Origin of the sequence: Marivita sp. (assembly GCF_051859345.1) — a bacterium.
Classification (GTDB): domain Bacteria; phylum Pseudomonadota; class Alphaproteobacteria; order Rhodobacterales; family Rhodobacteraceae; genus Marivita.
Map to the genome: position 1 here is coordinate 57225 of NZ_JBHYFV010000008.1, position 57341 is coordinate 114565.

The window sequence follows — 57341 nt, forward strand, 5'->3', positions numbered from 1 at the left end:
GATTTTTTGTTTACGTTACCGGACGACAAGAGCCCGGAACGAGGCTGGAGGCGGCAGATTATGGGATTTCCCGGAACGTGGATGACCGAGAGCGAAAGCATGGTCTATCGCGTGGTGCCCAAATGCGCATGCTCGACCATTGGTCAGATCATGTTCTATTCCGATCATGGAACGTTCTTTGACGGCGACATCCATGATGCGCAATCCGGGCTTCACAAATGGGCGTTGGATCACAGCAAGACTCCAATAACCGAACGTATTCAATCACATGACACGTTTTCCTTTACATGTGTGCGCAACCCCTACACCCGCATCCTGAGTTCGTTCTTCGACAAGATCTGCGGCATTCAGCGCAACGGCAAGCGCTACCGCGGCAATCTTGTTCCGCTGCTGATCCAGAAATACGGAATTGAAGTGGGCGGTGAGGACGGCAAGCAGGAGTTCGATCAGATCAAAAGCTTCCGACGCTTTCTGTTGTTTGCGCGCGACACCATACGCTGGCGTCGGCCCATGGATCCGGACATTCACTGGTCCGCCATGTCAGGCCATGTCAGCACCTTCATCGTCAATGGCGGGCGCTACAACAACATCTTCTGGACCGAAAGCTTCAATGACGGGATGGCGGACGTGCTGTCAAAGGTCGAGACGAAGAAAAGCATCGACCTGAAGAAAATCCCGCGCTTCAACGAAAGCGAAGGGCACGGTCCCAAACGCGCGCATCCGGTCGAGGATTACTTTGACGACCTGTCCATGCATCTCATCTACGAGATCTACAAAAAGGATTTTGACCTGTTCAAATACGATTTCGAGAATCCGGGCAACAAGATGCCGATCGGCGAGATCGATCTGGACGAGGTGCATGCGAAACTGGGGGACTGACGTTCGGGCCCACGGCGAAACCTGTTCGAAAGGCGGCTGAATATCCGCTTCGAAGCGGGTTTACCCCGGATCAACCGGGCAGTTCGTCAGACGGAATGATCGGGAAAAACTGACCGCTTGACCATACGCCAAACCAATCCGTCCCATCGACATCGTGGGTCGCCCCACACTCCACCAGCCGATAGAAACTCTTGCGGTCGATCAGCGCCTCCAGATTGGTCCGAACAAGAACGTATGGCGACGGTTCTCCCGTCTCCACGTCCCGCTCCACCCGGATCGGGTGATCTGGTCCGGCGACCGCCGCATCACCGACATGGGTGGTGAAGGTCAGAACCTGTTCCGGCCCCTCCCCCGCAATGTCGAAATCGGTGGCGACAAAGGGCGCATCGTCGACGGTGATTCCCACCTTCTCGACTGGCGTCACCAGAAAATACTTGTCGCCGTCCTTGCGCAGAATCGACGAAAAAAGCTTGACCAGCGGAGCCCGGCCAATCGGCGTGCCCAGGTAGAACCACGTCCCGTCACGCGCGATCCGCATGTCAAGATCGCCGCAGAACGGCGGATCCCACAGGTGGACAGGCGGCAGGCCCTTGTTCTTTGTGGCGCGGACAGAGGCAGCGATGCCTTCTGCGGACGGAATAACACGATCTTGTGCGCTCATTGCTTTTGCCATTTCCCCTTTGCGCGTTACACTTTCCTGAAACAACCTAATGCGCAAGGGAGACACGTCATGGTCGCAGCCGAGGATTTGGTGGCAGAGATCGAAGCGCTGGAAGGCAAACTGGCCGAAGCCAGGACCGCCATCACCCGCCGGTTTATCGGTCAGGAGCGCGTTGTCGAACTCACCCTGACATCACTTTTGTGCGGCGGTCACGGACTGCTTATCGGCCTGCCCGGTCTTGGCAAGACGCGCCTTGTGGAGACAGTGTCGACGGTGATGGGCCTCAATGGCAATCGAGTGCAGTTCACGCCCGACCTGATGCCCGCCGATATCCTCGGCTCCGAGGTTCTTGAAACCGGTGCCGATGGCAGCCGGGCGTTCAAATTCATTCAGGGCCCGATCTTCTGTCAGCTTCTGATGGCCGACGAAATCAACCGTGCGTCGCCCCGCACGCAATCGGCACTGTTGCAGGCGATGCAGGAAAAGGTCGTCACGGTCGCGGGCGAAACGCGCCCCCTCGAAGCGCCGTTCCACGTTCTGGCCACGCAAAACCCGATCGAACAGGAAGGCACCTATCCGCTCCCCGAAGCACAGCTGGACCGCTTCCTTGTCCAGATCGACGTTCAATATCCGGATCGCAAGACAGAGAAAGAGATCCTGCTGGCGACAACAGGCGCTGAAGACGCGGAAGCCTACGGTGTGTTCACGGCCGCCGAGCTGATCGCGGCGCAGAAACTGCTGCGTCGGATGCCTGTCGGGGATTCCGTCGTCGAGATGATTCTCGACCTCGTCCGCGCCTTCCGTCCACATGATTCGCTGGCAAGTGACCGTGTCAAAGACACCGTTTCATGGGGTCCAGGCCCGCGTGCGGCGCAGGCTCTGATGCTGACCGTCCGTGCCCGCGCATTGCTGCAAGGACGTTTGGCCCCTGCACCAGAAGACGTGCTCAACATGGCGCGACCGGTGCTGACACACCGGATGGCCCTGTCCTTCTCGGCGCGCGCACGGGGTGAGGATCTTGGCAACCTGATCGACGAAGTGGCGCACCGCATGGTCGCAACCGAGGCTGCCGCGTGACAAGTGTCACTGCCCTTCGTCAACGCTCGGAAGAAGAAGCCGCCAAACTCCCCGCGCTCCTGGCTCGGGCCGAACACCTGGCCGGGACTGTCCTGTTGGGCGATCACGGACGGCGACGCTCTGGTCTGGGGGATGATTTCTGGCAATATCGCCCGATGCAACACGGCGATGCGCACCGCGACATCGACTGGCGTCGCTCTGCGCGCAGCGACACGCAGTTCGTGCGGGAACGGGAATGGCAGATTGCCCAAAGCGTGATTCTCTGGGTCGATCAGGCAGCGTCTATGCGCTTTGCCTCTGACGCCAACCTGACAACCAAGGCGAATCGCGCGCGAACACTTGCCCTTGCCAGTGCGATCCTGTTGATCCGGGGCGGGGAACGTGTTGGTCTGACGGGGTTTGAACTGCCGCCCCGGCGCGGTCAGGCCCAGATCACGCGGCTGGCCGAAATGCTGTCGGTCGACCAAGCGGACGATTATTCCGAACCCGAAGCGCGCGGCATGATTCCACAATCGCGGGCGATCTTCTTTTCGGACTTCCTTGGCGATCCCGCCCCCGTCGAAGCGGCACTGACCAAAGCTGCGGATCGCGGTGTCCGCGGCGCATTGGTACAGGTCTTGGACCCGAGTGAAGAAAACTTCCCCTTTGACGGGCGCACGATTTTCCAAAGCGTCGGAGGAGGTGTCAGGCATGAAACGCTCAAGGCGGGCGACCTTCGGACGCGCTATCTTGACCGGCTGGCCGAACGCAAAGACCGCCTTGAACAACTGTCGCGACTAACAGGCTGGCAATACCTCTGCCACCACACAAACGACAGCGCGCAATCCGCGCTGCTCTGGATATACCGGGCTATGGATGGGGCCCACAGATGACGCTATTCGGAATTGGTTTCGCAACGCCCTGGCTTCTGCTGACGCTTCTCGCGCTGCCGATCCTGTGGCTGATCCTGCGGGCAGTCCCTCCTGCACCGATCCGGCGCATGTTTCCCGGTGTGGTCCTTCTGCTTGGTCTCAAGGACGACGATCAGGTCAGCGACCGCACCCCGTGGTGGTTGCTGCTGCTGCGGATGCTGGCGGTTGCTGCGCTGATCATCGGGCTGGCCGGTCCGATCCTGAACCCCGAAACCGATGACATCGCTGCGAATGACGGGCCTTTGCTTGTCGTGATGGATGGCTCATGGGCGAGCGCGGCAAGCTGGCGCGCGCGGACACAGGCGCTTGATGGATTGCTGGCGCAAGCCGCCCGCGATGACCGCCGCGTGGCCCTGGTGAAACTGACCGCGCCGGAACCCGCCAGCTTTCAGACCGCCGATGATTTGCGCGCGCGGCTGGTCGGCCTGCAACCCGATCCCTGGGAACCCGGCACCGATCAGGTAGAACGCACGCTCGAGCTTTTGCCAGAAGGCGGTTTCGACACCTATTGGATGTCCGACGGGCTTGAACACGAGGCGCGCGCGACATTGCTGACCGCCGTTGAGGATCGTGGCACCGTGACGGTGTTTCAGGCCGGGCAAACCATCCTTGGCCTTGCCCCCGCCCGTTTCGAAGACGGCAATATCCTTCTGACAGCCCTGCGCGCCCAAACCGGTAGCGAACGCGAAGTAACGATATTGGCCCAAGGTCGCGATCCTGCGGGCAATCCTGCGGTTCTGGCCCGCGCCACGGCGACGTTCGAAGCGGACTCCACCAGCACCGAAACCGCGTTGGCCCTGCCATCTGAACTGCGCGCCCGCATCACCCGGTTCGAGATCGAAGGCAACCGCAGCGCCGGGGCAACCACCCTGCCCGACGACAGCCTGCGCCGCCGCGAGGTTGCGCTCTTGGCGGGGCGCGAAGACCGCGAAGGTCTGCAACTGCTCTCACCGCTCCACTATCTTCAAAAGGCTCTGGAACCCAGTGCCGACCTGCTGAACGGCGCGCTGATGGATATGATCCCGGCCAATCCCGACGTGATTGCCATGGCCGATGTCGCCACGCTTGGCGCAGCCGAGGAAGAGGCGATTCTCGACTGGCTCGACGGCGGTGGCATCCTCTTGCGCTTTGCCGGTCAGCGTCTGGCCGCAAGCGACATCAGCCGCGAAAGCGAAGACCCGCTGATGCCCGTGCGCCTGCGCGCAGGTGGCCGAAGCGTCGGCGGTGCAATGAGCTGGGGAGAACCGAAATCACTGGCCGAATTCAGCGAGGACAGCCCGTTCTTCGGCCTGCAGATCCCGGCTGACGTAACTGTCTCGGCGCAGGTCATGGCCCAACCTGACCCGGCATTGGCCGAACGCGTGATTGCCCAACTGACCGACGGCACCCCGTTGGTCACGCGCAAGGCGGTCGGACAGGGACAGATCATCCTGTTCCACGTTACCGCCAATGCCGAATGGTCGTCGCTGCCGCTGTCCGGGCTGTTCGTCCAGATGCTGGAACGACTGGCGATTGCGGCCGGAAACGCGTCACAACCCAGTGCCGAGGATTTGGCCGGAACAATCTGGCAGCCGAACATGGTGCTGGACGCGTTCGGCGCTTTGAGCAACGGCAACACGCTTCCGGGTGTGACCGGCGAAGACCTTGCCGAAGCGTCGCTTGGTCCGAATCTGCGTCCCGGTCTTTATCAAAGCCAGGATCGCGCACTGGCACGCAATGTGTTGTCCGCAGATTCCGTCCTGACCCCGGCGGCTTGGCCCTCGGACGTCACGGTCGAAGGCTTGACCACCTCCGAGGAAACACCGCTGGCCGGTTGGCTTCTGGCCTTGGCGATTGCGCTGCTGCTAGCGGATATCGTGGCGTCTCTGTTCCTGTCGGGTCGTCTGTCGGGTCCGCGCGCCACCACGGCGGCGGGGCTGGCCCTTGCCCTCCTGTTGACACCCGGACCCCCGGCGCAGGCGCAATCGGTGGATGATCAGTTTGCCTTGGCAGCGACCGCCGAGGTGACGTTTGCCCATGTCATCACCGGCGATGAAACGCTGGATCAGGTGGCGCATGCCGGCCTTCGGGGTCTGTCGGAAACGCTGTTCTTCCGCACGTCCGTCGAACCGGCAGACCCGGTTGCGGTCAACCTCGAAACTGATGAACTGGCGTTCTTCCCGTTCCTCTACTGGCCGATCACCCCAGATCAACCAACCCCCTCTGCCGAAGCCTATGCCAAGCTGAACACCTATCTGCGCTCTGGGGGGATGATCATGTTCGACACCCGCGACGCTGACATCGCCCGTTTCGGCACCGGAAGCCCGAATGGTCGCAAGCTACAACAACTCGCAGCACCGTTGGACATTCCTCCGCTTGAACCGCTTCCCGAAGACCACGTTCTGACGCGCACCTTCTACCTGCTTCAGGATTTCCCCGGCCGTCACAACAGCCGTGATGTCTGGGTCGAAGCCGCGCCTCCGGATGCGGAACTGGTCGAAGGCATGCCGTTTCGCAATCTCAACGACAACGTCACCCCGGTGATCATCGGCGGCAACGATTGGGCATCGGCCTGGGCAATGGATACACGCGGCAATCCGCTTTATCCCATCGGTCGCGGCTATTCCGGCGAACGTCAGCGCGAGATCGCGTATCGCTTTGGGGTCAATCTGGTCATGCATGTGCTGACCGGGAACTACAAGTCCGACCAGGTTCATGTACCTGCGCTTCTGGACAGATTGGGCAATTGATGACTGGCAGCATCGTTTTCGATCCACTTCTACCGTGGGCAATCATCGTCATCCTGGCGGCACTGGCAGCTGTTGGCGTGGCCTTGGCACTGTGGCGCGGGTTACAGGGTTGGGCCTTGCGCGCGCTGGCTGCCTTGGTTGTTCTGGCCGCGTTGGCGCAGCCGTCCTATCAAATCGAAGACCGCGCACCGCTGTCGAACATCGTTCTGATTTTCGAAGACAAAAGCGCCAGCCAATCGCTTGGCGAACGGCTTGACGACACAACGACTGCCGCCAACACGCTGGCCACTCAGTTGACCACACGCGAAAACACTGAAATTCGCCGGATCGAGGTCGGAGATGGCGACGGCGACACCGGAACGCTGCTCATGTCCGCCGTATCCGACGCGCTGGCCGAAGAACCGCGTGGCCGGATCGCGGGCATCTTCCTTCTCAGCGACGGGCGCGTGCATGACTTGGAACGCACACCCGATCTGCCCGCGCCGATGCACCTGCTCTTGACCGGCAAGGAAACCGATTGGGACCGCCGCCTGATCGTCAAGAACGCACCCGCCTTTGCCATCCTTGGCGAACCGGTCACTCTGACCCTGCGTGTTGAAGACGATGGCGCTGCACCCGAGGCCACATCGACCGTGATCGACATCTCGGTCGACGGTGCAGAGCCGCAGCAATTCGACATGCCCATCGGCGAGGATATCGAGCTGCCCATCACCCTGCCCCATGGCGGGCTGAACGTGATCCAGTTCACCGTCCCGACGGAAGAAGACGAACTGACCGAACGCAACAACACCGCGCTGGTGCAGATCAACGGCGTACGCGACCGGCTGCGCGTGCTCTTGGTCAGCGGCGAACCGCATGCTGGCGGTCGCACATGGCGCAACCTGCTGAAGTCCGACAGTTCTGTGGACCTCGTGCATTTCACCATCCTGCGCCCACCCGAGAAACAGGACGGCGTTCCGGTGACGGAACTGTCCCTGATCGCCTTCCCGACGCGCGAACTGTTCCTTGAAAAGATCGAGGATTTCGACCTCATCATCTTTGACCGCTACAAACGGCGCGGCATCCTGCCCGCGATCTATCTCGACAACGTGCGCAGCTATGTCGAAGAAGGCGGTGCCGTTCTTGTCGCTGCTGGCCCCGATTTCGCCAGCGCCGACAGCATCTATCGGTCACCGCTTGCCGACATCATTCCCGCCGAGCCCACGGCCCGGGTGTTCGAACGCGGCTATCGCCCCGGCATCACCGAACTTGATGATCGCCACCCTGTGACATCCGGGTTGGCCGGTGCCGACACCTGGGGCCGCTGGATGCGCCAGATCGAGGTTGACCCGATTGCCGGCGATGTCGTGATGAGCGGGATCGACGACAAACCGCTCCTGGTGCTGGATCGCGTCGGCGAGGGCCGCGTCGCGCTGATCGCCTCGGATCACGCATGGCTCTGGTCGCGTGGATTCGAAGGTGGCGGGCCGCAACTCGACCTGCTGCGCCGCTTGGCCCACTGGATGATGAAAGAACCCGAGCTTGAGGAAGAGGCGCTCTGGGCCGAACCCACAGGCCAGACAATGCGCATCATCCGCCGGACCCTGGATGAAAGCATCGGATCCGTGACGGTCACGCGCCCTGATGGCGAGGAAGAAGAAATCACTCTGGAAGAAGTGTCGCCCGGTCGCTTCGAGGCGCTTTATACCGGACCCGACATCGGTCTTTACCGTCTGGCCGAAGGCGATCAGGATGCGGTTGTCGGCCTTGGCCCTGCCGCGCCACGCGAATTCGAACAGACCATCGCCAGCGGTGAGGCTCTGGAGCCTGCCGTTGATGGCACAAGAGGCGGTGTGCGTCGGCTGGAAGACGGTGTGCCCGGCATCCGCACCGTGGGTGAAGGCCGCCCCGCCGCCGGACGCGGCTGGCTGGGCATCACCCCGCGCGAGGCGTTCGAGACACTGGATGTGACCCAGACGCCGATGCTGCCGGGATGGCTCGTCCTACTACTCGCGTCGGGCCTGATCCTTGGTGCTTGGCTGCGCGAGGGACGTCGGACGTAAATCTTTGTTGGCAAAAGGTTAAAAGGTCCGATCCGGTCTCATTGTTTCGCGCGCGAAACATTCGGACCGAACCGGACCCTTATTCGATAATCGCCGCAAGACAATAAAAAGGCCGGTTCACTGAACCGGCCTTTCTGCAAGATTATGTTGTGGCAGGATTAACTGCCCAGCTTCTCGTCCAGGATTTCCTGAAACTCGCTGTAGCTCATGTTCGAAAAAGTCTCGCCGTCGATCACGAAAGACGGGGTTGAATTGATCCCATGCTCTTCGGCATTGGCCTGATACCATTCGATCAGACCACGCGCCTTGTCACCATTGCTCAGGCACGCCTCCAACTGGTCGTTCTCAAGCCCCGCGATGCGGCCGATCTTGCGCAACTCGTCTGCAATGGCCGCTTCCGAACCTGCACGGCTCCATTCACCTTGCGTCTGATAGATCATGTCGGCAATGCCGAAGAACCGGTCTTCGCCACCACAACGGGCAACCAGAGATCCCCAAAGACCGTAGCGGTCGAAATAGACTTCACGATAGGTGAACTTCACCTTGCCGGTGTCGATGTAATCCTGCTTGAGGTTCTTGAACACGCCCTGATGGAAGGTCGCGCAATGCGGGCAGGTGAAGGACGCGTATTCGATCATCTCGACCGGCGCATCCTCGGCACCCAGCACCATTTCCTGAATGGTGACATCTGCCGCTTCGCTTTCCTGTGCATTCGCCGCACCCGGCAGCGCGATGGCCTGCCCGTTCACCGTCGGCGCGCTGGGCGTTCCGGCAACCCACCATCCCGCGCCAGCCACGAGGGCCGTTGCCAGTGCAATCGTCATCATCCGTTGTTTCATTGCGAAACCCTTTGCTCTGTTTGCCTTGGACCTAGGTCCGATTTTGCGTTTTGGAATAGACGTTCGTGGCCAGACGTTCCAGCGCGGATCGCAATCCGTCATCCTGAACACCATCAGCCAGCTGTTGCGCCTGCGGCAGAATGGCCGCGACCGTGTCGTCTGATCTGGTGGATTGTCGATGCTCGAAGCTCACCTGACCTTCGGAAAACCCGGTGGCCGCCGTCTGCGTGATGCGGATCCTGGAAATCGCATTGTAGCCATAAACCGCATTCACCTTTTCGCGCAGTTTCTCTTTCTGCATCTCGAGAATCGGCGCGTTGGACCCGGTTGTGAGAAGGGTCAGTGTTGCCCCAAACCCGCCCCGCCCATAACGCACATCCACCGGTCGGCTGATCCCTGCGATGTCCTCGCCCGCGATCTCGGTCCAGTGGGTCAACAGGCGCGATTGCGCAAAGCCACGCGTTTCGGACGTCTTGCGGATCTGTGTCTGCAAGAGACTGGACGTGCGTTTGAAACCATAAGTCTGACCGGTGCGCGGCGGCATGTTTGACTCCCTCTCTGGAACCCTATTCTAGTGATCCGACGCCGATGCAACCAGACCACAAATGAGACGCGAGATCAAAGGAATGTCAGACCTGCGTGAGCATCCCGATCCGCATGCGCTCTTGGAGTGGTATGACCGACATGCCCGTGCGATGCCATGGCGTGTCGGACCTGCCGCACGTGCCCAAGGAATCCGCCCGGACCCCTATCGCGTCTGGATGTCGGAAATCATGTTGCAACAAACCACGGTTGCCGCAGTCAAAACCTATTTCGAGTCGTTCACGACCCGCTGGCCCACCGTCAGCGATCTGGCTTTGGCCGACGACGCCGATGTGATGGCCGCATGGGCCGGTCTTGGATACTATGCCCGCGCCCGCAACCTGCTGAAATGCGCCCGCGTGGTACAGTCCGACCACGGTGGCGTTTTCCCCGACACCTATGACGGGTTGATCGCCTTGCCGGGAATCGGGCCCTACACCGCTGCCGCGATTTCCTCGATCGCGTTTGACCTTCCGGAAACCGTACTGGACGGCAATGTCGAACGGGTGATGGCGCGGATCCATGATGACCACACACCTTTGCCTGCGGCCAAGCCGGTGTTGATGGCCTATGCCTCTGCCCTGACACCCGAGGATCGACCGGGATGTTATGCGCAGGCGGTGATGGATCTTGGGGCCACGATCTGCACCCCCCGCAACCCGGCCTGCGGACTGTGTCCATGGCGCAGATCCTGCGCCGCATGGGAGGCCGGAACGGCCGCGGTGCTTCCACAGAAAACACCCAAGAAACGCAAGCCGACACGGTTCGGCATCGCCTACCTGGCGCGCCGCGTGGACGGGGCGTGGTTGCTGGAGCAACGCCCGGATCGCGGTTTGCTCGGCGGCATGCTGGGTTGGCCGGGCAGCGATTGGGGGGATGATCCGGTCGAAGACCCGCCCATCCGCGCCGAATGGCGCACCCTGCCTGCCGAGGCGCGTCACACATTCACGCATTTCCACCTGCGCCTGACGATCAGGACGGCACTTGTCCCGATGGACCGCGCCCCGTCGCGCGGGATGTTCGTCGAGGCCGAGGCATTTGACCCCACCGACCTGCCCACAGTGATGCGCAAAGCCTACGCTCTCACCCAAGGCAGATGACGCAGCGCGACGTCAGTCTTGGTGAAACCCTTCACACCCTGCTAGAATTGGGCATTGCACCTCATCACGAGCCCGCACGATGACCGAGCGCACGTTGCACACCCCGACGTCCCGCCTGCCCTTCCGGGCGGCGCTGCCGTTTTGGCTGTCACTTCTGATGATCCCCCTGCTGCTGTCCTCTGCGTTGATGGGCGGCCTGTGGACACTTGCCCCGATCATCGCGACCTGGAGTGTGTTCGCGGTGCTTGATGCAGCCCTGGGCCTGGACACGGACAACCTTGATCCGCACACCAGAGACAGCGCGCTTCATTGGCATCGGTTGATCACGCTGATCTGGCCGCCGCTGCAAGTTCTGATGGTCTTCTGGCTGGTCTGGTACATCCCGCGCGCCACCCATCTGGGTGCGTTGGAGATTTATCTGGTCAGCGTTGGCATGGGGGTTTTGTCCGGCTCGATCGGCATCGTTTATGCGCATGAACTGATGCATCAGCGAAACAAACTGGAACGCTGGCTCGGGGATCTGCTGATGTGCATGGCGTTGTATGGACATTTCCGGTCGGAACACCTTCTGGTGCATCACCGCCATGTGGGCACCCCGCGCGATCCGGTGACCGCGCGCTATAATGAAAGCTTCTGGCGCTTTTACCCTCGGGTTCTCAAGGGATGTCTCACATCCTCTTTCAACGCCGAACGCGCCATGCTGGCGCGCAAGTCTCTGCCATGGTGGCACCAGAGCAATCCGTTCTGGCGCTACGCCGCGCTGCAGCTCGCTTTTCTGATCCTCGCCTATGGGCTTGGCGGCGGGTTGGGCGTTCTGATCTTCCTGGTGCAGGCGTTGACCGCCGTTTTTCAGCTCGAGGTGGTGAATTACGTCGAACATTACGGACTGACCCGGAAATACCTGGGCGACGGCAGGTTCGAACACGTCAAACCGCGCCACAGCTGGAACGCGTCGCACACGGCGTCGAACTGGTTGCTCATCAACCTGCAGCGCCATTCGGATCACCATTTCAAACCTGACCGCAGATTTCCCCTGCTTCAGACCTATGACGAGGAGGATGCGCCGCAACTGCCCTACGGGTATCCGGTGATGACCTTCTTTGCCCTTTTCCCGCGCAAATGGCGGGCCATGATGAACCCGCGCGTAAAGGCATGGCGCGCGCGGTACTATCCCGAGATCGCCGATTGGTCCGATTACAACAAGGCCCGGCACGGACTGTGATCCGACACCGGGCCCAAAACGCTTCAAAGCGTTTAGCCAAATCCTTCGAAGGATTTGGCAGCGCTTACAATTCTGCCAGCAGTGCTTCACCACCCGAGATTTCGCAGGTGCCGGGGCTTTCCTCGACATGCAGCCTGGTCACCACGCCGTCCTCCACCAGCATCGCATAGCGCCTGGAGCGAGAGATCAAGCCGGCGGGCGGCGCGGTGAACTCCATGCCGACGGCCCTTGTGAACGCGCTTTCGGCGTCGCCCAGCATCGTGATCCCGGCCTCGGCCGCACCTGTGGAGTCGCCCCAGGCTTTCATCACGAAGGGGTCATTGACCGACACACAGACGATCTCGTCCACGCCTTTGGCCATGAATTGATCCTTCGTGCGGATAAAGCTGGGCACATGGGCCGAGTGGCAGGTCGGCGTGAACGCGCCCGGCACGGCGAACACCACCAGCGTCTTGCCTTTGGCGTGCGCGGCCAGATCAACCGGTTCAGGGCCTTCGGCCCCCATTTTCACAAGTGTGGCCGCTGGCAGTGTGTCGCCCGGTGCAATAGTCATCTGTCGTCCCTCGCTGAAGAATTGCATTTATGATGATGTGCCATATAGGGTCGCGCGGACAGAGACCAATGGCGGTTTGAAAAAAGGAACCGGGATGAGCAACGTGATTGTTGTGGGGGCCGGGCAGGCCGGAGCGTCAGTGGTGGCACGGTTGCGCACCCAAGGCTTTGACGGCGACGTCACCCTGATCGGAGAAGAGCCGTTCCCCCCTTATCAGCGCCCGCCTTTGTCCAAGGCCTATCTGCTGGGCGAGATGGACCGGGAACGGCTCTATCTGCGCCCCGAAAGCTATTACGCGGAACAAGACATCACGCTGCACCTCGGAGCACCCGTCACGGCGATTGATACGGTGGCGCGCAGGTTGACCGTTGGCGATCAGACGCTGACTTATGACGATCTTGTGCTGACCACCGGATCGACCCCTCGCCGCCTGCCCGCAGCCATCGGCGGAGATCTCGACGGAGTGCTGATGGTGCGCGGCCTTCAGGATGTCGATGCGATGGCCCCCCGCTTTGCGGCAGGCGCGCGGGTGCTGATCGTCGGGGGCGGGTATATCGGGCTTGAAGCCGCAGCTGTGGCCGCCAAGCGCGGGTTGCAGGTGACTCTGGTCGAAATGGCCGACCGCATCCTCCAGCGGGTCGCGGCCCCGCAAACCTCGGACTTCTTCCGCGATCTGCACATGCGGCATGGCGTCGATCTGCGCGAAGGTGTCGGGCTGGACCATCTGACTGGTGAGGCTGGCGCGGTCGTCGGGGCGGTTCTGAGTGATGGCAGCACCCTCAATGTCGATTTCGTGCTTGTCGGGGTCGGGATCGCACCGAACACAACGCTGGCCGAAGCGGCGGGTGTACGTCTGGACAACGGGATCGCAACAGACGCGTTCGGACGCACGTCGGTTCCGCATATCTGGGCCGCAGGCGACTGCGCTTCGTTCCCGCGCAATGGGCAACACATGCGCCTGGAAAGCGTTGGCAACGCCATTGATCAGGCGGAATGTGTCGCCGACAACATCCTCGGTGCAGAAAAGCCCTATGACGCCAAGCCGTGGTTCTGGTCGGATCAGTACGATGTGAAGCTGCAAATTGCCGGGCTTGGCACCGGCTATGACACGATTGTCGTGCGCACCGGTGACGGCGATACCCTGTCGCACTGGTATTATGCAGGTGATCGGCTGTTGGCGATTGATGCCATGAATGATCCACGCGCCTACATGGTGGGCAAGAGGTTGATCGAGGCGGGCAAATCGCCCGTGCGCGCTGTGGTGTCTGATCCGACAACCGACCTCAAGGCCTTGCTCAAGGCGTGAGGATCATCGCAGGCACATGGCGCGGACGCCCACTGGCGAATGTGGGCAAAGGCGATCCGGGCGCGCATCTGCGCCCCACGACCGACCGGGTGCGCGAAAGCCTGTTCAACATGCTGGCCGGTGGCCGCTTTGGCGATCCGTTCGAAGACGCACATGTGCTGGATCTGTTCGCGGGCACCGGCGCGCTGGGTCTTGAGGCGATGTCGCGTGGCGCGGCGTCCGCGGTGTTTGTCGATGACGGGCGCAAGGCCGTGTCGCTGATCAAGGCCAACATCAAGACTCTGGAATGTGCCGCATGCCGCGTGATCACGCGCGACGCGACACGACTGCCCAAAAGTGACGGCGCGTCGGCAACCCTGATGTTTCTGGATCCGCCCTATGGCAAAGACCTTGGACAGAAAGCGCTGAAGGCCGCAGTCGATGGCGGCTGGTTGGCCGATGGCGCGCTGGTTGTCTGGGAGGAAAACGCACCGCAAGCCGCGCCGGACGGGTTCATCCGGTTGGACACCCGGCGCTATGGCGACACCCATGTCACGGTGTTGCGGTTTGGGGATACCGGGGAGTCGTGATACCTTCCCGTCATGACATCGTTTGTACCCACAGCGCAGGCTTTCCCAAACCGCGAGGAAGACGCCCGGGACAAGACGCGCCCACCTGTCAAAGGGGGGCCGGTCCTGATGGCGGATTGCACGACTCCGGTGGCGGGAGAGACGCTTTTGTCGTTGCTCTGGAAACGCTGGGACACTGACAGATGATCTGAGCAGCGGTTTTTGCGTCGACGCAAAAACGACGAGGCATTGATGCCTCGTCGCGCGTGGTAACGGGCTGGTCAGACCGGATCGCTCCAACCGAAGGCAGATCAGCCGCCCGTTGCGGTGGCCGTCCCCCGATTTGCCGTAACAGCCTCTCTGGCGTCTTCGACCAGTTGCGCCGCGTTCAGGCCACGCTTTGTCATCTCGGCAATCCAGTCCTGTGTGACCTCGTCGCCCAGCGCAACAATCCGCGCTGTCTCGGTCGCGTTCAGCGTGGCGATCTCGTTGCCCGCGTCTTCCATGACCGCGCGACCGTCCCGATCTCCGGTGTCATGTGCGCGGCCCGCCATCGCCGAGGTTTCGAGCCCCGAATTGGCATCAATCACCGCCCTGAGGTCATCCGGTAGACCCTCATAGGTGTCCTTGTTCATCGCCCAGATGAAGTAGAGATTGTAGAGCGACTTGTCGCCGGCCACATCTGTGTGACTGTCGGTGAGTTCATCGAGTTTGAGCGAGGGTGACATTTCCCAAGTGATCACGCCACCATCCACCACACCCTTGCTGAGCGCTTCGGGAAATTGCGGCACTGGCAACCCGATCGGCTCTGCCCCCAGCTTGTCCAGAAGCAGGGTCGCGGGGCGCGACGGGCCGCGCAGTTTCAGACCTGCGAAATCCGTCAGGTCGGCGATGGCGGGTCCGGTCTTGTGGATGATCCCCGGCCCGTGCATGTGAGCCGCGATCAGATGCACATCGGCAAAATCGTCCGCCAGGTGTTGTTGTGTAAATGCCCAAGCCGCACGCGACGCTTCTTCTGCGCTTTTGGTCACCATGAACGGCAACTCCAACGCCTCGGCTTCGGGGAAGCGACCGGGTGTGTAGCCCGGAATGACCCAGCCACCATCAATCACGCCATCGCGGATCAGATCATATTGCGCAGTGGCTTTGCCGCCCAGCTGCATGAACGGATAGATGTCGATCTTGATGCGGCCATTCGATTCGGCCTCGACCTTTTTGACCCAGGGATCAAGGAAATATTTCGGGTTCGCCGAATTGGGCGACACGAAATGCTGGAACCGCAGAGTGACCTCTTGCGCGATACCAGTGGTCGCGGAAAGGCCAAGCATGGCGGTGAGAGCGGCGGTCTTGAGGAAATTCATGTCTCGGCGCCTCCTGTCTGAAGCGTTGGTTACATGCTGCTGCGTTGCGGCACGATGGGTAAGTAGTCAAATCGGCGCACAGTTGCAAACGGTTCGCAAGATGTCCAACCTAGTATGCGCGACTATCCTACTGAGCTTGCAAAGCTTTCCGACATACTCGGGAATTGGTTCCGGACTTTCCCCTCTGACACACAAGCGTAATTCGCAATTGCAGCATGCGTCGGCGTCATGTTATTCACAAAGCTGAATTTATCTCTGGGAGGAGACATCATGCTTTTACGCCCAACCCGACGCGCGTTTCTGAAAACCGCCGCTGCCATGCCTGCTTTTGCACTACCGGGCGCGCAGGCTTTCGCCAATCTGGGGGGGCCAGAGGGCGGCAATCCGGGCTATTTCCGGTTCACGTTGGGCGACGCAAAAATCACGATTGTCTCTGATGGGTACCTTGAACTGCCGACCGACGGACTTGGCGTAAATGCCGACCCGGCAGATGTGCAGGCGTTTCTGGCGGCGCATTACCTGTCGACCGAAATCAACACGTCCCACACAAACCACATGTTCATCGAAATCGGGGACAACAAGGTGCTTGTCGATGTCGGATCGGGCAATCGCTTCATGCCCACGGCAGGTCGGGTCTGGTCAAACATGGATGCGGCGGGGATCGACCCGGCCGAGATCACACATGTCGTTATCACGCACGCGCATCCCGATCACATCTGGGGCATTCGCGACGATTTTGACGAAGCGATTCTTCCCGACGCGGCATATTACCTTGGTGAAACGGAACACGATTACTGGATGCAGGACGGTCTGGCGACGCAGGTTCCCGCCGAGTTGCAGCAATTTGTGGTTGGCGCGCAGAACTCGATCAATGTTGATGGCGCGGAATGGGAATTGATGTCGGACGGGTTTGAAGTTGTGCCCGGTGTCCGCGTGATCGACACACCCGGCCACACGCCCGGCCACATGGCGGTGGTCGTGGAAAGCGGCGGGCAGCAGCTGATCGCGCTGGGCGATTCAATGAGCCACGCCTACACCAACTTTGCCCATCCCGAATGGTACAATAATTTTGATTCCGACGGCGATCAGACAGTTGCGACCCGCAAGCGCCTGCTGGACATGGCGGCGACGGACCGGATGGCGGTTCTGGGCTATCACTTCCCCTTCCCCGGTGTCGGCCATGTCATGCGCGAAGGCGATGGCTACAGTTTTGTTCCGGCGCTCTGGAAGTTCGATTAACGCCCGGCAGGCCTTAGATTGGCGGCGCGGTGGGACCACAGGATATGGCCCAGCGCGCCCAGCGCCGTGATCCCCGCCGTCGCGCCAAGCCATGTCAGGTCACCCACGGTCTGAACCAGACCGCCCAACGCGGAGCCCGAGGCCGTGCCGACATAGATCGCCGCCGCGTTGAGGGCGAGCACTACACCGGCCAATTGCGGCGCGAGGTGCAGAAGGCGCACCTGTTGCGGCGCCACGAAGGACCAGCCAAAGGCAGACCAGACAAAGACGAGGACGAGAAGCAGTCCTCCGTCGATGGGCAGCCCCGAAAACAGCGGCATCAGGACGATCTGACCAAGACAGAGAAGAACCAGCGATTTCACCGAACCCAGCCGGTCGGTCAGCGCGCCACCGATCAGGTTGCCGGCCACGGCCCCCGCGCCGAACAGCAAAAGCACAAGCGTGATGCCATCGCGGCCATAGCCCATCGTCTGTTCCAGCAGCGGCGCGAGATAGGTGAACAGCACATAGATTGCGCACAGGAAACTTGCGGTGAAAAGAACGGCCCCCATCACCAGCCCGTCCTTGAGCGCGCGCCCAAGGTCCGCCAGGGTCACCGGAGTAAAGCGCAGCCCTGCCGGGACACGGACCCAGATCAGGACGGTCGACAGAATGGCCAGCGCCATCACGATCCAGAACGCCGCGCGCCAGCCAAAGGTGAACGCAATCCAGCCTCCGATGGGAACACCCAAAGCCTGCGACAGGGTCAGGCCGAAATAAAATGCGGCGATGGCTTTGCCCTGTGTTGTCTTGGGCGCAAGGGCCGCAACAACCGCCGCCCCCACCGGCGTCACGACACCAGCGCCAGCGGCAGCAACGGCGCGCCCCATGTACAGCACGCTCACATTCGGTGCGATGGCGGACAACAGCGCGCCCAGCGCAAACACGATCATTCCCGCCGCGATGACCCTCCGGCGTCCGATCCTCCCGGTCAGCGACACGAGCAACGGTGACAGCAGGGCATAGGCCAATGCGTAGGCCGTCATCGCCCCGCCTGCTGCGGCTGTGCTGATTCCAAGGTCGCCCGCCAGCAAGGGAACCATGCCGATCACCACAAACGCGCCCATGCCGATGACGAAATTGCATCCCGACAGCAGCGCGATAAGGCCGACGGGGGGTCGGCTCTGCTCAGGGACACTTGTCATCGGGTTTATCCTTCGCGCGGAGCCGCCGCACGGCTGAGGCGATCGTTGATGGCAACACCCAGCCCATCATGCGGGATCGGCGACACCGCGATCACTTTGCCCTTCTGCGCATCCAGCCGGTGCAGATAGTCAAAAAGATGCGCAGCCGCTTCAACCAGATCCTCGGATTCCGACAGGTTGAGGTCACACGCCACATCGCCGAACCCAAGGCGCAACTCTCCGGGCTGCCACTCGGTTGCGTTCAGACGCACCTGCGCATGCGGCGCATAATGCGACATGAGCTGCCCAGGGGCCGAGAGAGCTTCGGCCTTGTGCCGGATGGCAAGATGACGGCCAAGCGTTGCCGCCAGCACATCTTCCGTGATCCCGCCGGGACGCAGCATGACCGGTTTGTCCAGAAGGCCGACAATGGTCGATTCCAGCCCAACGGCGCAGGACCCTCCATCCAGCACTGCATCCACCCGGTTGCCCAGACTGGCAACGACGTGATCCGCCTGTGTCGGACTGATCTGACCCGACCGGTTGGCCGAGGGCGCCGCAACGCCGCCGCCGAAGGCACGCAGAACCGCGCGTGCAGAGGCGTGCGCCGGAAGCCGGACCGCAAGTGTTTCGAGCCCTGCCGAAACCAGCGGCGAAATCGGGCTGTCGGGTTGTTTGCGAAGCACCAGCGTCAGCGGCCCCGGCCAGAACGTCTGCGCCAGCAACTCTGCCTCGGGCGTCCAGACCACATGGCGCTTCAACGTCTCGGGATCGGCGAAATGCACAATCAGCGGATTGAAACTTGGTCGCCCCTTCGCATCGTAAATCCGTGCAACGGCACGATCATCGCAGGCATCCGCGCCCAGCCCGTAGACCGTTTCCGTCGGAAACGCGACCAAACCGCCGGTGCGCAAGATGTCCGCCGCCCGGACGTGACCCGCATCGGTATCGGGCAATATTTCCGCAGAAGAAGGGTTCATCGGTCGTGACGCCGCGTTTTTGTTGATGGGGCTGATCGCATTCGTCAGGGTCGCACAAAAAGTTGCTGTTTGCTTATCGCTCTGGCATCCAAATGCCAAGCCGCCGCAACACAAGCCTGACGTCGAAGGAAAGTTGCCCATGCCATATCGCGCCCCTGTTTCCGAATTCCGTTTCCTTTTTGACCATGTTGTCGGCTTTGATCAGGTTGCCGCAACCGACCGTTTCGCCGAAGCCACACCTGAAACCGTCGAGGCGGTCCTGAACGAGGCCGGAAAACTGTGTGAAGAGGTTCTGGCCCCGCTGCAACGCCCCGGCGATCTTCACCCGGCTCGGCTCGAAAACGGAATTGTCCGCACCTCGCCCGGCTTTGACGACGGCTACCGCGCCATTGCCGAAGGCGGCTGGGTCGCGATTGCCGCCGATCCGGAGTTCGGCGGTATGGGTCTTCCCATGACGATGACCACCGCGGTGAACGACATGATGAGCGCCGCGTGCCTGTCGCTGCAATTGGCGCCGCTGATGACCCAGGGCCAGATCGAAGCGCTTGAGAATCACGCAAGTGACACGATCAAGGCTCTGTATCTGCCCAAGCTGATTTCCGGCGAATGGGTTGGCACCATGAACCTGACCGAACCGCAGGCGGGCAGTGATGTGGGCGCGCTGACGACCAAAGCCGACCCGAAGGGGGATGGCACCTACGCGATCACGGGCCAGAAGATTTACATTTCCTGGGGCGACAACGATTTTTCTGAAAACGTCTGCCATCTGGTCCTGGCGCGTCTGCCCGATGCCGTGCCGGGCACCAAGGGGATCAGCCTGTTCCTTGTGCCCAAGCGTATCCCGGATGAAAACGGTGTGCCGGGTGTGGCCAACGATCTCAAGGTGGTCAGCCTTGAGCACAAGATGGGCCTGCATGGCAGCCCCACCGCCGTGATGCAGTATGACGGCGCGACCGGGTGGCTGATCGGTGACGAAAACGACGGCATGCGCGCCATGTTCACGATGATGAACAACGCCCGCCTTGGCGTTGGCGTACAAGGCATTGGCGTCGCGGACGGAGCCTATCAGCACGCGCTGGCCTATGCCGAAGGTCGCAAGCAGGGCCGGACAGAGAACAACACGATCATCGACCACGCCGATGTGCGCCGCATGCTTGCGACGATGAAGGCCGACACCTTTGCCGCCCGCGCCATCGCGCTGGCAAATGCCGTTGCCATCGACATGGAAACCGCGACCGGTCATGCCGATTGGGCGGCCCGCGCAGCACTTCTGACACCGATCACCAAGGCCTTTGGAACCGATACGGGGATTGACGTTGCCCAGATGGGGGTGCAGGTGCATGGGGGTATGGGAGTCATCGAAGAAACCGGCGCGGCACAATATGCGCGCGATGTGCGGGTGACCGCGATTTACGAAGGCACCAACGGCATCCAGTCGATGGACCTTGTCGGCCGCAAGCTCATGGATGGCGGCGAGGCTGCGTACCGCCTGCTCGACGAGATGGAGGCCGAGGCCGAAGCGACCCGCGCCGATCTTCCGGACCTTGCCGAAGCGGTCTGGCAGGCTTGCGAAACGCTGCGTGAAACCACCGAATGGATGGTCACCCAAGGCGCGCAGGACCGTTTTGCAGGTTCCGTTCCCTATCTGCGCGGCTTTGCCCGCGTGTTGGGTGCGCATTTCCACCTCAAGGCGGCGCGTGCTGACATGAACGGCAGCCATGGACGGCTTGCAGGCTTCTATATCAATCGCCTGTTGCCGGAACATGTCGGTCTTCTGGCCCATGCCCGCCAGGGCGCGGACGCGCTTTATGCCCTGAGCCTGGACGATCTGGCCGCATGAAGGACCGGACCACGAGCGGCATTCGCTATCCCTGGGACACTCCCCCCGAAGAGGGCACCGCAACCGAGGTCGCTGACGGGGTTCTGTGGATTCGCCTTGCCCTGCCAATGAAGCTCGATCACGTCAATGTCTACGCGCTGGACGATGGCGATGGCTGGACCATCGTGGACACCGGGTTTGCGTCGAACCGGAGCAAGGCGCTTTGGGCGAAGTTGATGGCGGGACCGCTTGGCGGTAAACCGATCACCCGCGTGATCGTCACCCATCACCACCCCGATCATATCGGCATGGCGGGCTGGCTTCAGTCGGCCCACGGTGCAGAACTGATCACCACGCGCACCGCCTGGCTGATGGGCCGGATGCTGCAGCTTGACGAACAGCCCACGCCCAGCGCGGAAACGGTGGCGTTCTGGCGGAGCTGCGGCATGGACGCGGCAATCCTCGAAAGGCGCAAGGCGGAACGTCCGTTCAATTTCGCCGATTGCGTCGCACCTTTGCCCCTTGGGTATACCCGCATTCGACAGGGTGACACCATCACGACCGGGGGGCGCACATGGGACATCCATATCGGCAATGGCCACGCGCCGGAACATGCCACGCTTTGGTCACGCGATGACAACCTCGTTCTTGCGGGCGATCAGATCCTGCCGTCGATAAGTTCGAATATCGGGGTCTACGCCACTGAACCCGACGCCGATCCCGTGGCCGACTGGCTCGAGTCCTGTGAACGCCTGTCCACCATCGCGGGTGACGACCATCTGGTGTTGGGAGGGCACAAGCTGCCCTTCACCGGGCTGCCCTTGCGTCTGCATCAGTTGATCGAAAACCACCACGGTGCGCTGCGCCGGCTCGAGGCGCATATCGCAATACCAAGATCGGCAGGGGACTGTTTCGCCCCGCTGTTCAAACGCCATATCGGCGATGCCGAATACGGGCTCGCTCTGGTCGAGGCGATGGCCCATTGCCTGCACCTCTGGCATGAAGGGCGCGCCACGCGCACGATGGCCGACACTGGGGCCTGGCAGTTTCAAGCCAAACCGTGACGGCCTCTCTGGTTTAAGAATATCTTTGGGTGAGGCGCTCTTGCTCCACAGGGCCGCGCCCCTGACGAAGGAAGCCTGACCGTCGGCGCGCCTCTCTCAGGCGCGTCCCCCTTCCGAGGACAGGGCCAGCGGCGAAATTCCAAGACTGCCCAGCGCGGCTTCCCATTTGTCGCCATCAGCCCTGTCGAACACCAAATCGTTGCTGGCATCACAAATCAGCCAGCCATTGGCGGCAATCTCGCTCTCGAGTTGGCCGGGACCCCAGCCCGCATATCCCAGAACGACCAGGCGCTTGTCCGGTCCATTGCCGTTGGCGATGCTTTCCAGCACATCCAGCGTCGCCGTCATTGCAAACCCATCATCGACATTCAGCGTTGTCATCTCGGATCGGAAGTCCGGAGAATGCAGCACAAAACCACGGCCCAGTTCCACCGGCCCGCCGAAATGCACACGGATGCCCGAGATGTCGCCGGTATTGTCGATCGGCAACTGGTCCAGCAGGTTCTCAAAGCTCACATCGGCAGAGGGTTTGTTGACGATCAGCCCCATCGCCCCGTCATCTGAATGGGCACAGATAAAGATCAGGCTGTGCTCAAAGCGCGGATCGGGCATCCCCGGCATCGCGATGAGCATTCGGCCCGTCAGATCGGTCATGGTTTCAGAAACGCTGGTCACATGCCAAACATGGACAGCACTGCTGGGGGTTGCAAGGGCACACCGCACCCAAGCACACGGTGGATCGCCGGTTTGTGACTTTTCATCGCGGCAGAAAACCGCCATCTGCTATCGGATGAAGCATTTTCGCCCCCTCGTTTCCGCGCTGACCATGGTTCTTTTCCTGATCGCGCCAGCAGTCGCATCCGCCAGCGACACCACCGGCCTGTCCAAGATCGACCTGCGGCCGGGTTGGCGCATGGCGGATGGCAGTCACATGGCCGCGCTGCATATCATGCTTGAACCGGGGTGGAAGACCTATTGGCGCGCGCCCGGAGATGTGGGCATCCCGCCGCAATTCGACTGGACCGGATCGCAGAACATCAGCGCCGTCTCTGCCCATTGGCCCACACCCCACGTCTTTTTCGAACAGGGCATGCGGTCGGTCGGCTACAAGTCGGAAGTGGTGATCCCCCTGCACATGACGGCAAGTCAATCCGGGGTGGACATGACTCTGGCCGGCACCATGCAGATCGGGATCTGCAAGGACATCTGCATTCCCGCCAACCTGTCCTTCAACGCAACGCTTCCGCCGACCAGCACGCGGCCCGATCCGACCATCGCCGCCGCGCTGACGGATATGCCCTATACCGCGCGCGAAGCCGGTGTGAGCAATGTCACCTGCCGCTTTGAACCCGGTGCGGATGGTGGCTTGGTGCTGCACACAAGGATCGACATGCCGTCATCAGGCGGGACAGAGTATGTCGTCGTCGAGGCGGGCAATCCCCATGTCTGGGTCGCGGAACCGGACAGCAGACGCGATGGCGGTGCGCTCTACGCAAGCACCCGGCTGTTACATGTGGATGGGCGCAGTTTTGCGCTTGATCGCTCAGAGCTTCGGTTCACCGTGATTGGCAATGCTCGCGCGGTCGATATTCAGGGCTGTACGCCCTGACATCAGGCGGACCGCCGCGCCCTCGACACACCCATGGCAATTGCTCCAAGGCTATAAAGCCCAAGGCAGATCACCGCAGCGCCCGCCACAAACAGACCCAGACTCATCGCCAGCGTGGTGTCACCGGCAAGCCCAGCTTGGGCCAATACCGCGCGCAACGGCTCTGGCAAGGCCCCGGTGAGGGCGAAAGCCCCCATCGTTGCGCCCAGCCATCCGACAATCAGCGCGGCAGCCACACTCAGCCCCATCCGCACTCCAGTCCGGCGGAACCGCAAGCCACGTCGCGCCGTCTGGGTCAGGCGACCGATATCATTCTGAATCGCGATCAGCGACGGTACGATCAGCAACACGAGAAACATGCCAAACCCAAGACCGTAGACCAGCGTGATTACCGTCGGCTTGAGGAACTGAGCCTGATTTGATTGCTCATACAGAAGCGGCACCAACCCCAGAACCGTTGTCGCCGTGGTCAGGAACACAGGACGCAGGCGGTCTGCAGCACCGTCAATGATCGACGGGATCAGCCCCCGCTCCTGCGCTTTTTCGTCAATCGTCGTCACCAGGACAATAGAGTCGTTGATGATGATTCCGGTCATGCCCAACAGGCCCACCACCGTAAACATGCTGAGCGACACATCCCATTGCGCATGGCCATAGATCGTTCCGACCAATCCGAACGGGATCACAGACATCACCACCAGGGGTCTGGTCCAGCTTGCAAAGACCCATGACAGCACAAGGTAGATCGCCAACAGCGACAGGATCAGGCCGGTCCGCGCATCTTTCAGGAATTCCCCTTCCTGCTCACTCAGCCCCGAAAGCCGGTATTCCACCTGCCGTTCGCTTGCGATGGTGGGAAGGATCTCTGTCTCGAGCGCCAGCATGATGTCGTTTGCGCGCGCGGCATCGTCTTCGGAGATGTCGCCGGTCACCGAAATCAGGCGAATGCCGTTTTCGCGCCGCACCGTCGAGAATCCGGTCCGGCGATCCACGCTGACGATATCGGCAAGCTGCACGTATTCACCCTCGGGAGTCCGCATCTGCGTGCGTTCGAGAAAATCGGCGGTCAGCTCATCAGCAGGCAGTTCCACACGGATTTCCGCACTGCGCGGTCCGTCGGGATAGGTCGCCGCCTCAACCCCACCCAGGCGCGCGCGCAGGACGCTGCCCAGCCCGTCGATGGTAAAGCCAAGCGCCTGACCCTGCGGTGTCAATTCGAGGATCAGTTCTTCCTTGTCATAGGCCAGGTTATCCTCGACCGCCGAAACTTCGGGATATTGCAGCAACGCGGTCTTGAGGTCTTCGGACGCCGCTTTCAGCGTCTCGGCACTTGCGCCAAAGAACTGGACATCCAGCGCATCGCTGGCCGGGCCGCTTCCCCAACTGCGAAAGCTGATGGTTTCCACCAAGGGATGGCGTTGCACGGAGTCCTGCAATTCGCTTACGAAAGCACCGCTGGTAAACGGGCGCAGATCGGCGTCGATCAGTTCGATGGAAATGCCGCCAAGCTGATCGGCATCCTTGGTATCGGCACCTGCAATACCGCGACCTGCATTGCCACCGATTTCCGCAATTACATAGTCGATCGGATTGACGCCATGACGCTCTTCGAACGATCCGGCCACGTCCTCGACCGATTTCTGGAAGATGCGCATCATCTCGATTGTGTCGTCGCGTGTAGCCCCCGGTGCCATGGCAAAGTTGCCGGTGACCGAGCTTTGCTCAGGTGAATTGAAAAACCGCCATTGCACATCACCGCGGATAAACAAGGCCGCCTGCGACGCCAGAAGCACCACCGCCCCCGCCAACACGGCATAGCGCGCCTGCAGGACGAGGCCCATAAACGGACGGAACAGGGTTTCCCGCATCCAGCGGAAGCCCCGGTTCACCACCCGCGAGGGCACATCATACCAGTGTTCTTTCGCGCTATGGGCAATCGCATGCGCCATGTGGTTCGGCAGGATCAGGAAACATTCGACCAGCGACGCCGCAAGGACCGCGATGACGGTAAAGGGAATATCCGAAATCAGATCGCCAAAGCGCCCGCCGATGACCACGAGCCCATAGAACGCGATAATTGTCGTGAGGGTCGCCGCAAAGACCGGAAGCGCCATGCGATGCGCCGCGCGTTCCGCCGCCTCGACAGGTGGCAGGCCGCTTCGCGCCAGATGGTCGGCATGTTCACCAACCACGATGGCGTCATCCACCACGATCCCCAAGGTGATGATCAGCGCAAACAGTGAGATCATGTTGATCGTGATCCCGGCCGCATACATCAGCGCAATCGCGGCCATCATTGCGACTGGAATACCCGCCGCCACCCAGAACGCCGTCCGTGCATTCAGGAACAGGAACAGCAGCATGACCACCAGGACAAGACCCGTCAGGCCATTGTCCAACAGGATGTCCAGACGCCCCGAAATCGCCTCGGCCCTTGTGCGGATCAGATCGACCGACACACCGTCCGGCAAGGACGCCTCGAATTCTGAGGCGACCTCTTCGACGGTGCGCTGGATCGCGATGGCATCCCCTTGGTCGCTGCGGTCGACGCGGATCGAAATCGCCGGGTTCTCTCCTACAAAATAGCTGCGCTGGCGGTCGATCCCTTCGATGAAGAGCGTGCCGACATCGCCCACGGTCAGGTTCGATCCATCCGCGTTGGACCGCAGAACGATGTTCGAAATCTGTTCTGCGCTGCGCTTTTCCACGCCGGTCCGCACGCGGGTGTTTGCGTTGCCCACATCGCCCGCCGGATCGGCATCGACCTCCTGGCCAATGGCCGTCGCGATCTCGCGGATGGAGATATCAAACGCGATGAGGTTGGCCGACGGCACTTCGATCACGGTACGCGGTGCCGACAGACCCCTTATCGTTGTACGCGTGACGCCTTCGGCAAACAGGCGTGCCGTCAACTCGTCCGCAAAGCGTGCAAGCTGATCGACACCCACTGGGCCCGTGATCACCAGATCCGTCACCCGATCGCTCCAACCGCCACGCCGAACCACGGGATCTTCGGCATCGGCAGGCAGGTTCGTGACCGCGTCCACAGCCGTCTTCACATCGTCAGCCGCGCGCGACATGTCCCATCCCGGCTCAAACTCGAGCCGGATAGAAGCCCGCCCTTCGCGCGACGACGCTTCAGAGCTTTCAACCCCTTCAACGGACAGGATCACCGGTTCAAGCACCTGAACGATACCACGATCCACGTCTTCCGCACCTGCGCCATCCCACGCCACCGACACGTCCACATCATCAATGATCACGTCCGGAAAGAATTGCGCGCGCATGTTCGGGATCGAAAACGCACCCGCCGCGATCAGCAGGATCAAGAGCAGGTTCGCAACCGTCCTGTGACGCACGAAATAGCTGAGAACGCCGCCAGCTTTGCCGGAAAGTGCCCGCGCCATCGGTTAGCCCCCCATCCGGGATTCGATGCGATCCACCACCTGAACCGGTACAGTGCCTTGGGACAATTGGTTCAGGATGCGCTGGCGGGCTTCTTCCGGCATCCGTGTGTTGGCTTGCACAAAGGCGGTCAGCCGCGCGCGCCGTTCTTCCGTCAACTCGACCATCTCGGGTTCTTCCGGCGCAGCCTGTCCGGCCTGGCGCAAGGGACGCACCTTGATCCCGGCCCCCAGAAGCGGCGTCCGTTCTGCCACAACATCGCGCCCCTGAAGGACAGGCGCGCGCACCAGAACATCATCACCCTGACGCCGCAACAGAGTGACGGAAACCACCTCAAGCCGGTCATCTTCGGCCAGAACCAGTACCTCGTTTGCCGCATCCAGCGCCGATGCAGGCAAACGGGCAACGCGGTCCAGCGGCGGTTCGTCGATCTGCACGGTCACGAAATCCCCGGGGCGGAATCCGGGTGCGCTAGTCAGGTTGGCGAACAAGAGTCGCCCTGTCTGACCATCCCCCACCGCTGCACCGGAACGGCTCAACGTGCCAGTCGCGGTCAGGTTGGTTCCGAACACGTCCAGAACAACGGTCACGTCCGCTTTGGACAACTGACCTTCCTCGTTCAGAAGGCGCGCAAATTGCTGCGTCGACACACGGAAGGCCACCTCGAGCGCGTCCGCATCAATCAACCGCGCCAATTGTTCGTTTGACGACACCAGACGCCCCTGAACCACGGACACCTCGGCCAGGGTTCCGGTAAAATCTGCCGTGATCAACGTGTCATCCAATCGCCGCTGCGCCTCGGCCTCGGCGATGATGGCGCGCGACAGGCGTGTGGTGGCCTGATCAATCCGCGCCTCGGCCTGAGCCACGGCCTGTCTGCGGGACAAGACGGCCTGGCGGGCCTGCGCGGCAGCAAGCTCGGCCACCTCGACCGCGGCGGCGGTTCCGACGCCACGATCCTGCAGATCACGCTGACGCTGAAAGGCCCGCTCACGCAGGGTTGCCTGTTCTTCGGCGGCCTCAAGCTCATCCTGCGCCAGAACGATGGCGCGTTCCGCCTCGCGCTGTTCGGCCTCGGCATCAACGATGTCACTCTGCACACGTTGCAACACTGACTCTGCATCGGTTGGATCAATCCGAACAAGCATCTGGCCCTCGGTCACGGTGCCACCTTCGACAAACTCCGGTGCGATCTCGATCACGCGGCCGCCGGCGGCAGCACGGATTTCAAGAGTCCGCACGCTTTCGATCTGCCCGAACGCCGTCAGCACCGGCGTGATCGTTTCAAACTCGGCCCTGACAATGTTGACCGCAAAGACACGTTCCCGCTGCGGAAAGCTGCGCGGTTCCTGCGCCATGCGCACTTGCACGGCATCGCGCACCTGTACAGCGGCATAAGCCAAAAGCCCAAGCGTCAGAGAAAGTAGAAAAAGCCCCGTCAGGCTACGGCGTAGAAACCGCATTGGCGACAATCCTCGGTAACAGTGCTGGCCTATCAAATAGCCAAAACTGAATGTTTTCCAATAACACGTTCGTTTATCACACGAAGTGTATCGTCATTTCCGTCGCAAATGTTCGTCCAATCGCGGTAAAATCTCGACAAAGTTACAAGGACGGTGCCGATAATCGAGCTGAAGGCTCAAAATCTCGTCCCACGCGTCCTTGCACGCACCGGGGCTGCCGGGCAGCGCAAAGAGGTAGGTTCCATTGCGCACCCCGCCGGTCGCACGGCTTTGGACGGCGCTTGTGCCGATCTTCTGAAACGACACCATGGTGAAGACCGTGCCGAACGCGTCGATCTCTTTCTCGTAGACATCGCGATGCGCCTCAACGGTGACATCCCGCCCCGTGAGTCCGGTTCCCCCGGTCGAGATCACCACATCAATGTCGGGTTGATCACACCAGTCGCGCAACTGTGCCGCAATCTGATCACGTTCGTCCTGAATGATCTTGCGATCCGCCACGATATGCCCCGCGCCTTCGATCCGGGCCACAAGCGTGTCACCCGACCGATCCTCTTGCAGCGACCGCGTGTCGCTGACCGTCAACACGGCGATGCGGATGGGCATGAAGTCTTTGCTCTCGTCGATACGGCTCATGATTCAGGCTTTCTTGTCCAGATGCGCGCGCAGTTCCAAAAGATCTGCCCAGGTCTCACGCTTTGCTGCCGGGGTCCGCAAAAGATACGCCGGATGGAACATCGGCAACACCGGCAGACCCACCGCCTCATCCCACTGCCCGCGCAATCGGGTGATCCCGCGTTTGCCCAACAGCGCCTGACACGGGATATTGCCCATGACGACCAGCAGCTTTGGCTGGGCCAGTTCGATGTGCCGCTTCAGGAACGGCAGCATCATCGCCATTTCTGTCGGTTTCGGGTCCCGGTTCTGCGGTGGGCGCCAGGGCAGGACATTGGTGATGTAGACGCCTTGCGCGCTGTCGTGATCCCGGCCCAGATCAATCGCGGCCAGCATCCTGTCGAGCAATTTCCCCGCACGACCCACAAATGGCTTGCCGATCTGATCCTCTTCACGCCCCGGCGCTTCGCCCACGATCATCACCGAGGATCCGGGAACGCCATCGCAGAACACCAGATTGCGCGCCCCTTTCTGCAAGTCACAATGCGGAAAAGCCGCCATGGCTGACTTCAGGGCCGCCAAATCGCCAGCCACCCGCGCCGCCGTTTCGGCCTCGGCCACAGGATCAACGCTTTGGGACGGCTGAACGGGAACAGCGGGTGCAGACACAGCCGGAGAGATACCCGCCATGGGCGGCGGGGCCACCTGTTCAAAGCGATTGACGGGCACGTCCGAGATAGCCTCGGTCACACCCATCTCAAGCTGCCATTCAAGCGCGGCCCGTGCCGCATGCCAGTCTATCTGCGAATCCATGCCGGGAGCTTATCCCGGCACGGGTCCGTGCAAAAGCGGCGTTCATGCACCGCAGTCACACAGAAGATCACATCGGAGGGAACTGCCCCGGATAGCGCTTCCAGTTGGGCACGGTCACTGTATGTCCATAGCTTGGTGATTGACCATAGCTCCGTACTTGCCCCGGAGCGCTTGGGTGACCCGTGATGCAGCCTTGCTCAATGCGAGCTTTCACAATCGCATCATAGAATCCACGCGCCGAAGCCAACTGCGCTTGTTGATCGACGGTCAAAGGAAGCGCAAGAATTGCCGGGAAAAAAATAAACGTGCTGTAGAAAAAGACCGCAGCCGTGTCCCATTGAGCAGAGTTTCGCTGCAAATCAGCGACATGCCTTACATGCATCGCAAGCACACGTTGCTCTTCATTGAGTTCAGCACACGACGCGCCTCGAAAAACGAGGCTCGGAATATACGACGCAGGCACCCTCTGCGCTTGCTCTGCACATGCAGACAAGCCCAGACCGGCCGCCAGCAGGAGGCCAGTTAACTTATTGTAAAATTTCATGTTTTCCCCTCAGTCCACCGTCTGTTTTTAATACAACACACGGTCGAAAGTCAACCTGACGGAGAGTTGAATTCAAGAAAAGCTGTGGATAACCTGACAAATCACGCGCTTGATCTAAAGACAGGTGCGATACTTGCTGGCACGCAGGGTGACGCCTATAAGCAAGCTGCTTCGTTCTGGAACTCCACATGATTTTTGCGCAACGACACCTTCTCGGGATCGAACCCCTTCGCCCGGACGAAATCACCACGCTGTTGGACCTGTCCGACCAATACGCAGATCGCAACCGCAAGCGGACGCCAAGCACCAACGTGCTTGCGGGGATGACGCAGATCAACATGTTCTTCGAGAATTCGACCCGCACACAAGCCAGCTTTGAGCTTGCCGGCAAGCGATTGGGCGCGGATGTGATGAACATGGCGATGCAGGCCAGTTCGGTCAAAAAGGGCGAAACGCTGATCGACACCGCGCTGACACTGAACGCGATGCGCCCCGATCTTCTGGTGGTACGCCATCCACAGTCAGGCGCGGTGGACCTGCTGTCCCAAAAGGTGAACTGCGCAGTTCTCAACGCAGGCGACGGCAGACACGAACATCCGACACAGGCGCTTCTGGATGCGCTGACGATCCGGCGCGCCAAAGGGCGGCTGCACCGCCTGTCTATCGCGATCTGCGGTGATATTGCCCACAGTCGCGTCGCGCGGTCCAATATCATGCTGCTGGGCAAGATGGAAAACCGTGTGCGTCTGGTCGGCCCGCCGACGCTGATGCCTGCAGGGATTGGTGAATTTGGTGTCGAAGTGTTCGAAGACATGCGTGAAGGGCTCAAGGACGTCGATGTCGTGATGATGCTGCGTTTGCAGAAAGAGCGGATGGATGGCGGCTTTATCCCGTCCGAACGGGAATATTACCACCGCTATGGGCTGGACGCCGAAAAGCTGAGCCATGCGCGGGAAGACGCCATCATCATGCACCCCGGCCCGATGAACCGTGGTGTGGAAATCGACGGAACGCTGGCCGATGACATCAACCGGTCGGTTATTCAGGAACAGGTGGAAATGGGTGTTGCCGTGCGCATGGCCGCAATGGATTTGCTGGCCCGGTCCCTGCGAGACCGGCGCGCTTCGCAAGACGAAGGTGTGATGGTGTGAGCGCATCCATGCACATCAAGAGCAGCGAACGGGGCGTGATCCGCGTGTTTCACATCGACCTGCCCCGCGAAGCAATCGAAAGGTTCACCATGCAGGCCGGAACCGGTGAATGGCCGCTGCAATACGCGCTTGGGGCCAAGTCGCTGCGCCAGGCCTTTGTCGAGGTGATCAACATTCGCGATCTGGGTGAAATGCCCCTGTCGCAATACCTGATCAACGCTCATGACGTCAGCAGATCTGACCTTGGCACGATGCGGACACGTCTGGACGCGCTGACAGGCTTTGCGCTTGTTTTGCCGTCGCAGGCCTTCAACCAGACCGAACAGGAGCTGACCATTTCGGCCCCGCTGCGCTGGATCGGCACGTTCAATGAACCCAAACCGGCCACCCGCGTCGGGCCGATCCTGACAGAGTCGGCCAAAGGCATCGGCAGCGGGGCGTCCGCACCGAAACCGCAAAAATCAAACTCCGCACTCTGGTTTGTCGTGGGGCTGTTTTTCCTGATCGCCTCGGGCATCATCCTTGCCAAACTTCTGCTCAACTGACCTGCCCGCCGAAAGCGCTTATGATTGAATTCAAACCTGACATGGCCACCTACATCCGCGCGCACGCCGTGATGACTGCGATTGCGATGGTGGTCGGGATGCTGATCCTATGGGCCGTGGGCAACCCACACATCTGGACGGGAGCGATCGGCGGTCTTGCGGCTGTGGCGTTGCGGGGTTGGTATCTTGCCGATGAGGTCATGGAAGAAACCTGGACCCTGACAAAATTCGGCCTCAAGGGACCGTATGAACGCAAGGCCGACCTGGATGAAATCGTCAAACTGCGCGTCATTGCCGGCTCGGTTCAGGTGATCACGAAAACGGGCAACAAACACCTGATCAAGTACCAACCAGACCCAAGGGCCGTGATCGACCAGATCAATGATTTCCGTCAGCAAGAGGCGGCCTGACATGACGTTCCTCATCACCAATGCCCGTTTGATCGACCCCGAGACGGGAACCGTCACCCCAGGCGCGGTTCTGCTGCGCGATGGCGTGATTGCCGAGGTGTTCGAAACGCCCAACCCGGACATCAGCAGCGATACTGTCCCGGCAGACAACCGACGCGACGCGGGCGGCAAATGCCTTGCCCCTGGGATTGTCGATATCGGCGTGAAAATCTGCGAACCCGGCGAACGCCATAAGGAAAGCTATGGCTCTGCCGGTCAGGCGGCTGCGGCAGGCGGCGTGACCACCATCGTCACACGCCCCGACACCAACCCCGCCATCGACACGCCGGAGACGCTCGAATTTGTCCGCCGTCGCGCCAATGAGGCCGCACCGGTCCATGTTCTGCCCATGGCCGCGCTGACCAAAGGCCGCGACGGACGCGAAATGACAGAGATCGGCTTTCTAATGGATGCGGGCGCGGTGGCCTTCACCGATTGCGACCGCGTGGTGCGCGACACCAAGGTTCTGAGCCGCGCGATGACCTATGCCCGTGCGCTTGGTGCCCTCGTCGTTGGTCATCCGCAGGAACCCACCCTGTCGGCCGGGGCGGCCACGACATCGGGCAAGTTCGCCTCACTCCGGGGATTGCCCGCCGTCACGCCGATGGCCGAACGTATGGGCCTTGATCGCGACATCGCGCTGGTCGAAATGACGGGCGTACGCTACCACGCCGACCAGATCACCACGGCCCGCGCCCTGCCACCTTTGGAACGTGCGAAACACAACGGTTTTGACGTGACGGCCGGCATTTCGATGCATCACCTGACGCTCAATGAATTCGACGTTGCCGACTACCGCACCTTTTTCAAGGTCAAGCCGCCGCTCAGGGCCGAGGATGACCGGCAGGCGGTGGTCGAGGCTGTGAAATCCGGGCTGATCGACGTGATCGGGTCGTTTCACACGCCACAGGACGAAGAAAGCAAACGGCTCCCCTTTGAAGAAGCGGCAAGCGGCGCGGTCGGTCTTGAGACCATGCTTCCGGTTCTGATGCGGCTTTATCACTCCGGTGATCTGAACCTGCCGACGCTCTTCCGCGCGCTCTCTCTCAACCCGGCAAGACGTCTTGGGCTGGATTGCGGGCGCCTGAGCAAAGGCGCGCCTGCCGATCTTGTGCTGTTCGATCCCGACAAACCCATCGTGCTGGACCGGTTCAAACTTCTGTCCAAGTCGAAAAACACACCCTTTGACGGCGCGCGCTTGCAAGGTAAGGTTCTGGAAACCTTCGTGAGCGGAACATCGGTCTACCGGAGCGCCTGATGCCAGCACTTGAGTCAAGCCTTGTCGTCCTCGCTCTTTGGGGCATCATCGGCTACTTGCTGGGCTCCATCCCGTTCGGACTCATCCTGACCAAAGCCATGGGCCTTGGCAATCTGCGCGAAATTGGATCCGGCAACATCGGCGCGACCAACGTTCTGCGCACAGGCAACAAAGGGGCCGCCGCCGCAACCCTGGTGCTGGATGGCGCAAAAGGGGCGGTCGCGGTTCTGCTTGCGCGTGCACTGGCTGGCGAGGATGCGGCCCAGATCGCCGCACTTGCCGCCTTTCTGGGCCATTGCTTTCCGGCCTGGCTTGGCTTCAAGGGGGGCAAAGGCGTTGCCACCTTCCTTGGTCTGATGCTGTCGCTCGCATGGCCGGTCGGACTCCTGGCCTGCGCGGTATGGGTGGCCACAGCCGCAATAAGCCGCATATCCAGCCTTTCGGCCCTTGTGGCCGCCGCTTGGGCGCCCTTGATGTGCCTGCTTGTCGGACAGGGTCAGATCTTTGCACTGACCCTCCTGCTCGCGTTCCTGATCGTCTGGCGACACCGTCAAAACCTTGGACGTCTCAAGGACGGCACCGAACCCCGGATCGGCAACTCCAAGACCTGACCGCCGGTCTGCGCTGACCCGCTCACCAATGGCCAAACCGACAGGAACCGTCGGTTTTGGCATGACATGATTGAACGTTTCACCAAATACTGGCCTCATGCCAGAGACGGAATCCGCCATGTCCAAAGACCCGCTTCTTCAGCCATTTCAGCTCAAACATCTGACGCTGAAAAACCGGATCATGACCACGGCACATGAACCTGCCTATCCCGAAGACGGGATGCCAAAGGACCGCTACATCGCCTATCACGCCGAACGCGCCAAGGGTGGTGTCGCGATGGCGATGACCGCAGGCTCGGCTTCGGTGTCAAGGGACAGCCCACCGGTGTTCAACAACGTGATCGCCCATGATGATCGCGTCGTGCCCTGGATCACCCGTCTGACCGACGCGCTTCATGAACATGGCTGCGCCGCAATGATCCAGCTGACGCATCTGGGCCGTCGGACCGTCTGGAACAAAGGGGATTGGCTCCCTTCGGTGTCGTCCTCCAAACACCGCGAACCGGCACATCGCGCCTTTCCAAAACGCGTCGAGGATTGGGACATCGCGCGCATCATCACCGATTTTGCAGATGCGGCAGAGCGGATGAAGGCGGGCGGCATGGATGGGATAGAGCTTGAGGTCTACGGGCATCTGCTTGATCAGTTCTGGTCACCGCTGACCAATGACCTGACCGGCCCCTACGGCGCAGACACGCTGGAAAACCGGATGCGCTTTCCCCTCGACGTGCTGGCGGCAGTCCGCAAGCGCGTAGGTGCAGAGTTCATCATCGGATTCCGCATGGCCGCAGACGAGGTACAAAAGGGTGGGATCACGGCAGAACAAGGCGTCGAGATGGCCAGGATTGTCACCGCCACCGGTCAGCTTGATTTCCTCAACGTGATCCGGGGCCGTGTCCACACCGACCCGTCACTGACAAACGTGATTCCCGTGCAGGGCATGAAAAGCGCGCCGCATCTGGATTTTGCCGGGACTGTTCGCGCTGCCACCGGACTGCCCACCTTTCACGCCGCACGCATCCCCGATGTCGCAACGGCCCGCCACGCGGTCGAGGCGGGGCTATTGGACATGGTCGGCATGACCCGGGCGCACATGGCTGATCCGCATATCGTCAACAAGATCATCGAAGGGCGCGAACAGGATATCCGCCCCTGCGTCGGGGCCACCTACTGCCTTGATCGCATCTATGGCGCGGGTGAGGCGCTGTGCATCCACAACGTGTCCACGGGCCGTGAACTGTCGGTCCCGCACGATATCGCGCCCGCCACCAACCGTCGCAAGGTGGTGATCGTCGGTGCAGGCCCCGGCGGGTTGGAAGCAGCGCGCGTCGCCGCAGAACGTGGCCATGACGTTACAGTATTCGAGGCCCAACCCGACCCCGGCGGCCAGATCCGCCTGACCACCCAGACCCCACGCAGACGCGAGATGATCGGCATTATCGACTGGCGCATGGCCCAATGCGCCGCCCGTGACGTGACCTTCCACTTCAACACCTGGGCCGAGGCGGAAGACGTCACCGCGCTCACCCCCGATGTGGTGATTGTTGCGACGGGCGGTCTGCCCAATCTCGAACTTCATGAAACCGGGCGGGACGCCGACCATGTGATCTCGGCCTGGGATATCATCGCTGGCGACGTGAAACCGGCCGAACGCGTGCTGATCTACGACGAAACCGGTGACCATCCGGGACTGCAAGCTGCCGAGATCGCAGCAGAAGCCGGTTCACAGGTCGAGGTCATGACCCCCGACCGCACCTTCGCGCCAGATATCATGGGCATGAACCTCGTTCCCTATATGCGCAGCTTGCAGGACAAGGATGTCACCTTCACCGTCACCCGCCGCCTGCTTGGCGTCACCCGAACGGGAAACACGCTGACTGCAACCATCGGCACGGATTACAGCGATCATCGCTATGAAAAAAGCTACGATCAGATTGTCGTCAACTACGGCACCATGCCGTTGGACGATCTCTATTTTGCGCTGAAACCGCTGAGCGCAAACGCGGGCGAAGTGGACTACGACGCGCTGATCGACGGGACCGCACAACCGACACCCGCCAATGGGTTCCAGCTCTTTCGCATCGGCGACGCGGTCTCGGCCCGCAACCTTCACGCTGCCATCTACGACGCCATGCGCCTGATGCGCCACTGTTGAACGGGGCGGAATGGCTTTTCGAAAAGCCATTCAAAGCGATTTCGAAATCGCTTCCTACTCTGCCGCATCCCGTTTCGGCAAAACCCAATCCGCGCGCGGGAAATGGCAGGTATAGCCATGCGGAATTCGCTCCAGGTAATCCTGATGTTCCGGCTCGGCTTCCCAGAAGTCTCCAACCGGCTCCACCTCGGTCACAACCTTGCCCGGCCAGATGCCAGAAGCGTTCACATCCGCAATCGTGTCCAAAGCACAGTCTTTCTGGGTCTCGTCCACATAATAGATCGCAGACCGATAGCTCAATCCCCGGTCATTTCCCTGACGGTTCAGCGTTGTCGGATCGTGGATCTGAAAGAAGAACTCCAGCAACGCGCGATACGACATCACCGAAGGATCGAAGACAATCTCAATCCCTTCCGCATGTGTCCCGTGATTGCGATAGGTCGCGTTCGGTACGTCGCCGCCCGTGTATCCCACGCGGGTCGCCTCAACTCCGGGCAACTTGCGGATCAAATCCTGCATGCCCCAGAAACAGCCCCCGGCCAAAACAGCACGTTCACTCATGCCACATCCTCCACTTGTTCCAGATAGTCGCCATAGCCCTCGGCCTCCATGTCATCGCGATGGATGAACCGAAGGCTGGCGGAATTGATGCAATAGCGCAAACCACCGCGGTCTTGCGGGCCATCGGGAAAAACATGGCCCAAATGGCTGTCGCCGTGAGTCGAGCGCACTTCGGTACGGATCATCCCATGGCTGATATCGCGCAATTCGTTCACATGCGCAGGTTCGATCGGCTTGGTAAAGCTCGGCCAGCCACAACCGGACTCGTACTTGTCGGCAGAGGCGAACAATGGCTCGCCGCTCACGATATCGACGTAAATACCGGGCTCCTTGTTATCAAGATACGCCCCCGTTCCGGGCCGTTCCGTCCCGCTTTCCTGCGTGACGTAGAACTGCTCGGGAGTCAGAGTCTCGATGACTGCCGGGTTCTTGTCGTACTTGGCCATAATTCGCCTCCTGTCCGTGGTCTTGGCACAGTAAATGGCGCGGACAGATCAAAGTCCAACCCTTGTTACAGCGCCGTCGCCACGTCGTGACTGGCAATGCGGGGACGCCCGGTTGCCTCAACCACGATGCGTGCCTCGACAAACATCTCGCGGGCTTCGATTTCGACCCGCTTGATGTCTCGCGACACACTGAGATGAACCGACGCAACGCCGGCCGTCTCCGCATCCGCCTGCGCCGCCGCCTTCAGGGTTGTCTCCAAAGCCGATAACGCGCTTTCTGCATCACCAAAGTCCTGCGGTACATCGCCAAGATGTGCCCGGAACAACCCCTCGGACGGGCATGTAACCATGCCTTCGCGGATCATCCGAACCCGCCCGGTGACCGCCCCGATCGCATTGGCCACATCCCCATGATCGGGCAACAAAGTTTCGGCATTCAGCCAAGCACCCACCGCCGGGTAGGTCACCCGCGCAGACGCGCCCAAACCCACCACGGGCACGCCCAGCGCTGTTGTCATCCGCACAAGGCCCGGAACCTGACGCAATCCCCGATGCACAAGCGGATGGCGCGCTGCCGCTGACGGATCTTCTACCCCATCGGCCGCAAAACCCGCCTCCAAAAGTGCCGTTCCCGTCGCATCGGTCAACGCATCCGCCACCTGCCGCGCCATGTCCCGCGCGCTCTGGGCGTGCTTTTCGCCCGATCCGGATCGCTTGCGCGCCAAGAGCAACATCGCCTTTTCCGACGCAGTCGCGTCCCAATGTGTGAACATTCCCAACACATGCAGCGCATCTGTGGGCGTCGGTCCCGCCACCTGCACCAACCCGCGCGACACCAGAACCCGCAGCGCCTGCGCGTCCAGCCTGGAGGTCAGAACCTCGGACAAGGGATGAACCACCTCTGTCACACGCGCCAGAACCGACCGCGCACGCTCGGACAATCCGACATCGTCCTGCCCCGCCACACGACGCACAAACCGCGCATCATGCTCACCCGGCACAGCGCGGCTCAGTTGCGCATCAAGCGTCCGGTGAACGATCTCCGGCGCATCGCCCGCGATCAGGGCGACCGGTAGCGCGCGCCTTGGCCCCAGCGTCACACGGGTGTCCAACCCATGGGCTGCAAGGTGAACTTCACTGTCCCCCCCCAGACCATGTGTGCGCATGGCAACCGCCTCGACCATGGTGCGATGGGGACCAACCCGCGCGCCATCCGGGTCAATGACCGGCCGACCGTTCTGCATCAAGGCAATGTCGGTTGTCGTCCCACCGATATCCGACACCAAAGCAGTCTCCGCCCCGGTCAGCCAGCGCGCCCCGACAATCGACGCCGCCGGGCCGCTCAGGATCGTCTCGATGGGCCGCTCCTGCGCCTGCGCCGCCGACATGAGCGCCCCATCGCCCCGCACCACCATCAGCGGCGCATCAATCCCAAGCTGGCGCAAGGCGCCCTCCGCGCGCCCGATCAAACGATGCGTCAGCCCGATCAGCCGGGCATTCAACAAGGCTGTCAAGGCCCGCTTCGGTCCGCCGAGTTTCGCAGAAAGCTCGTGTGAACAGGTCACTGGCTTGCCCGTCGCCGCCCTGACCACCTCTCGCGCCGCCACCTCATGGGCCGGGTTTCGCGTGCCAAACTGCGCCGCAATGGCAAAAGCCGACACGTCCTGCGCTGCAGCCCAATCCGTGATGGCTTTTGTATCCAAAGACGCCACTTCGGACCCGGCATGGGTGTGTCCCCCTGCGATCAGGAAAACCGGATCATCTGCCAATGCCTCGCGCAACCCCTGCGCCGCAAGATCCCGTTCCGCAAATCCGATATAGATCAGCGCAACCCGCGCGCCCTGCCCCTCGACCAGTGCATTGGTCGCCAGGGTTGTGGACAGCGATGCCAAGGCGATGTCAGACGGCGCTACGCCTGACGCGTCCAGAACCGCGCGCACCGCCTCGGACACACCCACAGCCAAATCATGGCGCGTGGTCAGTGCCTTGGCACTGGCGATGACCGACTCTTCGTCGCGCATCAGCACGGCATCGGTATAGGTGCCGCCGGTATCCACGCCCAACAATATCGCCATCTGTTACCCTTGCAAAACCGCCCAGCGCGCCGCATCCGCGACCGTGGGATCCGGATCATCCGTCAATCCCTGCGCGACGGACCGCAGCCGCGCGGACCCGGAATTGCCAATCGCATAAAGCACGTTGCGAACAAAGCGGTTTCGACCGATCCGCTTGATGGGCGATCCCGAAAAACGCGCCCGGAACGCCGCATCGTCCAAACCGGCAAGCTCGGCCAGGTCCGGAGCTTTCAAATCGTCGCGCGCATGATATCTGGTTTCTGAGGCACGTTGCGCGAACTTGTTCCACGGGCAGACCGCCAGACAATCGTCACACCCATAGATCCGGTTCCCCATCAGCCCGCGCAGATCTTCATCCACTGGGCCATGATGTTCGATTGTCAGGTAGGAAATGCAGCGCCGCGCGTCCAACTGGTAGGGCGCGGGAAAGGCATCGGTCGGGCAGACATCCAGACAGGCCCGGCACGATCCGCAATGATCCACCTCTGCAGCATCGGGCGTCAGGTCAAGCGTCGTGAACACCGATCCGATAAAGAACCACGACCCAAGATCGCGCGACACCAGATTGGTATGCTTGCCCTGCCAACCAAGCCCGGCCGCCTGACCCAAAGCCTTTTCAGGCACCGGGGCGGTGTCGACAAACACTTTCACCTCGCCGCCGACCTGCTCGATCAACCACCGCGCCAAGCGCTTGAGCCTCTTCTTGACGACATCATGGTAATCGCGGTTCTGCGCATAGACGGAAATCGCCGCCTGCTCACGCTGCTCCAGCACCTCCAGCGGATCCTGCTCCGGCCCATAGGTCTCGGCCAGCATGATCACCGATTTCGCCTCGGGCCAAAGCACCTGTGGCGCGGCGCGCCAAGGGGCGCGGTCTTCCAGCCAGCCCATTTGCCCGTGATACCCCTTGTCAAGAAACGCGCGCAGCCGCGTGGGCATCTCGGGCACATCCCACGGCCGACAGATGCGACAGGCCGAAAACCCTTCAGCCAGAGCCTGTGATTTGATCCGGGCCGTCAGGTCCATCCCCGCCCCCAACTTCTTCTTTTTCCAAATATGCCGGGGAGTGTGAGGGGCTGGCCCCTCACTCCAACGCCGGGATCAGAAATCCAGATCGGCATAATGCGGAGGCTGAGGAAAGCCCGGCACCTGATCTGCCAAAATCGACCGGAACGCCGGGCGCGATTTGATCTTGGCATACCAATCCTTGACCGCATCACTGCGGTTCCAGTCCACATCGCGGATGTAATCCAGTGACGACAGATGCGCCGCCGCTGCAAAATCCGCCAGCGTCATCGTATCACCCGCAAGCCAGCGCCGATGGTCCAGCAACCATGCCATGTAATCCAGATGATACTTGATCGCCTTGGCCCCGGATTTCACGTTGCCGCTGTCGGGAAACCCCTGCTTGGTGACCTTCTTGTTGACCCGCTCGTACAAGAGCTTGGACGTCACTTCGTTGTGGAACTTGTCATCGAACCAGCCCACCAGGCGCCGCACCTCGTAGCGCGCCTCGGACGAGCGTGGCATCAGCGGCGGTTCGGGATATTTCTCTTCGAGATACTCGCAGATCGCCGCACTTTCGGCCATCGTGCGCCCGTCGATCTTGAGAACCGGCACCTTGGCGGCCGGGTTGCGACGCAGGAAATCCGGGTCTTTTTCCCAGTACCGCTCCTCGATCAACTCGCACTCGATCTTCTTTTCCGCAAGGCTCAGGCGCACCTTCCGGCAGAACGGTGACAGCGGAACATGATACAGTTTGGCCATGCGAAACGGGTCCCGGGGATGGTGGTGATTGTATCCTCTAATTGCCGCGATCCGCATCGCAATACAATGGTCCGCATGTGGTTTAATCCCGACCGCGCGGTTTTCGTCTCATCCCTGCGGGCTCAGTCCTGGAAACACGAGGCCCGCCCATCCTGATTGATGGTCTCGGCCCCGGCCCGGATCGAGCGCGCCCTTTGATCGACAAAACCACTGGGCTGAGAGGCGGACCGCGTCTTCGGAGACGGCAACACCGCCGCCAGTCGCGCCGCCTGCAACGCGGTCAGATCGCGCGCATCCACGCCGAAATAATGCACCGCTGCCGCCTCCACGCCGAACACACCTTCATCAAACTCGGCCACGTTCAGATACAGCTCAAGCAAACGTCGCTTGGAATACATCGCTTCGGCAACAGGAGTCAGCACGGCCTCCAGGCCTTTGCGCACCCATGACCGCTGCTGCCAGAGGAACACGTTCTTCACCACCTGCTGAGAAATCGTCGACGCGCCACGGGCGCCACCAGCCTCGATCGCGGCCTGAATCGCTTCGACGTCAAAGCCCCAGTGCAGACAGAAATTGGCATCCTCAGCTGCCACCGCCGACCGGAACATCACCGGCGCGATCTGCTCTGCATCGACCCAGATGTGATCCACAGGGGCGCCCAGCCGACGCCCTTCGGACCACATGGTATGGGTCGTGGGCGGGTTCAACACACCGAACACGGCAACCACAGCCAACACCAGAACCACCAGCGCAAATGCCGTGCGGATGCTCCACCTGGCCAGCCAGCGATAGGGCGCAAGGATTCGGTCCACGAGGGACGGTTCCTTGGACTTGCGCATGCGTTTGGGCTTCGGCTTGTCCAGCCGGGGTCCCTGTTGCGGCGTCGATTTGGGTTTACTGCCTGCCATTGCAGGCACATTAGGCGTAACCGCCATCCAAGAAAACATCCCTCACTGTTCGCGTGTCCGAAATGCGATACCGGGAAAATTCGGTCCCCCCGCGGCACAGCTATGGCAAAACCATGAAAGCTTTACGTTTCGCCAGGCCTCCGCGACGCCAAAGGCGCGGAAAACAAAAAGCCCGGCAGTGCGGCCGGGCTTTTCGCTTTGTCCTGATGTCAGATCACTCTGCCGGAACAGCCTTGGCTTCGATCCCCAAAGGATACTTGATCTTGTTCAGCATCTCTTTCGGGCAGACCTGGACGAAATGCGCCTGTTCGATGTCCCAGTGTTGAAGAATGTCCTGTGCCTTGCGGCTCATGGTTTCCTCGACATGGCGTTCGATCAGACCTTTCAACTCATCAACCCATTGATCGACGGTGACCGGGCAGGTCACAAGGCTTTCCATGTTCATGAGCGCCTGCGCCTTGCCTTCCGGATCATAAAGATAGGCCATGCCCCCGGTCATGCCCGCGCCAAAGTTGGCACCGATATCACCCAGGATCACCGCAACACCGCCGGTCATGTATTCGCAGCCGTTCGATCCACATCCCTCGACCACGACCCTGGCGCCAGAGTTGCGCACGGCGAAACGCTCACCTGCGCGCCCGGCGGCAAAGAGGTAGCCATCGGTCGCCCCATAAAGCACAGTGTTGCCGATGATCGTGTTCTCGGCCGCCACCAGCGGTGACATCATCGGTGGACGCACCACGATGGTGCCGCCCGACAGGCCCTTGCCGACATAGTCGTTGGCATCACCCGACACTTCAAGCTTCAGCCCCGGCGCGGCAAACGCCCCCAGAGACTGTCCCGCAGAGCCGGTGAGTTTGACGGTCAGGTGGTTCGGTTGCAGCGCGTTGCGCATGCCGAAGGACTTCACGATATGGCTCGACGTGCGTGTACCCACGGTCCTGTCGGTGTTCTGAACCGCGTAGGACAACTGCATCTTTTCACCATCTTCAAGGAACCGCGCCGCATCGCGCACGATTTCCGCATCAAGCGTATCCGGCACCGGGTTTCGCGGGCGGTTGCGATCATAAACGATGTCGTCCGACCCATCGACCCGGATCAACAGCGGATTGAGATCCAGATCATCCAGATGATCCGAACCACGGCTGACCTGACCCAGCAGGTCGGCACGCCCGATCACCTCGTCCAGCGACTTTGCCCCGATGGACGCCAGCACATCGCGGACCTCCTGCGCGTAGAAGGTGATGAGGTTCACCACCTTGTCCGCGTTGCCGGTGAACTTGCCACGCAACTCTTCATCCTGCGTGCACACGCCAACCGGGCAGGTGTTCGACTGGCACTGACGCACCATGATACAGCCCATCGCGATCAGCGCTGCGGTGCCGATACCGTACTCTTCGGCCCCCAGCATCGCGGCCATGACAATGTCACGCCCGGTGCGCAGGCCACCATCGGTCCGCAAGGTCACGCGATCCCGCAGCTTGTTCATCGACAGAACCTGATGCGCTTCGGTCAGACCCATTTCCCACGGCAGACCGGCGTATTTGATCGAGGTCGCGGGCGACGCGCCGGTGCCACCGTTGTGGCCGGAAATCAGGATCACGTCCGCCTTGGCCTTGGCCACACCAGCAGCAATTGTACCAACGCCAGACGACGCCACCAGCTTGACCGTCACCTTGCAGCGCGGGTTGATCTGCTTGAGGTCGTAGATCAGCTGCGCCAGATCCTCGATCGAATAGATGTCGTGGTGCGGCGGCGGGGAGATCAGCGTCACACCCTTGGTCGAATGGCGCAGACGGGCGATCAGGTCGGTGACCTTCATCCCCGGAAGCTGACCACCCTCACCGGGCTTGGCCCCTTGCGCGACCTTGATCTCAAGCTCTTCGCATTGGTTGAGGTATTCGGCGGTCACGCCAAAACGACCCGACGCCACCTGCTTGATCTTGGCAGAGGGGTTGTCGCCGTTCGGCTCCGGCACGAAATGCGCCGGGTCTTCGCCGCCTTCACCCGAGTCGGACTTGGCTCCGATCCGGTTCATCGCCACGTTCAGCGTCTTGTGTGCCTCGGGCGACAGCGCGCCCAGCGACATGCCCGGAGTCACAAACCGCTTACGGATGCTGGTGATGCTCTCCACCTGTTCCAGCGGGATCGGTTCGCCCAGCGGCTTGATCGCCAGCAGATCGCGCAGATGGATCGGCGGGTTCGCCTGCATCGCCTTGGAATAGGTCTTCCAGATCTCATAGGACGCCTTGTTACATGCCATCTGCATCAGGTGCATCGTCTGCGCGCCCCAAGCGTGGGTCTCGCCCGATTTGCGTGCCTTGTAGAAGCCACCAATCGGCAGAACGTCCTGACCACCGCGGAAGCCCAGCGCGTGGATTTCCTCGGCCTTGCGCTGAAGCCCGTTCAGGCCAATGCCCGAAATCCGGCTCAGCATGCCGGGGAAGTATTCCGCACACATGGCACGGCTCAGACCCACGGCCTCGAAGTTCAGACCCCCGCGATAGGAGGAAATCACCGAAATCCCCATCTTCGACATGATCTTGAGCAAGCCCTGATCCACCGCTTCACGGTACTTGGCCACCGCCTCGGTCAGCGTAAGGTCCAGCAGCCCCCGCTTGATCCGGTCGTTCAGCGAATCCTCGGCCAGATAGGCGTTCACGACCGTCGCACCCGCACCGATCAGCACGGCAAAGTAATGCGGGTCGATACATTCCGCCGACCGCACATTGATCGAACAGAAGGTCCGCAGACCCTTGCGTGTCAGGTGGCTGTGGACAGCGCTGGTGGCAAGGATCATCGGCATCGCGACCTTGTCTTCGCCGCAGAATTCGTCCGTCAGCGTGATATGCCCCGCACCCGACCGCACAGCGTCTTCCGCTTCGGAGCGGATACGCTCCAACGCGACCTGCAAGGCGCCGTGTTCGCCCGTCGCCGGGAAGGTACAGTCGATCTCGCACAGACCGGCGTTGAAGTGATTGGCCAATTCCTTGAACTGCGCATTGCCGACAAACGGGCTGTCCAGCACGAGGATCTCGGTCTGGGCGCTGCTTTCGTCCAGCACGTTCTTGAGGTTCCCAAACCGGGTCTTGAGGCTCATCACGCGGAATTCGCGCAAGCTGTCAATCGGCGGGTTGGTCACCTGGCTAAAGTTCTGGCGGAAGTAATGCGACAACGGGCGGTACTTCTTGGACAGCACCGCAGAGGGCGTATCATCCCCCATCGACGCCAGCGTTTCCTTGCCGTCTTCGGCCATCGGCGCAAGGATCTGCTCGAGCTCTTCAATCGTATAACCTGCTGCGATCTGACGGCGGCGCAAATCTCCGGCTTCGAAAAGCGGTTTTTCCGTCACTTTCGCAAGGTCTTCGTCAAGTTCGTTGATCTTGCCAACCCAATCACCAAAGGGCTGGCTGGCAGCCAGTTTGTTCTTGATCTCGACGTCGTGATACAGCTTGCCCTCTTTCATATCAACGGCGAGCAATTGCCCCGGACCAAGCGCGCCTTTTTCGCGCACGGTGCCTTCGTCAATCGGCACCATGCCCGCCTCGGACCCGGCAATGAGCATCCCGTCGCCAGTCACCACATAGCGCATCGGACGCAAACCGTTCCGGTCAAGCCCGGCACAAACCCAACGACCATCAGTCATGGCAAGCGCCGCAGGGCCATCCCACGGCTCCATCACGGAGTTGCAGTAGGAATACATATCCCGCCACGCCTCGGGCAATTCGATGGCCTGTTTGGACCACGATTCCGGGATCAGCATGGTCTTCGCCATCGGCGCATTGCGCCCCGCCCGCACCAGCACTTCGAACACCGCATCCAACGCAGCGGAATCCGACGCCCCATTCGCGATGATTGGCTTGATATCCTCGGCCAGGTCGCCAAACGCGCCCGAGGCCATGCGGATCTCGTGGCTCTTCATCCAGTTGACGTTGCCCTTGAGCGTGTTGATCTCACCGTTATGCGCCAACATGCGGAACGGCTGCGCCAGCCACCACTGTGGGAAGGTGTTGGTCGAATAGCGCTGGTGGTAGATTGCAAAAGCGGATTCAAACCGCTCGTCTTGCAGATCGGGATAGAATTCGGCCACCTGTTCAGCCAGCATCATGCCCTTGTAGATGATCGACCGGCAGGACAGCGACGCGATGTACAACTGACCGATGCCAGCCGCAGCAGCCGCTTTTTCGATCCGGCGGCGGATCACATACAACTCGCGCTCAAAGGTGTCTTCATCAACACCTTTGGAATTGGAAATCAGGATCTGCTCAATCTCGGGGCGGGTGGCATTGGCCTTTTCGCCAAGGCAACCAACGCTTACCGGAACATGCCGCCAGCCATAGATGTAATAGCCCATGCGCAGGACTTCGGTTTCCACGATGGTCCGGCAGGTTTCCTGCGCGCCAAAATCCGTGCGGGGCAGGAACACCTGACCAATTGCCATCAATTCGTCCATGCGCGGCGTGTGGCCGGTGCGTTCGATCTGGTCGTAAAAGAAAGGGGCCGGGATCTGAACGTGAATGCCCGCGCCATCGCCGGTCTTGCCATCGGCATCGACAGCACCCCGGTGCCAGATCGCCTTGAGCGCGTCGATTCCTGCTGCGACAACCCTGCGTGACGGCTTGCCATCAAGGCTGACCACGAGGCCAACGCCACAGGACGAATGCTCGTCTTCTTCGGAATAGAGACCGTTCTCGGCCATCCATTTGCGCTTGGCTTCCTCGGCACGGACCCATTCTGCATCATACTTGGTCATGGCTTCGTTCCTTCCACAAACGCCGCAAATCCTGCTTCGACTTCGGCTTTGGTTTTGGTCTCGTGATCCCCGGCAAAGGCGTAGCCATCGGGTTTCACATCAATGTAGATTTCAGTCTCAAGCTTCAGGCCGCCTGCATCATCCACAAGCCCGGCCGACACACTGTAATAGTCGTGACCGGGAATCGTCAGATGATACCAAAGCGTTGTCCCGCATGTGTCGCACCAGGCCCGCTCCGCCCAATCCGATGACGTGTAATTCTTGACCGGCCCGTCGGCTTTCAACGATCCCGGCTTCGCATCGATCTCGAGAAACGCGCTTCCGGTCCATCGACGACACATTTCACAATGGCACGCACCCAGTTTCGGCGCGATCGGTTCGAACGTGACCGTGACAGCCCCACACAGACACTGGCCCGCAAGCTGGCTCATTCGGCCGCAACGGCGCTCGCGCCGTTCAACTGCTGAAGCACCGCGTCGGCGCAGTCACGCCCATCGCGAATCGCCCAGACAACCAACGAGGCGCCACGCACGATATCGCCCACGGCGTACACACCCGGCAGCGCGGTTGCGCCTGTGGTAAACTCGGCCTTGATGGTCCCCCAACGGGTCACCTGAAGTTCTGGCACACCCCAAAGGGTCGGCAGTTCTTCCGGCTCGAACCCAAGCGCCTTGATCACCAGATCGGCAGGCTCAACGTAGTCCGATCCCTCGATCAGTTCGGGCATCTGACGGCCCGTGGCGTCGGGCAGACCCAGACGCATCCGTTGGACCATCACACCTTCAACCGGCTCACCGATAAAGCCCTTGGGCGCGGTCAGCCATTCGAACTGCACGCCCTCTTCCTCGGCATTCTGCACCTCGCGCTGCGATCCGGGCATGTTGGCGCGATCACGACGGTAGAGGCATTTCACCGATGTGGCCCCCTGACGGATCGCAGTCCGCACGCAGTCCATCGCAGTGTCGCCACCACCGATGACCACAACACGCTTGCCCTCGGCATTCAACTCTCCGCTGTCGAACTCGGCAACCTCGTCGCCAAAGCTCTTGCGGTTGGAGGCAGTCAGGAAATCAAGCGCCTTCACGATGCCGCTGGCCCCCGAACCGGGCCCACCCAGATCGCGCGACTTGTAAACGCCGGTTGCGATAATCACCGCGTCGTGCTGTTCGCGAATGTCCTCGAACGACATGTCCTCGCCGATATTGCAGTTCAGAACAAAGCGCACACCGCCCTTTTCCAGCTGCTCATTACGGCGCATGACAACCGGCTTCTCAAGCTTGAAGCCCGGAATGCCATAGGTCAAAAGACCGCCCGCGCGGTCATAGCGATCATAGACCGTGACCTGCACACCCTGACGGCGCAGCACGTCGGCAGCGGCCAGACCGCCTGGGCCCGCGCCAATAACCGCCACGCTTTCCTTGCGTTCCCGTGCGGGTTTGATCGGCTTGACCCAACCCTTGTCCCACGCGGTATCGGTGATGTATTTCTCGACCGCGCCGATGGTGACGGTGCCATGACCCGACTTTTCGATTACGCAATTGCCTTCACACAGCCGATCCTGCGGGCAGATGCGACCACAGATTTCAGGGAAGGTGTTGGTGGCCTGGCTGACCTCGTAGGCTTCCTGCAACCGCCCTTCCGCAGTCAGGCGCAACCAGTCAGGAATGTTGTTGTGCAACGGACAATGCGTCTGGCAATAGGGCACGCCGCACTGCGAACAGCGGCTGGACTGCTCCTTGGCCTTGGCGTCTGCGTATTCCGCGTAAATCTCGTGGAAGTCCTCGCGCCGCTGATCCGCTCCGCGCTTTGTGGGCATGTCGCGTGCAACCTGCACGAACTTCAACATTGGCTGCTTTGCCATGACTCGCGTCCTTCCCTGCCTGTTGTCGCGTCTGATTATAGAAGACCAGCGCGAAAGAAAAGTCACTTATACTGACCTATTTTTCGGATTTTTGCCACCTTCACGCAAAAATCATGCTGCAATGCAGCTATTTTAGGTCCGATTCGGACCTAAAATAGAGCTTTCCCTTGGTTTTTATGGCTTTATACCGATTGCCGAACTTGGACCCGGACGGCGACACATGGCCCTGACCCATTTGCTTATCTTGGCTTTGATTCAGGGCGTTACCGAATTTTTGCCGATTTCATCCTCTGGCCACTTGATTCTCCTCCCGAATCTGACCGGCATGGCGGATCAGGGACAGGCTCTGGATGTGGCTGTACATGTCGGCACATTGTTCGCGGTCATCCTCTACTTCTGGTCCGACGTCCGGGTCGTCATCGCGGGATTGGGACGCCTGATCAAAGGCCGCATCGACACGCAAGGCGCGTTCTGGGCTCTCAGCCTGATCATCGCAACAGTCCCGGTGATCCTGTTTGGCCTCGCGCTCAATCTGTCGGGGTATAATGACCTGCTGCGTTCGACCGCCGTTATCGGCTGGACGATGCTGGTCTTCGGCATCGTGCTTTATTGGGCAGACCAGACCGGCACCGCCGAGAAACGCGCGGCGCATTGGGGACTCAAGGATGCCGTCATCATGGGATTGTGTCAGGCCATCGCCCTGATCCCCGGAACGTCACGATCCGGCATCACCATTACGGCAGGTCGCAAACTTGGCTATGACCGCGAAAGCGCGGCGCGGCTGTCGATGCTGATGTCGATCCCAACCATCATGGCCTCGGGACTGCTGCTTGGACTGGACGTGGTGCAAGCGGCGGATATGTCGATCGCCCGCGACGCAGGCATCGCCGCCGTATTTGCGTTTCTCGCAGCGCTTGTTGCACTGACCCTGATGATGCGCCTGCTCAAATCGGTAAGCTTCACGCCCTATGTGATCTATCGCGTGATCCTTGGCGTGATCCTTCTGGTCATCGCCTACACCTGATCATCCCGCGCCCCCTTTCGGTCACCTGAAAGCGTCGATGCGTCAACGCGTCGTCACTCCCGATGATACGGCGACCCCGCCACAATCGACGCGGCCCGATAAAGCTGTTCCGCAATCATCACCCGGACCAGCTTGTGCGGCCACACCATCTTTCCCAAGGACAGCAGGACATCCGCCTCCTGGCGCAGCGACGGATCAATCCCGTCCGCCCCGCCAATGACAAACGTCACATCAGAACGCCCCTGATCGGCCCACCCCTGCAACTTTTTCGCAAAATCCGGCGAAGACATCACGGTCCCGCGCTCATCAAGACAAACGATCAGGGATCCCGTGGGAATGGACGACCGCAAAAGCACCGCTTCCGCCGCCATCCCACCATTCTTCTTGTCCTCAACCTCGGTCTCGCCCTCGAAACGCCAGCCAAGGCCGCGTCCTGTCTGGCCGAACCGGGACAGGTAGTCGTCTACCAGCGCGCGTTCTTCCGAGCGGCCGGCAAGCCGCCCCACCGCGCGAAGATGCACCCGCATCCTAGTTGGTCAGGGCCGCCCCTGCCGGGAGCCACATCTTTTCCAACTGGTAAAATTCGCGCACTTCGGGACGGAAAATGTGAACGATGACATCCCCCGTATCGATCAGCACCCAATCGCCGGTTTCCTTGCCCTCGACCTTGGACAGGATGCCGCGTTCGGACTTGAGCATATCCACCAGCTTTTCGGCCAGTGCCGAGACCTGCCGGCTCGAGCGACCCGAGCAGACAACCATGTAATCGCCAATCGACGTCTTTCCGCGCAGGTCGATCTGCACAACGTCTTCAGCCTTGTTTTCGTTAAGTTCCGCAAGGATTGCCGCGAGCGTCGCGTCGCTGGCTGATCCGTTTCCGGGCGTGCCGATCATTGGCAGACCCCCGTCAGTGGCATGCACCACATCCGATTGAAGAGACAGGACATCGTCCTCCTAAGTATAAACGCCGTTCCGCCCCGGCGCTGGGTAAAGTAAAAATAACACTGCATCGGTAAATTCTCAATGACCCCCGATAAAATTGGCAATCATGCGCCGTAAGGAACCCACACGGTCTTCACCTCGGTCGCCGCATCAAGGAAAACCGCCCCCTCGCCATCGACCCCCGTCCAGTCCCGTGCGCGCCCATGATTCACCCATGTTCGCTTGAGATTATACGCCGCGCCGCGCTCTATCTTTGCCGAAATATCAGAGGACGAGAACGACCAGACCGCCTCAAGATCCATGTGTTGCGCAAGTGTCGGTGCAAGCTCTTCGGGGCGCCCCGTCAGGATGTTGACCACCCCGCCCGGCACGTCAGATGTGTCCAGTACCTGGTAAAAATCCGTCGCCGCCAGCGGGAAAGGTTCGGACGCGACAAGAATCACCCTGTTGCCCATCGCAATCGCAGGCGCCATCACCGAAACCAGCCCAAGCAGCGGATGATCGTCCGGGCAGAACGCGCCGATCACACCGCAGGGTTCGCGCATCGCCAGGGCCACCCCGCGCAAAGGCACCTGTGCCACCCGCCCGTCATACTTGTCGGCCCAGGCCGCATAGGTGAACAGCCGGTTCACCGACAGGTCGACCTCTTTCGCACCGGTCCGCGCCCCGGTCATCTGGTTCAGACGCGCCGAAAACTCATCCTTCCGCGCGGCCAGATTCTCGGCAATGTAATACAGGATCTGCGCCCGCAGATGCGCCGTCGTCCCCGTCCAGCCAACCGCCCCGCGCGCTGCCTCGACCGCGTTGCGCACGTCCTTGCGGTTGGCCAAAGGCGCCTGCCCGATCAGCTTGCCTGCCTTGGTGTAGACCTCATAGGCATAGCCCCCGTCAGGCCGCGACTGCTTGCCCCCGACATAAAGCTTGGCCGTCCGGTCCACCGCCTGTGGCTCGGCATCCGGACCACTGCCGAAGCCAACCACCTTGGCCAGCGCCTTGCCAGACCCGGAAGGCCGGGTGTAGGCCATCATCCCTTCCGGCCCACCTTCGCGCCCGAACCCGCTTTCACGCACCCCACCAAAGGGCGCAGCGGCGTCGAACATGTTGGTCCCGTTGATCCAGACCACCCCGGACGCCAGCTTGGGTGCGATATCCAAAGCAACGTTGATGTTTTCCGACCACAAGGTCGCCGCCAGTCCGTAGCGCGTGTTGTTCGCCAGTTCGACCGCCTCGGACGGTGTGCGGAAGGTTGTGCCCACCAGAACCGGACCGAAGATCTCTTCCTGCATCAGCGGATCGGCGGTGCTCAGTCCGGTGATCAGCGTCGGCGGATAGAAACACCCGCTCTCCGGCATCTCGCACTTCGCGCGATAGGTTTCCCCGGCGGTATTGCCATCGACCAGACGGGTGATGGTTTCCAACTGCCTGGGGTCCACAATCGCCCCCACATCCACCGATTTGTCCATCGGCGATCCAACCCGCAGCTTGTCCATCCGTGCGCGCAGCTTGGCATGGAACCGCTCCGCCACACCTTCCTGCACCAGAAGCCGCGATCCGGCACAGCAGACCTGCCCCTGATTGAACCAGATCGCATCGACCAGGCCTTCAACGGCCGAATCCAGGTCCGCATCCTCGAACACGATATAGGGCGATTTTCCGCCCAACTCCAAGGTCAGCGCCTTTCCGGAACCGGCGGTCGCCTCGCGAATGCGCCGCCCCACGGCGGTCGATCCGGTAAACGCCACCTTGTCGACATCCGGATGGGTGACAACCCTTTCGCCCACAGCCCCATCGCCGGTCACGATATTCACCACCCCTTTGGGCAACCCCGCCTGACGGCACATGTCTGCAAACAAGAGCGCAGTCAGCGAGGTGTATTCCGCAGGCTTCAACACCACCGTGTTGCCCGCCGCCAGCGCTGGCGCGATCTTCCAGGACAGCATCAGCAACGGGAAATTCCACGGCACAACCTGCCCGCACACGCCATGCGCGGCGCGGCCGGCATATTCGCTGTCGAACAACTGCGCCTGACCCGCGTGATAGTATAAATGCCGCTGCGCCAAGGGGATATCAATATCCCGGCTTTCCCGGATCGGCTTGCCGTTGTCCAAACTCTCCAGCACCGCGAACAGGCGACTGTGCTTTTGCAACAACCGGGCCAACGCATAGATATACCGCGCCCGCCCCGGACCGCCCAGCTTGGCCCAGCCCTTTTGCGCCTTGCGCGCCGCTGCAACGGCCGCATCCACATCAGCTTGCGTGGCCTGAGACACATGCGCCAGCACCTCACCCGTTGCCGGATTGCGGCTCTCGAACACCTCTCCGGGTTCGGTCATCTCACCGCCTATGAAATGCCCGAACCGATCCCCCTGATCGACCAGCCACGCCAACGCATCGCCCGCCGATTCCGGGGCCGTTCCATACTCCATACTCTCGAATATCTCTTGCACGGTCATTGAAAGGAGCCTTTCAGAAGCAGGAAAACAATGTAGGCCAGCCAAAGAATCGCGGCCCCACGGACCACCCATTCCGCCCGGCGGGTCCGGTCATGCAGGGATGCGAAACCGGACAATTCGTCTGGCGGATCGGTCGGCGGTTCGAACGCCGGTTCCGGCCCCAGCAGGCGCTGCATCCGCGTCGGCAGATCGCGTACGGCCCGCTTCAGCTTGCGCCGCCGCCAGTTCTGCGCCCCAAGCCACAAAAGGGCCGAAACGCCAAGCAGCAAAAGCACCGGGTTATTGCGCATGGCACAGCCCCGTAGTGACGCAACAGTCAATATCGCCGGGTCGTTCGATCATCCCGCCGCATGCCTCCAGGACGCCGAATACGCCCCGGTCACATGATGTTCCAACTGCCGTTCGATATCACCCAGAAGCGACGACGCACCAAACCGGAACAGATCGTTCTGCACCCAACGGTCGCCCAACTCTTCCTTCATCAGCGCAAGATAGACCAAGGCATCCTTTGCCTTGGAAATCCCGCCCGCAGGCTTGTACCCGACGCGAATCCCCGTCGCCTCGAAATAGTCCCGGATCGCCCGGATCATCACCAGGGACACTGGCAGCGTGGCGTTCACGCTTTCCTTGCCGGTCGAGGTCTTTATGAAATCCGCCCCCGCCATCATGCAGACCAGCGAGGCCCGCGCGACGTTCTGCAACGTGCCCAATTCCCCGGTCGCCAAAATGGCCTTCACATGGGCCTCACCACAGGCGGCGCGAAACGCCCGCATCTCGTCATAAAGCGCCTGCCAGTTGCCGGTCAGCACATGCCGCCGCGAAATCACGATGTCGATCTCCGCCGCCCCGGCGCGTACACTCTCCTCAATCTCGGCCACCCGCAAATGGAACGGCGACAACCCCGCCGGAAACCCGGTGCTGACAGCGGCAACCGGCACACCCGACCCCTCCAACGCGGCAACTGCGGTCTCGACCATGTCGTGATAGACACAGACCGCGCCCACGGTCAGCCCGTCCATGCCCAGCGCACCCAACAGATCGCTTCGCACCGGCTGGCGCGCCTTGGCACACAGCCGCCGAACCCGCCCCGCCGTGTCGTCTCCGGCCAAAGTGGTCAGATCGATACAGGTGATGGCCCGGCACAGCCACGCCGCCTGAAAGTCCTTCTTCACCGACCGCCGTCCCGGCAAGGTCGCAGCGCGCCTCTCGATCGCGGATCGGTTGGCGGTCGCCCGCATCACCCAGTCCAGATCCAGCGCCATCCCCGGATTGCGGGGATCAACGGTCTGCGGCAAATGCGCGGTATCGGTCATGGTGGTGTGCATGGGGTCTGTCCAATTCGTTCCCGGCGATGCTGACACGCGCCAGCGATGACAGCAAGCCACGACGCCGCGTAGGATGGGTTTTCAACACACCAGCCCCTACCTACCGGATCAAATTCGAAAACCACCGTTTGACCGCATTCTTCTGCGGACGCAGGATCGGCAGATGCAGGATCCGCGGCTTGGGCTGATCGGAGTAAATCAGCTCCGACGCCTCGAAGATCCGCTTGTTGTATTGCGGTGGAAACACATAGAACCGCAGGTCCGAGGCCCACAATGTCTCTCGGAACGTCGGCTGGTCGATCTTGAAACCGGCGGCATCATAGGCGGCCTGCCAATCCCCGAAAAACGCCGTTGTCGCCGCGTTCTTGCGATATAACAGCACCCCGCAATTGATCTCGGGAAAGGTCTCAGGCACATCGGTCTGCCACATCCGCCGATGCCGGGGCCGGTGCCACAACATGACATGCGCCCCGCACAGATCGAACTTTTCAAGCAGGTCAAACAGACTTCCCAAATCCGCCCGGATCATCGTGTCATTGTCCAGGTACAGCGTCTCGTCATAGGGACTGTGCGCCAACGCCCCCACCTTGGGCCGCGTCATGTCATCCGGAATGACAAACACCTGATCAAACCCGCTGGTGTCGTCCTCTGCCGCACACCAGATCGCACAGGACAGGCCCGGATTATGCGCCTTGACCGACGCCGCCGACCGGCGTGCCACGTCCACATGGGCCTTGCCCCAAGCGACATACATCACACCGCGAGACCGGCTTTGCTCCGACATGCGAATGGCTCCTTGTGTTGCCGCAGCCCTAGCCCCGCCGAGAGGCCAAGTAAATGCGACAGACGGTTTTTTGCTTGACCCCACGCAGACTTGTAGAGATTGCAGGCAGGCTATGGATCAGACCTCGCTCACCACTCTGCAGGACCGCGCGAACGGATTCCTCACCGATCTAACGGTCGAGAACAGCCGCATCCCCGATGCCGTTCTTGTGACCGCAGGCTATGAAACCTCCGCCTATACCGACGCTCTGTTCAACAAGCTGAACATCCCCGTTCCGCTCAAGGTCCATCGCTCAAGCGCCAAACGCAAGGCAGACTTCCTCGCAGGCCGCGCACTGGCGCTCGCCGCCATGACGCATCTGGGTGTCACGCCACAACCTGTCGCAAACGCACCAAGCCGTGCGCCCATCTGGCCTGATGGTCTGGCCGGGTCGCTCAGCCACGCCCGTGGCCGCTGCGCCTGCCTTCTGTCCCGAGACACCGGCCAAACCTATGGAATCGATACCGAGGCTATTGCGAAAGACCGCCCGCTCGCGGCGATCCTCACTGAAACCCTGAGCGCTGCCGAACGTCACATAACGACCCAAGGCCCGCTGCCTGCCGCAACCAACGCCACACTGGCCTTTTCCGCCAAGGAAGCCCTGTTCAAGACCCTGTATCCCCGCGTCGGCCATCATTTCGGTTTCGACGCCGCAGCCCTGCGAGCAGCCCCCAAAGACGACACATTGACCCTGACGCTGACCACCGATCTGGCGCAAAGCCTGACCAAAGGCATGCAATTTGACGTATATTTCAGCCTGTCGACAACCCATGTCCTGACATGGCTGTCCGCACCCGGCGCCTGATCCTCTTCTTGTTCCAAATACTCCCTTGGACTGGCCCATCACAGGCTAGAACACCCATGTAACGCGAATCACTGGAAAAAGAACAAAATAAGAACATAAAAGAGGCGTATGTTCGCAGAGCTGTCCATCACCTCCAACTTTACCTTCCTCACCGGGGCGTCCCATCCCGAGGAGTACATGGAGCGTGCCGCCACCTTGGGCCTGTCGGCCATCGCCATCACCGACACCAATTCGGTGGCGGGCATCGTGCGCGCCTGGACCGAGGGGAAAACCCTCCGACGCCTGCTGCGCGAACGCGCCGAACTTGAGACCCGCAATGGCCCCATAGGCCCGCCGGTGCCGGATCACATCCCCCACCAGCGCGCGCAGATCCTCACCCATGTCCCCCGGCTGATCCCCGGCGCGCGGATCGTCACCGACACCGGTTTCACCGCCACAGCCCTTGCCACAACGCGCCAAGGCTGGGCGCAGCTCTGCCGTCTGATCACCACGGGCCGTCGCCGCGCGCCCAAAGGCGACTGCCACCTGACGCTCGACGATCTGCTCCAATGCACCGACGGTCTTGACTGGCTTTTGCACCCGCCAACAGAGGCACCAACGGCGCAAGGCGGCGCGGGTGACTGGCCGTCACAGGCGGAACGGCTGTCGCGCCGCTTTGCCGGGCACACCCATATCGTCCTCAGCCCCCGCTACGATGGACAAGACGCGCAGCACTTCGACCGGATCGCAGCCCTGGCCCACAGCCTGAATATCCCCACTCTCGCCTCGGCCACCCCGGTCATGCACCACGGACGCCGCCGCAAGCTGGCTGATGTGGTCACCGCCATCCGACAGGGGTGCCGCGTCGATGACCTCGGCACCCGCGCGCTGGCCAATGGCGAACAACGCCTGCGCTCGGAGGATGA

50 protein-coding genes (1 of these 50 only partly in view) are annotated in these 57341 nt (G+C 61.2%); 22 read left to right on the top strand and 28 right to left on the bottom strand.

Annotated elements, in window-relative coordinates:
* Window positions 1-60: 60 nt before the first annotated feature.
* Window positions 61-879 carry a sulfotransferase family protein gene (locus tag ACTIEN_RS07640; protein ID WP_439522528.1) on the top strand — a complete coding sequence of 273 codons (819 nt, stop codon included), beginning with the start codon at window positions 61-63 and terminating at the stop codon, window positions 877-879.
* 70 nt (window positions 880-949) lie between these two features.
* Here ACTIEN_RS07640 and ACTIEN_RS07645 read toward each other — a convergent pair whose 3' ends face one another.
* Entirely contained in the window at window positions 950-1540 is a 591-nt protein-coding gene (locus ACTIEN_RS07645) for a DUF1285 domain-containing protein (protein WP_439522529.1), read from the bottom strand.
* A gap of 69 nt (window positions 1541-1609) precedes the next feature.
* Here ACTIEN_RS07645 and ACTIEN_RS07650 point away from each other — a divergent pair, with 69 nt between their 5' ends.
* Genes ACTIEN_RS07650 through ACTIEN_RS07665 form a run of 4 tightly spaced genes read left to right on the top strand, consistent with a single transcriptional unit; the run spans window position 1610 to window position 8299 of the window.
* Window positions 1610-2617 (top strand): AAA family ATPase, encoded by a 1008-nt coding sequence (locus ACTIEN_RS07650; protein WP_439522530.1) that lies wholly within the window; start codon window positions 1610-1612, stop codon window positions 2615-2617.
* Window positions 2614-3489 carry a DUF58 domain-containing protein gene (locus tag ACTIEN_RS07655; RefSeq protein WP_439522531.1) on the top strand — a complete coding sequence of 292 codons (876 nt, stop codon included), beginning with the start codon at window positions 2614-2616 and terminating at the stop codon, window positions 3487-3489. Before ACTIEN_RS07650 ends, ACTIEN_RS07655 begins: the two co-directional genes overlap by 4 nt.
* The gene (locus tag ACTIEN_RS07660; RefSeq protein WP_439522532.1) at window positions 3486-6257 is read left to right on the top strand and encodes a DUF4159 domain-containing protein; all 2772 of its coding nucleotides are present in this window, start codon (window positions 3486-3488) and stop codon (window positions 6255-6257) included. The genes ACTIEN_RS07655 and ACTIEN_RS07660 overlap by 4 nt, the downstream gene beginning before the upstream one ends.
* Window positions 6257-8299 carry a hypothetical protein gene (locus ACTIEN_RS07665; protein WP_439522533.1) on the top strand — a complete coding sequence of 681 codons (2043 nt, stop codon included), beginning with the start codon at window positions 6257-6259 and terminating at the stop codon, window positions 8297-8299. The genes ACTIEN_RS07660 and ACTIEN_RS07665 overlap by 1 nt, the downstream gene beginning before the upstream one ends.
* A gap of 158 nt (window positions 8300-8457) precedes the next feature.
* Here ACTIEN_RS07665 and ACTIEN_RS07670 read toward each other — a convergent pair whose 3' ends face one another.
* Complete coding sequence (locus ACTIEN_RS07670; RefSeq protein ID WP_439522534.1) at window positions 8458-9138, bottom strand: DsbA family protein; 681 nt, start codon at window positions 9136-9138, stop codon at window positions 8458-8460.
* Window positions 9139-9169: 31 nt separating this feature from the next.
* Window positions 9170-9682, bottom strand: coding sequence for a DUF721 domain-containing protein (locus ACTIEN_RS07675; RefSeq protein WP_439522535.1), 513 nt, complete (start codon window positions 9680-9682; stop codon window positions 9170-9172).
* A gap of 82 nt (window positions 9683-9764) precedes the next feature.
* Between ACTIEN_RS07675 and ACTIEN_RS07680 the strand changes: the two genes are divergently transcribed.
* Both ACTIEN_RS07680 and ACTIEN_RS07685 read left to right on the top strand, forming a co-directional pair.
* Window positions 9765-10820, top strand: coding sequence for an A/G-specific adenine glycosylase (locus ACTIEN_RS07680; RefSeq protein ID WP_439522536.1), 1056 nt, complete (start codon window positions 9765-9767; stop codon window positions 10818-10820).
* A gap of 79 nt (window positions 10821-10899) precedes the next feature.
* Entirely contained in the window at window positions 10900-12042 is a 1143-nt protein-coding gene (locus tag ACTIEN_RS07685; RefSeq protein WP_439522537.1) for an alkane 1-monooxygenase, read from the top strand.
* Window positions 12043-12106: 64 nt separating this feature from the next.
* On the opposite strand, the gene ACTIEN_RS07690 is transcribed toward ACTIEN_RS07685, so the two are convergent.
* On the bottom strand, window positions 12107-12595 hold the full coding sequence (locus ACTIEN_RS07690) for a peroxiredoxin (RefSeq protein WP_439522538.1): 489 nt from the start codon (window positions 12593-12595) through the stop codon (window positions 12107-12109).
* A gap of 94 nt (window positions 12596-12689) precedes the next feature.
* On the opposite strand from ACTIEN_RS07690, the gene ACTIEN_RS07695 reads away from it, so the two are divergent.
* Entirely contained in the window at window positions 12690-13901 is a 1212-nt protein-coding gene (locus ACTIEN_RS07695) for an NAD(P)/FAD-dependent oxidoreductase (protein ID WP_439522539.1), read from the top strand.
* On the top strand, window positions 13898-14470 hold the full coding sequence (gene rsmD / locus ACTIEN_RS07700; protein ID WP_439522540.1) for a 16S rRNA (guanine(966)-N(2))-methyltransferase RsmD: 573 nt from the start codon (window positions 13898-13900) through the stop codon (window positions 14468-14470). The genes ACTIEN_RS07695 and rsmD overlap by 4 nt, the downstream gene beginning before the upstream one ends.
* Window positions 14471-14760: 290 nt before the next feature.
* Here the strand turns inward: rsmD and ACTIEN_RS07705 are convergent, their stop codons facing one another.
* On the bottom strand, window positions 14761-15810 hold the full coding sequence (locus ACTIEN_RS07705; protein WP_439522541.1) for a TRAP transporter substrate-binding protein: 1050 nt from the start codon (window positions 15808-15810) through the stop codon (window positions 14761-14763).
* Between the two features lie 267 nt (window positions 15811-16077).
* Here ACTIEN_RS07705 and ACTIEN_RS07710 point away from each other — a divergent pair, with 267 nt between their 5' ends.
* Window positions 16078-17049: an MBL fold metallo-hydrolase gene (locus ACTIEN_RS07710; protein WP_439522593.1), complete on the top strand. Its 972-nt coding sequence runs from the start codon at window positions 16078-16080 to the stop codon at window positions 17047-17049.
* Here the strand turns inward: ACTIEN_RS07710 and ACTIEN_RS07715 are convergent.
* Both ACTIEN_RS07715 and ACTIEN_RS07720 read right to left on the bottom strand, forming a co-directional pair.
* Window positions 17046-18233, bottom strand: coding sequence for an MFS transporter (locus ACTIEN_RS07715; protein ID WP_439522542.1), 1188 nt, complete (start codon window positions 18231-18233; stop codon window positions 17046-17048). The two genes, ACTIEN_RS07710 and ACTIEN_RS07715, sit on opposite strands and share 4 nt — an antisense overlap.
* A gap of 5 nt (window positions 18234-18238) precedes the next feature.
* Window positions 18239-19192, bottom strand: coding sequence for an L-threonylcarbamoyladenylate synthase (locus tag ACTIEN_RS07720; protein WP_439522543.1), 954 nt, complete (start codon window positions 19190-19192; stop codon window positions 18239-18241).
* Window positions 19193-19331: 139 nt separating this feature from the next.
* On the opposite strand from ACTIEN_RS07720, the gene ACTIEN_RS07725 reads away from it, so the two are divergent.
* Together ACTIEN_RS07725 and ACTIEN_RS07730 are read left to right on the top strand one after the other, a co-directional pair.
* Entirely contained in the window at window positions 19332-21032 is a 1701-nt protein-coding gene (locus ACTIEN_RS07725) for an acyl-CoA dehydrogenase (protein ID WP_439522544.1), read from the top strand.
* Window positions 21029-22075, top strand: coding sequence for an MBL fold metallo-hydrolase (locus ACTIEN_RS07730; protein WP_439522545.1), 1047 nt, complete (start codon window positions 21029-21031; stop codon window positions 22073-22075). The genes ACTIEN_RS07725 and ACTIEN_RS07730 overlap by 4 nt, the downstream gene beginning before the upstream one ends.
* Before the next feature lie 96 nt (window positions 22076-22171).
* On the opposite strand, the gene ACTIEN_RS07735 is transcribed toward ACTIEN_RS07730, so the two are convergent.
* The gene (locus ACTIEN_RS07735; protein ID WP_439522594.1) at window positions 22172-22729 is read right to left on the bottom strand and encodes a YqgE/AlgH family protein; all 558 of its coding nucleotides are present in this window, start codon (window positions 22727-22729) and stop codon (window positions 22172-22174) included.
* A gap of 136 nt (window positions 22730-22865) precedes the next feature.
* Between ACTIEN_RS07735 and ACTIEN_RS07740 the strand changes: the two genes are divergently transcribed.
* On the top strand, window positions 22866-23684 hold the full coding sequence (locus ACTIEN_RS07740; protein WP_439522546.1) for a protein-disulfide reductase DsbD domain-containing protein: 819 nt from the start codon (window positions 22866-22868) through the stop codon (window positions 23682-23684).
* Between the two features lie 2 nt (window positions 23685-23686).
* Here the strand turns inward: ACTIEN_RS07740 and ACTIEN_RS07745 are convergent, their stop codons facing one another.
* The 5 genes from ACTIEN_RS07745 to ACTIEN_RS07765 all read right to left on the bottom strand — a co-directional run bounded on the left by ACTIEN_RS07745 (window position 23687) and on the right by ACTIEN_RS07765 (window position 30524).
* Window positions 23687-27091 (bottom strand): efflux RND transporter permease subunit, encoded by a 3405-nt coding sequence (locus tag ACTIEN_RS07745; RefSeq protein WP_439522547.1) that lies wholly within the window; start codon window positions 27089-27091, stop codon window positions 23687-23689.
* Between the two features lie 3 nt (window positions 27092-27094).
* On the bottom strand, window positions 27095-28552 hold the full coding sequence (locus tag ACTIEN_RS07750; RefSeq protein ID WP_439522548.1) for an efflux RND transporter periplasmic adaptor subunit: 1458 nt from the start codon (window positions 28550-28552) through the stop codon (window positions 27095-27097).
* A 93-nt stretch (window positions 28553-28645) separates the two neighbouring features.
* Window positions 28646-29188, bottom strand: coding sequence for a molybdenum cofactor biosynthesis protein B (gene moaB, locus ACTIEN_RS07755; protein ID WP_439522549.1), 543 nt, complete (start codon window positions 29186-29188; stop codon window positions 28646-28648).
* Window positions 29189-29191: 3 nt separating this feature from the next.
* A complete protein-coding gene (locus tag ACTIEN_RS07760; RefSeq protein ID WP_439522550.1) occupies window positions 29192-29980 on the bottom strand; it encodes a uracil-DNA glycosylase in 789 nt (262 codons plus the stop codon).
* Window positions 29981-30047: 67 nt separating this feature from the next.
* Window positions 30048-30524, bottom strand: a complete 477-nt coding sequence (locus tag ACTIEN_RS07765; protein WP_439522551.1) for a hypothetical protein — start codon at window positions 30522-30524, stop codon at window positions 30048-30050.
* Window positions 30525-30712: 188 nt separating this feature from the next.
* Here ACTIEN_RS07765 and ACTIEN_RS07770 point away from each other — a divergent pair, with 188 nt between their 5' ends.
* The 6 genes from ACTIEN_RS07770 to ACTIEN_RS07795 all read left to right on the top strand — a co-directional run bounded on the left by ACTIEN_RS07770 (window position 30713) and on the right by ACTIEN_RS07795 (window position 36693).
* Window positions 30713-31675, top strand: a complete 963-nt coding sequence (locus tag ACTIEN_RS07770; protein WP_439522552.1) for an aspartate carbamoyltransferase catalytic subunit — start codon at window positions 30713-30715, stop codon at window positions 31673-31675.
* A gap of 8 nt (window positions 31676-31683) precedes the next feature.
* Window positions 31684-32220, top strand: coding sequence for an aspartate carbamoyltransferase catalytic subunit (locus ACTIEN_RS07775; protein WP_439522553.1), 537 nt, complete (start codon window positions 31684-31686; stop codon window positions 32218-32220).
* 20 nt (window positions 32221-32240) lie between these two features.
* Window positions 32241-32630 carry a hypothetical protein gene (locus ACTIEN_RS07780; protein ID WP_439522554.1) on the top strand — a complete coding sequence of 130 codons (390 nt, stop codon included), beginning with the start codon at window positions 32241-32243 and terminating at the stop codon, window positions 32628-32630.
* A gap of 1 nt (window position 32631) precedes the next feature.
* The gene (gene pyrC, locus ACTIEN_RS07785; RefSeq protein WP_439522555.1) at window positions 32632-33927 is read left to right on the top strand and encodes a dihydroorotase; all 1296 of its coding nucleotides are present in this window, start codon (window positions 32632-32634) and stop codon (window positions 33925-33927) included.
* Complete coding sequence (gene plsY / locus ACTIEN_RS07790; protein WP_439522556.1) at window positions 33927-34538, top strand: glycerol-3-phosphate 1-O-acyltransferase PlsY; 612 nt, start codon at window positions 33927-33929, stop codon at window positions 34536-34538. The genes pyrC and plsY overlap by 1 nt, the downstream gene beginning before the upstream one ends.
* Before the next feature lie 118 nt (window positions 34539-34656).
* A complete protein-coding gene (locus ACTIEN_RS07795) occupies window positions 34657-36693 on the top strand; it encodes an FAD-dependent oxidoreductase (RefSeq protein WP_439522557.1) in 2037 nt (678 codons plus the stop codon).
* A 54-nt stretch (window positions 36694-36747) separates the two neighbouring features.
* Here ACTIEN_RS07795 and msrA read toward each other — a convergent pair whose 3' ends face one another.
* From msrA to ACTIEN_RS07840, 9 genes are all read right to left on the bottom strand, one after another.
* Window positions 36748-37254, bottom strand: a complete 507-nt coding sequence (gene msrA / locus ACTIEN_RS07800) for a peptide-methionine (S)-S-oxide reductase MsrA (protein ID WP_439522558.1) — start codon at window positions 37252-37254, stop codon at window positions 36748-36750.
* A complete protein-coding gene (gene msrB / locus ACTIEN_RS07805) occupies window positions 37251-37700 on the bottom strand; it encodes a peptide-methionine (R)-S-oxide reductase MsrB (RefSeq protein WP_439522559.1) in 450 nt (149 codons plus the stop codon). The genes msrA and msrB overlap by 4 nt, the downstream gene beginning before the upstream one ends.
* 65 nt (window positions 37701-37765) lie before the next feature.
* Window positions 37766-39775, bottom strand: a complete 2010-nt coding sequence (locus tag ACTIEN_RS07810; RefSeq protein ID WP_439522560.1) for a hydantoinase/oxoprolinase N-terminal domain-containing protein — start codon at window positions 39773-39775, stop codon at window positions 37766-37768.
* Window positions 39776-39778: 3 nt separating this feature from the next.
* Window positions 39779-40801, bottom strand: coding sequence for a tRNA epoxyqueuosine(34) reductase QueG (queG, locus tag ACTIEN_RS07815; RefSeq protein WP_439522561.1), 1023 nt, complete (start codon window positions 40799-40801; stop codon window positions 39779-39781).
* Window positions 40802-40876: 75 nt separating this feature from the next.
* Window positions 40877-41542 (bottom strand): FtsZ-binding protein FzlA, encoded by a 666-nt coding sequence (gene fzlA, locus ACTIEN_RS07820; protein ID WP_439522562.1) that lies wholly within the window; start codon window positions 41540-41542, stop codon window positions 40877-40879.
* A 122-nt stretch (window positions 41543-41664) separates the two neighbouring features.
* On the bottom strand, window positions 41665-42450 hold the full coding sequence (gene mtgA, locus ACTIEN_RS07825) for a monofunctional biosynthetic peptidoglycan transglycosylase (protein WP_439522563.1): 786 nt from the start codon (window positions 42448-42450) through the stop codon (window positions 41665-41667).
* Window positions 42451-42664: 214 nt separating this feature from the next.
* The gene (gene gltB / locus ACTIEN_RS07830) at window positions 42665-47203 is read right to left on the bottom strand and encodes a glutamate synthase large subunit (RefSeq protein WP_439522564.1); all 4539 of its coding nucleotides are present in this window, start codon (window positions 47201-47203) and stop codon (window positions 42665-42667) included.
* Complete coding sequence (locus ACTIEN_RS07835) at window positions 47200-47634, bottom strand: GFA family protein (RefSeq protein ID WP_439522565.1); 435 nt, start codon at window positions 47632-47634, stop codon at window positions 47200-47202. The genes gltB and ACTIEN_RS07835 overlap by 4 nt, the downstream gene beginning before the upstream one ends.
* The gene (locus ACTIEN_RS07840; protein ID WP_439522566.1) at window positions 47631-49064 is read right to left on the bottom strand and encodes an NAD(P)-dependent oxidoreductase; all 1434 of its coding nucleotides are present in this window, start codon (window positions 49062-49064) and stop codon (window positions 47631-47633) included. The genes ACTIEN_RS07835 and ACTIEN_RS07840 overlap by 4 nt, the downstream gene beginning before the upstream one ends.
* A gap of 220 nt (window positions 49065-49284) precedes the next feature.
* On the opposite strand from ACTIEN_RS07840, the gene ACTIEN_RS07845 reads away from it, so the two are divergent.
* Window positions 49285-50088 (top strand): undecaprenyl-diphosphate phosphatase, encoded by an 804-nt coding sequence (locus ACTIEN_RS07845; protein WP_439522567.1) that lies wholly within the window; start codon window positions 49285-49287, stop codon window positions 50086-50088.
* A gap of 53 nt (window positions 50089-50141) precedes the next feature.
* Here the strand turns inward: ACTIEN_RS07845 and rlmH are convergent, their stop codons facing one another.
* The 6 genes from rlmH to ACTIEN_RS07875 form a co-directional block, all read right to left on the bottom strand.
* Complete coding sequence (gene rlmH, locus ACTIEN_RS07850) at window positions 50142-50615, bottom strand: 23S rRNA (pseudouridine(1915)-N(3))-methyltransferase RlmH (protein WP_439522568.1); 474 nt, start codon at window positions 50613-50615, stop codon at window positions 50142-50144.
* A gap of 1 nt (window position 50616) precedes the next feature.
* Window positions 50617-50982 (bottom strand): ribosome silencing factor, encoded by a 366-nt coding sequence (gene rsfS / locus ACTIEN_RS07855; protein WP_439522569.1) that lies wholly within the window; start codon window positions 50980-50982, stop codon window positions 50617-50619.
* A gap of 152 nt (window positions 50983-51134) precedes the next feature.
* On the bottom strand, window positions 51135-53483 hold the full coding sequence (locus ACTIEN_RS07860; RefSeq protein WP_439522570.1) for an aldehyde dehydrogenase family protein: 2349 nt from the start codon (window positions 53481-53483) through the stop codon (window positions 51135-51137).
* Complete coding sequence (locus ACTIEN_RS07865; RefSeq protein WP_439522571.1) at window positions 53480-53773, bottom strand: hypothetical protein; 294 nt, start codon at window positions 53771-53773, stop codon at window positions 53480-53482. Before ACTIEN_RS07865 ends, ACTIEN_RS07860 begins: the two co-directional genes overlap by 4 nt.
* A gap of 48 nt (window positions 53774-53821) precedes the next feature.
* Window positions 53822-54808 carry a deoxyribose-phosphate aldolase gene (deoC, locus tag ACTIEN_RS07870; protein ID WP_439522572.1) on the bottom strand — a complete coding sequence of 329 codons (987 nt, stop codon included), beginning with the start codon at window positions 54806-54808 and terminating at the stop codon, window positions 53822-53824.
* Between the two features lie 100 nt (window positions 54809-54908).
* Entirely contained in the window at window positions 54909-55592 is a 684-nt protein-coding gene (locus ACTIEN_RS07875; RefSeq protein ID WP_439522573.1) for a hypothetical protein, read from the bottom strand.
* A gap of 112 nt (window positions 55593-55704) precedes the next feature.
* Between ACTIEN_RS07875 and ACTIEN_RS07880 the strand changes: the two genes are divergently transcribed.
* Together ACTIEN_RS07880 and ACTIEN_RS07885 are read left to right on the top strand one after the other, a co-directional pair.
* Window positions 55705-56436, top strand: coding sequence for a 4'-phosphopantetheinyl transferase family protein (locus ACTIEN_RS07880; RefSeq protein ID WP_439522574.1), 732 nt, complete (start codon window positions 55705-55707; stop codon window positions 56434-56436).
* 108 nt (window positions 56437-56544) lie between these two features.
* Window positions 56545-57341, top strand: the 5' end (the start) of a protein-coding gene (locus ACTIEN_RS07885) for an error-prone DNA polymerase (protein ID WP_439522575.1). The gene runs 2188 nt beyond the window's last position; 797 of the gene's 2985 nt are visible here — the first part of the coding sequence; its start codon is at window positions 56545-56547; the stop codon falls past the right edge of the window.

What these genes read in the sequence shown, in the direction of transcription:
- fzlA (WP_439522562.1), bottom strand. Translation starts at nt 41,542, where the DNA reads ATGGCCAAACTGTATCATGTTCCGCTGTCACCGTTCTGCCGGAAGGTG.
- ACTIEN_RS07845 (WP_439522567.1), top strand. Translation starts at nt 49,285, where the DNA reads ATGGCCCTGACCCATTTGCTTATCTTGGCTTTGATTCAGGGCGTTACC.
- msrB (WP_439522559.1), bottom strand. Translation starts at nt 37,700, where the DNA reads ATGGCCAAGTACGACAAGAACCCGGCAGTCATCGAGACTCTGACTCCC.
- ACTIEN_RS07760 (WP_439522550.1), bottom strand. Translation starts at nt 29,980, where the DNA reads ATGGATTCGCAGATAGACTGGCATGCGGCACGGGCCGCGCTTGAATGG.
- ACTIEN_RS07740 (WP_439522546.1), top strand. Translation starts at nt 22,866, where the DNA reads ATGAAGCATTTTCGCCCCCTCGTTTCCGCGCTGACCATGGTTCTTTTC.
- plsY (WP_439522556.1), top strand. Translation starts at nt 33,927, where the DNA reads ATGCCAGCACTTGAGTCAAGCCTTGTCGTCCTCGCTCTTTGGGGCATC.
- ACTIEN_RS07725 (WP_439522544.1), top strand. Translation starts at nt 19,332, where the DNA reads ATGCCATATCGCGCCCCTGTTTCCGAATTCCGTTTCCTTTTTGACCAT.
- ACTIEN_RS07775 (WP_439522553.1), top strand. Translation starts at nt 31,684, where the DNA reads ATGCACATCAAGAGCAGCGAACGGGGCGTGATCCGCGTGTTTCACATC.
- ACTIEN_RS07780 (WP_439522554.1), top strand. Translation starts at nt 32,241, where the DNA reads ATGATTGAATTCAAACCTGACATGGCCACCTACATCCGCGCGCACGCC.
- ACTIEN_RS07730 (WP_439522545.1), top strand. Translation starts at nt 21,029, where the DNA reads ATGAAGGACCGGACCACGAGCGGCATTCGCTATCCCTGGGACACTCCC.
- ACTIEN_RS07670 (WP_439522534.1), bottom strand. Translation starts at nt 9,138, where the DNA reads ATGAAACAACGGATGATGACGATTGCACTGGCAACGGCCCTCGTGGCT.
- msrA (WP_439522558.1), bottom strand. Translation starts at nt 37,254, where the DNA reads ATGAGTGAACGTGCTGTTTTGGCCGGGGGCTGTTTCTGGGGCATGCAG.
- ACTIEN_RS07715 (WP_439522542.1), bottom strand. Translation starts at nt 18,233, where the DNA reads ATGACAAGTGTCCCTGAGCAGAGCCGACCCCCCGTCGGCCTTATCGCG.
- ACTIEN_RS07660 (WP_439522532.1), top strand. Translation starts at nt 3,486, where the DNA reads ATGACGCTATTCGGAATTGGTTTCGCAACGCCCTGGCTTCTGCTGACG.
- ACTIEN_RS07645 (WP_439522529.1), bottom strand. Translation starts at nt 1,540, where the DNA reads ATGAGCGCACAAGATCGTGTTATTCCGTCCGCAGAAGGCATCGCTGCC.
- ACTIEN_RS07860 (WP_439522570.1), bottom strand. Translation starts at nt 53,483, where the DNA reads ATGACCGTGCAAGAGATATTCGAGAGTATGGAGTATGGAACGGCCCCG.
- ACTIEN_RS07735 (WP_439522594.1), bottom strand. Translation starts at nt 22,729, where the DNA reads ATGACCGATCTGACGGGCCGAATGCTCATCGCGATGCCGGGGATGCCC.
- mtgA (WP_439522563.1), bottom strand. Translation starts at nt 42,450, where the DNA reads ATGGCAGGCAGTAAACCCAAATCGACGCCGCAACAGGGACCCCGGCTG.
- ACTIEN_RS07705 (WP_439522541.1), bottom strand. Translation starts at nt 15,810, where the DNA reads ATGAATTTCCTCAAGACCGCCGCTCTCACCGCCATGCTTGGCCTTTCC.
- ACTIEN_RS07840 (WP_439522566.1), bottom strand. Translation starts at nt 49,064, where the DNA reads ATGGCAAAGCAGCCAATGTTGAAGTTCGTGCAGGTTGCACGCGACATG.
- ACTIEN_RS07640 (WP_439522528.1), top strand. Translation starts at nt 61, where the DNA reads ATGGGATTTCCCGGAACGTGGATGACCGAGAGCGAAAGCATGGTCTAT.
- ACTIEN_RS07685 (WP_439522537.1), top strand. Translation starts at nt 10,900, where the DNA reads ATGACCGAGCGCACGTTGCACACCCCGACGTCCCGCCTGCCCTTCCGG.
- ACTIEN_RS07680 (WP_439522536.1), top strand. Translation starts at nt 9,765, where the DNA reads ATGTCAGACCTGCGTGAGCATCCCGATCCGCATGCGCTCTTGGAGTGG.
- ACTIEN_RS07720 (WP_439522543.1), bottom strand. Translation starts at nt 19,192, where the DNA reads ATGAACCCTTCTTCTGCGGAAATATTGCCCGATACCGATGCGGGTCAC.
- ACTIEN_RS07750 (WP_439522548.1), bottom strand. Translation starts at nt 28,552, where the DNA reads ATGCGGTTTCTACGCCGTAGCCTGACGGGGCTTTTTCTACTTTCTCTG.
- ACTIEN_RS07665 (WP_439522533.1), top strand. Translation starts at nt 6,257, where the DNA reads ATGACTGGCAGCATCGTTTTCGATCCACTTCTACCGTGGGCAATCATC.
- rsfS (WP_439522569.1), bottom strand. Translation starts at nt 50,982, where the DNA reads ATGATCGGCACGCCCGGAAACGGATCAGCCAGCGACGCGACGCTCGCG.
- ACTIEN_RS07690 (WP_439522538.1), bottom strand. Translation starts at nt 12,595, where the DNA reads ATGACTATTGCACCGGGCGACACACTGCCAGCGGCCACACTTGTGAAA.
- moaB (WP_439522549.1), bottom strand. Translation starts at nt 29,188, where the DNA reads ATGAGCCGTATCGACGAGAGCAAAGACTTCATGCCCATCCGCATCGCC.
- ACTIEN_RS07650 (WP_439522530.1), top strand. Translation starts at nt 1,610, where the DNA reads ATGGTCGCAGCCGAGGATTTGGTGGCAGAGATCGAAGCGCTGGAAGGC.
- ACTIEN_RS07675 (WP_439522535.1), bottom strand. Translation starts at nt 9,682, where the DNA reads ATGCCGCCGCGCACCGGTCAGACTTATGGTTTCAAACGCACGTCCAGT.
- ACTIEN_RS07880 (WP_439522574.1), top strand. Translation starts at nt 55,705, where the DNA reads ATGGATCAGACCTCGCTCACCACTCTGCAGGACCGCGCGAACGGATTC.
- ACTIEN_RS07770 (WP_439522552.1), top strand. Translation starts at nt 30,713, where the DNA reads ATGATTTTTGCGCAACGACACCTTCTCGGGATCGAACCCCTTCGCCCG.
- ACTIEN_RS07835 (WP_439522565.1), bottom strand. Translation starts at nt 47,634, where the DNA reads ATGAGCCAGCTTGCGGGCCAGTGTCTGTGTGGGGCTGTCACGGTCACG.
- rlmH (WP_439522568.1), bottom strand. Translation starts at nt 50,615, where the DNA reads ATGCGGGTGCATCTTCGCGCGGTGGGGCGGCTTGCCGGCCGCTCGGAA.
- gltB (WP_439522564.1), bottom strand. Translation starts at nt 47,203, where the DNA reads ATGACCAAGTATGATGCAGAATGGGTCCGTGCCGAGGAAGCCAAGCGC.
- ACTIEN_RS07745 (WP_439522547.1), bottom strand. Translation starts at nt 27,091, where the DNA reads ATGGCGCGGGCACTTTCCGGCAAAGCTGGCGGCGTTCTCAGCTATTTC.
- ACTIEN_RS07810 (WP_439522560.1), bottom strand. Translation starts at nt 39,775, where the DNA reads ATGGCGATATTGTTGGGCGTGGATACCGGCGGCACCTATACCGATGCC.
- ACTIEN_RS07765 (WP_439522551.1), bottom strand. Translation starts at nt 30,524, where the DNA reads ATGAAATTTTACAATAAGTTAACTGGCCTCCTGCTGGCGGCCGGTCTG.
- deoC (WP_439522572.1), bottom strand. Translation starts at nt 54,808, where the DNA reads ATGCACACCACCATGACCGATACCGCGCATTTGCCGCAGACCGTTGAT.
- ACTIEN_RS07875 (WP_439522573.1), bottom strand. Translation starts at nt 55,592, where the DNA reads ATGTCGGAGCAAAGCCGGTCTCGCGGTGTGATGTATGTCGCTTGGGGC.
- pyrC (WP_439522555.1), top strand. Translation starts at nt 32,632, where the DNA reads ATGACGTTCCTCATCACCAATGCCCGTTTGATCGACCCCGAGACGGGA.
- ACTIEN_RS07865 (WP_439522571.1), bottom strand. Translation starts at nt 53,773, where the DNA reads ATGCGCAATAACCCGGTGCTTTTGCTGCTTGGCGTTTCGGCCCTTTTG.
- ACTIEN_RS07695 (WP_439522539.1), top strand. Translation starts at nt 12,690, where the DNA reads ATGAGCAACGTGATTGTTGTGGGGGCCGGGCAGGCCGGAGCGTCAGTG.
- ACTIEN_RS07795 (WP_439522557.1), top strand. Translation starts at nt 34,657, where the DNA reads ATGTCCAAAGACCCGCTTCTTCAGCCATTTCAGCTCAAACATCTGACG.
- queG (WP_439522561.1), bottom strand. Translation starts at nt 40,801, where the DNA reads ATGGACCTGACGGCCCGGATCAAATCACAGGCTCTGGCTGAAGGGTTT.